Consider the following 56,406-nt stretch of genomic DNA (forward strand, 5'->3'; position numbering starts at 1 on the left):
CGGTTTGGCAGAGTATTGCCTTGATGGATGCATTAAAAGGCCTGTTTGCCAATCCTTTGCCGCCTGTGCGGTGGGTCCGCGGCCTGGGACTTTCGTGCTGCGATCGCCTACTGCTGGTAAAAAGGTTGTTTATTGCTCATGCGGCGGGTAAACGTCTGGTCGGTTGACGCTTAAGAGCGCATCTGCCTCTTTAGTATTGAGGCAAAATGTGGTTTAATTTTAAACATGATTGCTATCAAGGTTTCATTTCTGTGTCACTTAGGATAAGTTGGCGTCAAATACGACCAGCCTGCGCGTTGCTCTTGCTGTTGATGACCCGGTTAACATGGGTCGCTGCGGCGCCCGGAGTCAACGGAACATCGCTTGATCGCTGGGTGGATAAACCCGGCGAGGAAGCCATTCGTCTTGATGAAGCGGAGCAGCGTCTGGCCCTGGCTATCGCCAACCCCGAATACATGCTCCATCATTGGGTGGAGCTGCCTTCCGCACCGGATGCCAAAACCAGAAAAACCCGGCATTTGACTCTGCGTGAAGCCATTCTTTTAGCCCTGCGCTACAATCCGAACATTAAAAATGCCGAACTCGATCGCATTATCCAGCGTTATCAATTGCGTCTGGCCCATAATGAATTTGAGTTGCAATATGCCCTGGCGGGTTCGGCAACCGTCCAGCGCAACCGCTTCGAGGACATTGGTAAAAGCACCAACAAGAGTTTTTTATTAACCCCCGAAGTGGACCTGAAAACCAAATTAGGGACGCAGTTGTCCGTAAACCTCGAGAACAATGCCACCGCTTTTAACAACAACAGTCCAGTCCTTAATTTTTCAGTGACCCAACCTTTGCTGAGGGGATTTGGCAAAGGCGTGAACGAAGCCGCCTTACGGGATGCCATCGACAGCGAATGGTTAAATAAAATCAATTTGCAGCAGGCGGTCAGCGATCAGATCACGCAGGTCATCAGCGCCTACCGCGCGTTGATATTAAGCGGCAATAACCTTGAGAATCAGCGCCGTCAACTGGATGAGGCCCAAAAAACGTATGAGATCAATGAAAAGAAGATCAAGGCTGGCCAGTTGGAACCCACCGCCAACATTCAGCAATCCTATCAAATCGAATCGTTAAGTCTCCTGGTGGAACAGGCGGAAAATGATTTTAAGATTGCCGCACAGGATTTGCTGCAGACCATTGGTCTGGATCCGCAAATGCGCCTGGCTGTTCCCAGTGATGTGGTTGTGGATAAAGTAACCATTCCTGATTTAAAACAATCCATCGAGATTGCCTTAAATCATAATGCCCAGTTTCTCGCTCAGAAGATGCTGCTGCGGGCCGATAAGCGGGCTTATGACGTCGCCAAAAACCAGCAGTTATGGCAGCTTGATGTGGGTGCCAATGTGCAGAGCGGCATGGTGACGGATGTTGACGGCAACAATGGTTTTAAAGGAATTTACAATGGCCGCAATACCACCGAATCGGCCAATATTACCCTCACTGTCCCTATTCAGGATGTGAATCGCCGCAGTCAATTGATTAACGCCAAGGTCAAGCTTGAAAAAGACCGGCTTAATCTCATCGCCATGCGGCGGGCGCTTATTACGACCATTACCAATACGATTAATAACATTCAAAGCCAGGCGAAACGCTATGTGCTGGCTGAAAAACAGGTCAAACTGGCAGCGCAATCCTATGCGCTGGAGAAAAAAAAGCAGCAGGCGGGCATTGCCAGTGCTCTTGATGTGAGCAACACGCAAAACCAGCTTATTCAGGCGCAGGCAGGTCTTATCAATGCCAAAATGGCCTACCTTAATCAACTGTCTGATCTGCAGCGTGTCCTTGGCACCACGCTGGAGCATTGGCAAATTAAACTCAGGTACGGGGAATGAAGATTAGTCTAAAATTACTGGGGCTTTTACTGGCCGCGTTATTGCTTTCAGCCTGCGGCAAAAAGGAGATAAAACAGGAGCATGCCCAGCGTTACGTGGTCAAGCCTGAAGTTCTGCACAAGTCGCTCTACTTCACCGGGAATATTCAGCCGCTGAATGAAAGCACCTTAAGCAGTCCCATGGATGCTGTCGTTGAGACCATGCACTATCACTATGGTCAACTGGTGGGTAAGGATGAAGTCGTTGTCGTCTTAAATTCCAGTGAATTGCAAAAACAGTACAATGAAACCTTGACGGATTACCTTAAAGCCAAAGACAGTTTCAGCATTGCCAAGGCCAAATTCACCGGCACGCAGGATCTCTGGGACGCAGGCCTGCTCTCCAAAAACAATTATCTGAGTGAAAAATCAAGCCTGGATACCGCACGGGTGACTTTAATGCAGGCGACGCGCAAATTGACCGAAATGCTTGAAAAAATGGATGATCAAAAAGGACAGAACCTGTCGACATTAAGTATCTCGCAGTTTGATAAAGTGCGCCAGGCCTTGACTACCCAGCATAACCGCATTCATCTCAAGGCGCCTGCGACAGGGGTTCTGCTTTATCCGCCAAAATCCTCGGATGAAAAAAGCAGCCGTATTGCCGTGGGCGCGAATGTCAAAGCCGGGCAAGTCATTGCTTTGGTGGGCGATTTAAGCGGTATCAGTGTGGAAATTGATGTACCCGAAATTGACATTGATAAAATTCATACCGGCATGGAGGCAACCATTACCGGTGTCGCTTTGGGTAAACAGGTTTTACATGGTCAACTGGTGGCCGTTAATGCCCAGGCGTCGTTGACAAGCGGCGGCGGCCTGCCTTCCTTCAATGCCATCGTGGAAGTGAAAAATTTAACCCCTGAGCAACGCCGCTGGATCAAGGTGGGCATGAGCGCCAACATCCAGTTGAGTGTCGACAGCGACACCAGCCTGATGGTTCCGATTGCTGCCGTGAAACAGGAAAAAGGCGCCAGTGTCGTGATGGTCCGCACACCGAAGGGGCAACTTGAAAAACGCGTGATCACCACCGGTGCGGCTGAAGCAGACAAGGTGATTGTCAATGAAGGGTTGAAAGAGGGCGACGTCGTTGAATATGGCTAATCAACCGTTAATTGACATCCGGCAGTTGGTCAAAACCTATCACATTGGCGACGTTGTCAGTCAGGTGCTCAAGCGCGTTTCCCTGAGAGTGGAACACGGCGATTTGTTGGCCATCGTCGGTGCTTCCGGTTCAGGAAAATCAACGTTGATGAATATCATCGGTTTACTGGATAAAGCGGATGAAGGCGAGTATTGGCTTAATCAGCGCAACATTGCCGGTCTTGATGAGGACGAGTTGGCAGCGCTGCGTAATCTGAAAATCGGTTTTGTTTTTCAGCAGTTTAATTTATTGCCGCGATTTACCGCGCGCCAGAATGTCGCCCTGCCGCTGATTTATCGTCACGTGCCCGCGCAGGAGATTGAAGAGCGGGTGATGGTTGCCCTGGCGAAGGTGTCCATGCAGGATTTTGCCCTGCATCGTCCGACGCAGTTATCCGGGGGGCAGCAACAACGGGTGGCGATTGCCCGTGCCCTGGTGGGTGAGCCGCAGGTCATTCTCGCGGATGAGCCGACCGGCGCCCTTGATTCGCGGACCGGGACTGATGTCATGAATTTATTTTTAAACCTTCACCGCGAAGGGCGCACCATCATTATGGTGACTCATGATGAGCAGGTGGCCGCACAATGTGCCCGGCGTATTACCCTTGCCGATGGGCAAATTGTTTCTGAGAGCTGCCAATGAGCTTTCTTAATCACGGTCAACAGGCTTTAATTAATCTCGGTGCGGCCAAATTGCGTGCTTTTCTGGCTGTGCTGGGTATTTTGGTGGGCACGGCTGCTGTGGTTGCCTTAATCAGTTGCGGCCAGCTGGCCACGGAAAAAGCCTTAGCCCAGTTTAAAGCCCTGGGCACTGATCTGTTAGCCATCGCCGTTTATCAGAAAGAGCAAAGCAAATCCCATAGCGAGACCAGCGAAGTGCCTTTGCCGGTTTGGCGGCAACTGCCAGATCGTATTCCTGCCATCCTGCAAATTGCCCCGTATGCTACGGCGTATCAACCGATGAGCTTTGCCGGCCAGACCCTGCAGGGGGCCATCATCGGCGCGGATGAGTCCCTGAAAAAAATCATTCATATTGAACTGACGCAGGGGCATTTTGTTTCTTTTGTCGAATCGTTTGAGCATTATTGCGTGATTGGCGATGGCATCGCCAGGCAAATGAAGCAAGTCACGCAGGATGATCCCATTGGCAAACAACTGCAAATTGGACGGGCGCTGTACACCATCATCGGCGTCGCCAAGCCCTGGCAGGAAAATGGCTTTTTTAATGAAGACATCAATCAGGCTGTGATTGTGCCGATAGCGGGCATGCCTTTAATCAGCAAAGACAGCAAAGTCAATAATGCTGTGTTATTGCTTAAACCCGAAAGTGCCATTGATGAGATCATTGATGACATCAAACAGGTCATTACCGCGCAATCGCCAAAATTGCAGGTGTTTCCGCGCAGTGCGAAACAAATCATTGCCAGCATGGAAAGCCAGGGGCAGATTTTTACGCTCCTGCTTGCTGTCATCGGCAGCATCTCTCTGCTGGTGGGCGGCATCGGCGTCATGAATGTCATGCTGGTTTCTGTCAGCGAACGCAAAAAGGAGATCGGGATACGCAAGGCGGTGGGGGCTAAGAACCGTGAAATTCAGGCGCTGTTTCTGATGGAATCAGTGATGCTGTCTCTGCTGGGTGGTATTCTCGGCGTCATTTTAGGCCTGCTGTTCACCCGCATCATGGCCTATTTCAGCGATTGGCCCTTTATCTTTTACTGGATGCCTCCTTTCGCCGGGTTTCTTGTTTCGGTGGCGACAGGCGTCTTTTTTGGTTTTTATCCCGCTAAACGGGCGGCGAAGCTTGAACCGATTGTGTCCTTGCGCAGTGATTAGGTGTCAGCTCCCCGCAGTTTTGCAGATTTACGCCGGTTTTTTCCTGGATAACCTGCAGGATGCGCGAGAGATCGCCATCGCATGAGAGGGTCTTTCCTTCCAGTTTCTGTTTAAGGATGGCCAGCAACAGGGGGATTGAACGGGTGCTTGCGCCTGTTTTTTCGATGTCCTTCAGGGCTTCCCGGACTTCATTGCCATGGTGGGTACCCCAGCGCCCTGCCCAAAACCGGTTAAAACCATAGCCGCCTCCCAGGCTTGATGGGCTGAAGCGGAAGCTGGCGGAATAGTCGCACAGGAGTTTGATGGCGGCCATGCAGGCAAACCAGGTCGCGGGCACTTTACCGGCGATGCGTGGTTTGGCATTTAATTTATGATTCCAGGATGAATAGGTTTCAAACTCCTTTCGCCAGTACTCCACGGGTTTACCCGCCATGATGATCCCCATCAGGGTAACCTGTTCTGTCAAACTCTTTTTTCAGAAAATAAAGGGTTGAATCATGCAGGTACCCTGAACGCTGATATTCCACGTCATAACCGAGCTTCTGATAAAAACCGAGTGCCTCCCAATCCATGGTATTGACCGTTGAAAACAGACAGCCATTCGCTTTGCCTAATTCTTCTGCACAGCGCATGAGCTTTGTTCCCCATTGTGCTCCCCTTAAGTGGTGATCAATCCACAAAAGATCGATATACAAACAGCCATAATACATCGAGCCATGACATCCGCCTTGAATGGTATTGGTTTTATCGCGCAGGAAGAATGCAAAGGTACGGATGGTTGGTTGGTTTTTTTTCAATTTCGCGTAAGCGATGAGGCCATCTCCCAAAATCTGGGTGTCCTGCGGCGATGGATTTTCTTCATAGTCAATATGAATCGTTTCGGTCATGATAAACCCTGCCATATCAATAATAAGGCTAAATTTTTGCATAGGCTTCACTTTTTGCAAAGTGAATAACGTCACTACTTGTTGAAGCATCGCAATGGTGACAGAATATAGGGGTTTCCCATTACCATGCCTGGTTTGGACTTGAAAATGAAACCTCTGACACGTGATATCTCTCTTACCTTGCTGGTTAAATTGATACTGCTTTTTCTGTTGTGGTGGGTTTGTTTCAGTCACGTTAAAAAGCCTGTCATGGATGCAAGGCAATGGTTACTGGGATCGTCTGTTCTTGATGAGAAACCATCGATGAAATAGCCTGTACCCTAACCATCAGTCGAGGTAATTATGATTCCTGGTAGTGATGTCGTTGATCTTTCCCGCCTGCAGTTTGCCTTAACGGCCCTGTACCATTTCCTGTTTGTCCCTTTAACCCTCGGCCTTTCGCTGTTGCTTGCCATTATGGAAACCGTCTACGTGATGACCGGGCGCGACATCTGGCGGCAGATGGTCAAATACTGGGGTATTTTGTTCGGCATCAATTTTGTGCTGGGTGTGGCGACTGGTTTGACCATGGAATTTCAATTTGGCACCAACTGGTCTTATTATTCTCACTATGTCGGCGACGTTTTCGGTGCGCCGCTGGCCATTGAAGGCTTAATGGCTTTCTTTCTGGAAGCCACCTTTGTGGGGCTCTTCTTCTTTGGCTGGGACAAGCTCAGCCAATTCCAGCACATGGTCTGCACCTGGCTTCTGGCTTTAGGCACTAACCTGTCGGCGTTGTGGATCCTGATTGCCAATGGCTGGATGCAAAACCCCGTGGGGGCTGTCTTTAATTTTCAAACCATGCGTATGGAAGTCAGTGATTTCAGCGAGGTCATCTTCAACCCGGTGGCCCAGGCGAAATTTGTCCACACCATCAGCGCCGGTTACGTAACCGGGGCGATTTTCGTCCTGTCAATCAGCGCCTATTTCCTTTTGCGCGGGCGCAATGTCGATTTTGCCAAACGATCGATGACGGTGGCGGTGTCGTTTGGCCTGGCGTCTGCGCTGTCGGTGGTGGTTTTAGGGGATGAAAGCGGTTATCTCACCAACAGTAACCAGAAAATGAAGCTGGCTGCCATTGAAGCCATGTGGCATAACGAAAAGGCACCCGCGGATTTGACGGTATTCGGCATACCCAATGAAGCCATGCAACGCACCGATTATGAAATAAAAATTCCGTATGTTCTCGGCATCATTGCCACCCGTTCATTCAGTGAGCAACTGGAAGGCATTGAAGAATTAATTGAGCAGGGGAAAGCAAAAATTCGTCAGGGCATGTTAGCGTATGACGCCTTGTCGCGTTTGCAGAAAAATCCTGCCGATGAAACTGCCAGGACCGATTTTGCCATGCACGGCGACGCATTGGGCTATGGCCTTTTATTGAAAAAATACACCGAGAATGTGGTGGATGCGACAGAGGAACAAATCAACCAGGCGGCCCATGATCTCAAGCCCCACGTCATGCCGCTGTTTTTCTCTTTCCGCATCATGGCAGCCTGCGGTATTTTCCTGATTCTCTTATTCGCCACGGGATTTTATTTGTCAGTCAAACGCCGCCTCCATACCACCCGCTGGTATTGGCATGTTGCGCTATGGTCTTTACCGTTACCCTGGATTGCCGCGGAGTTAGGTTGGGTTGTGGCGGAATATGGCCGTCAACCCTGGGCGGTGCAGGGTATTCTACCCACGATGATGGGGACTTCGTCGATCAGTGCAGCTCAGGTTTTAACGTCAATCGGCGGTTTTGTTCTCTTTTATACCATTCTTGCCGTTGTCGAAGTCTTTCTGATGCTTAAATACATCCGTCTTGGTCCCGATAACCTTCTACGAGGAGAACATTGATGCCTTTGGATTACGAAACGTTGCGTGTGATCTGGTGGATGCTGCTCGGTGTCTTGCTCATCGGGTTCGCGGTGATGGATGGTTTTGACCTGGGCGTTGCCATGTGGCTGCCCTGGTTGGCTAAAACCGACATGGAAAGACGGGTACTGATTAACAGCATTGCGCCAACCTGGGAAGGCAATCAGGTCTGGTTTATTCTTGGGGGCGGGGCGATTTTTGCTGCCTGGCCGGCGCTGTATGCCCTGTCGTTTTCTGGATTCTATATGGCCATGCTGCTGGTGTTGCTGGCGCTGATTTTACGTCCGGTCGGGTTTAAATACCGCTCGAAATTGAACAATCCGGTCTGGCGTAACACCTGGGACAAGGCCTTGTTTGTCGGGGGTGCCGTGCCAGCCTTAATTTTCGGCGTGGCTGTCGGCAATGTATTGCAGGGGGTTCCCTTTCACTACGATGAAAGCTTAAGACCCTTTTACACGGGAAGCTTTTTTGCGCTGTTAAACCCCTTCGCCCTGTTGTGCGGATTGCTGTCAGTCAGCATGCTGGCCATGCACGGCGCTTTCTTTTTAAATGTAAAGACGACAGGCCATTTACAAGAGCGCGCGCGCAAAGCGGCGAGAGTCAGTGCATTACTGACAGTCGTGCTTTTTGTTGCTGGCGGTATTGCCCTCTACAGCGGGGTTGATGGTTATGTGTTGACCAGCCCGGTTGTTCACGACGGTCCTTCCAACCCGTTTTATAAAACAGTGATCAAGGCCCCGGCAGCCTGGTTTACCAATTACAGCAATTACCCGGTGACGCTTGCTGTTCCGTTTTTAGGGATTGCAGGGGCAATCATGGCGTTTGTGCTGGCTTCCCGCCGCGTCGCCGCCTTTGCATTCAGCGCCCTGTCTTTAGTCGGGGTTATTGCGACTGTCGGTATTAGCATGTTTCCGTTTATTCTGCCGTCCATCACCAATCCGGCACAGAGTCTGACTGTCTGGGACAGTTCGTCAAGCCATTTAACCCTCTTCATCATGCTGGTGGCCACCGTTGTCTTTATGCCGATTATCCTGCTCTATACAGCCTGGGTTTATCGCGTCCTGCGCGGCAAGGTCACGGAAGAAACGGTAACCCAAAATCGTGAAACGGCTTATTAGGAGACTAGAATGTGGTATTTTTCCTGGATTTTAGGCACGGCCATGGCTTGTATTTTTGCCATCATGAACGCCGTGTGGCTGGAACTGCGGACAGACGATGGATTAAAAAACACACAGGCCGACGATAGCCAACCCCTGGTGTGATCAATCGGCCTGCCAGAGCGAGTTGATAAAATAGCCGCGATGATCGGTGTAATTTTTTACGATCTTGAATCGGGCATCGGCGGCCAGTTTTTCAACCTGCGAACGAAGGTATTTGTAGGATGTCTCCACGTGGATGGGTTCAAATTTCCGGAAGGTAAAGGCGGTATTTAAATCATCAATGTCCACGGTTTGTTCTTCGAGACTCAAGAGATAACTTTCCATCGCGCCAGTATGCACATTGTAGGTGCCGTAATGATAGAAGGCATCGACATTGAAATGGCCATGCAAATCATGGTTAATGCGCTTTAACAGGTTGAGATTGAATTCACGGGTTAAGCCATCGCTGTCATTATAGGCTTTCATAAGAATATCAATGTCCTTTCGGAGGTCGAACCCGATAAGAACATAGTCCCCCTGATGCAGGAAAGTGCGCAGGGTGTCCAGAAAAAATGCGGTGCTTTGCAGGTCAAAATTGCCAATGCTTGAGCCAAGAAACAAGACCACATTGCGTTGACTGCAATTGTTCATAAGCCATTCCATTCCCACCAGGTAATCGGAATTTAAGGCAATGGTTTCAATACCAGAAAATTGCGCACTGACCCGATCAATGACATGATCGAGGAAGTTTCGTGATATATCGATGGGAACATAAGTGAAGGCGCGGTTGTCGTTAATGAACTGCTCAATTAGAAGCCCCGTCTTGATGCCTTCCCCCGGACCGAGGTCAATTAAATTGAATGTCTCACTGCCTAGCCGTGTGGAAATGTCTTCCTTGTAGCGACGCAGGATTTCCAGTTCGCACCCGGTTAAATAATAATCGGGATGACGGGTTATTTGGTTAAACAACTCTGAACCTACCTCGTCATAATAATATTTGGATTGTATTTGTTTGTCGGTTTGCGACAACCCGAGACGGATGTCTTCTCGTAACTGCTGCTTTTCATCGCTTGTTTCATCAATAAGCTTAATGTATTGGCTCATGTTATTATCCTTGGTTATCGGCGGCGAGACGAATCCCGCTGAACTGCCATCGCTTATCGGGCTGAAAAAAATTACGGTAGCTGGCACGAATGTGATCCTGTGGTGTGATGCAGCTTCCTCCCCGTAATACCATCTGATTGCTCATGAATTTGCCATTGTATTCCCCCAGAAAGCCGTTCTCGCTGCGATAGCCGGGGTAGGGGGAGAAGGCACTGGCAGTCCATTCCCATAAATCACCAAAAAATTGCTGCGGGTCGTGAGTACATTCCGCATTGACCGGATGAAAGCGGCCTTCTTCCATGAAATGGCCGTTTGCCGGCGTTAAGGGCTGGCTCACGACAAAATGTTCCCACTCCTCTTCCCGAGGCAGACGGGCACCACGAAAACGGGCATACGCTTCCGCCTCGTAATAACTGACATGCGTCACTGGTTCGTCAGGATGAAGCGGCGTCATCCCGTTTAAGGTATAGATTTGCCAGGTGTTATCCTGCCTGACCCAGTAAAGTGGAGCCTGCCACTGATTGGCCTGCACGCAATCCCAACCGTCTGCCAGCCACCACTGTGGTTGCTGATAACCGCCTGCGTCAATGAACTCGAGGTATTCTTCGTTGGTGATAAGACGATTAGCCAGGCGGTAAGGCTTAAGTAGGCAAGCATGCCGAGGTCCTTCATTATCAAAACTAAAGCCGTCATCGCCAAACCCGATATGAACCATGCCGCCTTCGGAGTCACTGAAGGTCAAGGGGGTTTTTCCAGAATCTTTTTCTCTGCTGGCGCGCCTCGGAAGGTAAGCAGGCCAATCCGGATGAATAAAAAAATTATGTTTGATGTCCATGAACAGCAGTTCCTGATGCTGTTTTTCATGTTCAAGACCCAAAAGCAGTAACGGGGTGAGTTCTTTCAGTTGCTGACAGGGCATTTGTGCGATGAAATCCAGCAGGTGATCGGTCACATGGCGGCGATAGCGGTAAACGGTTTCCGTGGTTGGCCGCGACAACAACCCTCGTTGTGCCCGCGTGTAGGGCTTGCCGATGCTTTGATAATAGGAATTAAATAAATAGCCAAAGGTTTGATCAAACAGGCGGTAATTTTTGTGCTGCGGGTTTAACAAAAAGGTTTCAAAAAACCAGCTGGTATGGGCAAGATGCCATTTTGGCGGACTGACGTCCGGCATGCTTTGAATGACATAATCTTCTGTCAACAAGGGTTCGCAAATGGTTTCGGTGGTATTTCTGACCGTTAACAAGGCCTGACACAGGGCTTCTTTTTCCATCAAAATAATCCTTTATTTTTGTAGCGCCTTATTTTGTAGAAAATGAATAAATAATAGTAAATCTAGTCAATGAACAAGAAGTTCGCAAACCTAAAAAGCAAAGTGATTCCTCGCTTTATGTCAATTAATCAAGCACTTTTTATAAAGCTATCTATACTCTAAAGAGGAAAAAGGCTTGCTCTATTGGTCTGGAGGCGTGATGAAAATATCGCATGGGGTGTTAAACAAAGCCGTTGATGCCAACATTATTTCCAGAGAGCAGGCGGAGGCGTTGTTTGAATTCCTGCAGAAGCAGCCCAATCAGGGGCCTGCATTTAATTTGACCAATGTGCTTTACTACCTTGGCGGACTGTTAGCCATTGGCGCGATGACTTTATTTATGAATCTGAGTTGGGAGGCATTTGGCGGTTGGGGGATTTTTTACCTGTCCGTTCTCTATGCCATTCTGGGGCTTTGTCTTGCTGCGATTTGTCAAAAAAAAGAATTGCATGTGCCGGCTGGCATCTGTGCCACCTTTGTTATCTGCTTAACGCCGTTGGCCATTTACGGTTTGCAGGTGGCCATGGGTTGGTGGCCCGATCAAAGCACCTACAGCGATTACCATCGCTACGTGCAATGGAACTGGATTTTCATGGAACTGGGTACCTTGGCGGTGGGCGTCATTCTGGCGTGGATTTATCGCTATCCCTTTATGGTGATGCCCATTGCCGTCACACTCTGGTACCTGTCAATGGACATCACAGCTCTGATTGCTGGCGAAAATGCCTTTGATTTTGAACTGCGTGCCCTGGTGTCCATGTATTTCGGATTGGCTATTGTCCTTTTGGCTTTTTGGGTTGATGTGCGCTCACGTCATTCCGGCGATTATGCGTTCTGGTTATACCTGTTTGGAGTGATAGCCTTTTGGGGCGGGTTGTCCTCGCAAAATTCTGACAGCGAATTATCCAAGTTTTTTTATTTCTGCATTAATCTGCTGATGATAGGTATTGGCGTGGTGCTGGTAAGGAAAGTCTTTGTGATTTTTGGTGCCTTGGGCTGTGCCTTTTATTTAGGGCACCTGGCATGGAATGTATTTAAAGACAGTGCGTTCTTCCCTGTGTCACTCACAGCCATCGGCATTCTCATTATTTATCTTGGTACGTTATGGCAGAAACATGAGCATTCGCTCACTGAAAGGGCACAATCCCTGCTGCCGAAACCTTTGCAGGAATTACTCAAGGCCCGTAATGACTATTGAACGGCGTCATTCATTAAACTCTGGTGAATAAGGCGGAGATTTCCAATGGTAAGTAAATACGATGCGATCATTCTTGGCGGCGGCAAGGCGGGTAAAACCCTGGCGATGGATTTGGCAAAAAGCGGCCAGCATGTAGCAATGGTTGAAGATAATCAGATTGGCGGCACCTGCATTAATGTGGCGTGTATCCCTACAAAAACACTGGTTAAATCAGCCAAAATAGCCCATTACTGCCGTACAGCCCAGGCCTATGGGTTACAGGCTAATCTTGAGCCGGTGGACTTCAAGGCCCTGCGTGCCCGCAAGCAGGCGGTAGTGAAAGGCATGCGGGATGCCAATTTAAAACAATTTTTGGATTCCGGAATGGATTTATTATTGGGCCGCGGCCGCTTTGTGGATTACAAGACCATTGAAGTGACTTTCGGGCAGCCGCAGGATGGCAAAAAAACAGAACGCATCACAGCCGATCGCATCTTTATCAATACCGGGGCTTTGCCCTTCATCCCCCCCATCAGCGGTTTGTCCCAGGTTCATTACCATACCAATGAGACCCTGATGAACAGTGAGTATTTGCCGGCTCATTTAATCATCATTGGCGGCGGTTATATTGGTCTGGAGTTTGCGCAGATCTTTCGCCGCTTTGGTTCGCAGGTCACCGTCATTGAAGCGGCACCGGTTTTTCTTGCACGCGAAGATCGGGATGTGGCCGAGCAGGTGCAAACCATGCTTCAGCACGAAGGGATCCAGATCCTGATCGATGCCAAAATAAATCAAGTGTTGAAAGAAGGTAAACAGGTGATGCTTGACGTTTACCACGCGGGGCAATCGGTCAACGTGGCGGGCAGTGATATCCTGGCGGCGGTCGGGCGCATCCCCAATACCGCTGGTTTAGGCCTTGATCGCACTGGTGTGGCCGTGGATGAGCGCGGCTTTGTGAAAGTCAATGATTACCTCGAAACCTCAGTGGATGGCATTTGGGCTTTAGGGGATGTGAAGGGTGGTGCGCAATTTACCCATTTATCCTGGGATGATTATCGCCTGGTGAAATACAACCTGACCCATCCTGACAACAAACGCAGTATACATGGCCGCTTAATCCCCTACACGGTGTTTCTTGATCCTGAATTGGCACGCCTGGGCATGACCGAGACGGAAGCGCGTCAATCCTGCCGTGCGGTTAAAATTGCCAAAATCCAGGCCGCGATGATTCCCCGTGCAAAAACCCAGGGGGAAACAACGGGCATGCTCAAAGCGGTCATCGATGCCGATACGGACGAAATTCTCGGGGTTTCTATCCTCTGTGCGGAGGCGGGAGAAATTTTAGGCGTTCTCCAGGTGGCGATGGAAATGAAATTACCCTATCCGGTGCTGCGAGACATGATGTTTGCCCATCCAACCATGGTGGAAAGCATTAACATCTGGTTTAGCAATGTTCATTAAGCAGCATTCAACTTAAGGAAGAGTTAAGCCGGGTCTGTTATATTGCCCAGTCTGTTTATAATTTGAATAAAAACCGATGCTGTTAAAAGAGCAGATTGTTGCACGAAGTATTGACGAAGACCAAAAGGCTGTCGCTGAACAGTGGGCTAATACCTTCAAGTACAGCCAAACCGACAAGCGAGCCGTCCAGATGGCGCAACTGATGGCGGCCTGCATTGCCCGGGGTGAGTTTCGCGTCCGTGGTTATTTGAGCAAAAGCGAAGCACTGGAACCTCCGACCGATCAATTAAGCGTCATCGATTACCTTTCCCATGCCAGCCGCATTATCTTTGATTATAAAGGGTTATCCCTTGAAAACCGGCAGGAATTTTTAACGTTTTTCCCTCTGCCCGAAGACGACAGTGCTGTGGTTTCCCGTTCGGCCACCCACGGCGTGGATCGGGACAAGTCCAATGCCATTGTCGAATTAAAAGGCCTGATGTTGGGTCTGGCCGGGCAACTGCCGACTTACCTTAAAACAGCCCGTGATTTTGGCGTGAACATCGCCATGGGGGGAGAAAGACAACGGAATGCCAACCAGAAAACCATCACCGCCAATGGTTACAGTGGCCATTTGTATTTTCACCGCTACGATGAAAAGCAATTGCTCATGGCAGGCCTCGAACAAAGTGCGCCCTCTACATCGGCCCTGCACCTTTTGTGGGGCGAATCAGGCCCTGTGGACAATGAACAGTACGGTACCGATCAATTTGGCCAGGGGCATTCGCTGCTTGGCGCCTCGGACGTTTATACTGCCGCCGGTTCGCTGTATTTCAGCGATCCTGTTTACCAGGCCAAATTAATGATCGAAAAACAATGCTTTCCGCCAGATAAATACGGCGCGATGCAGGTTAAATTAACCGATGAAAACTGGCCTCAAATAAAGCAGTTTTTAATTGAGCTTCAGGGAAACAGTCAACAAGGCAAAATCGACTCCCTGATGAAGCAGCTATTGGTAAAACCTGCGTCAGCGGTAAGGGGCGAGCGTGAGGTAAAAAGTTTTATCGCCCTGGATTTCACTACCTACCTGCATCGGGTTTATGATGCGTTTATTGCGGCCAACAATCTGGACGAAAATAAAGCAATATTGCTTCTGCAGAATCAGTTGTTGGCGATGATTATCCGATTACAGCAGGGAGATGCCAGTTTTTATCAGGCCTTTTCGGTGAAAGTAAAGGCAATAATGGGCTTAAAAGGGTTGCCAGACACCTACATCACGGCGATGCAACGAATTGATGCTTTATTTACTAAACAATTGAGCGTTGATCCCCAATTAAAAAATGTCCAGAAGGAAATCCTGCTTGAACAGCGCCTGGACAGTTTACAGGCTGAAGCCGTGGAACTGTTGCAGAAGTTGCGGCTGGTGCGTGAGTATTTTACTGCGGAATATGTCAGTGATGATGAAGACATCAAACAGTATTGCAGGCAGTTAGACGTAGCCGAGCAGAAATTAAAAGCCTGTTATGCCGAGGTTTCGAAAACACCCTCATTGGAAAGCAGTTGGCTGATGCTGGGTGCAGACGTTAACGAAAAAGCCATGGATTTTTTAAATGAGGCCATTGAGCAGGGCAAAAACAGTTTACAGCAGGCCCCCAAACTGCATCCTGCGTCCACCGTGCAGCGGTTCCGAGAGGAGCTTGGGAAAGTACAGATGGCTAATGAAACGCTTAGTATGCAAATGAAGCTGCAGGATGCGTTTTATGAGGAACTGACGCAGGAAAACAGCCTCAAAGCCACCCTGGAAATGGACAAATTACAGCAACAGCATAAGCAGAAAATCATGCGCATTGAAAAGGCGCATCAATCAGAGCTTACCCGGCAACAGCAGCGATACGAGCGGCGGACAAAATGGATGGAACCGGTTTTACTGCAAGTGATGAAACTGGAGGACAAGGCTAAAAATTTACACGAACGCGGCAAAACGGTCGCCAGCGACAAGGCTAATCAGTTAGCCATCGACGTCCGTTCGAAACTGCAGGAATATTATCGCAGCAATAAAACCGACCAGCAGGCGTTAAAAACCCTGAAAGACGAAACCCAGCATCTGATGGATGGGTGTGTCGAAACTTTTGAAGATCATCGTGGCTGTAAAGAAATCCTGGCTGGAATCCTGATGCTGGTGATTGGTTATTTTATCGCGGTTGAAATCATGAAAAAGAAAACGGGAAAACCAACGCTCTTTTTGACCGAAACCCAGTCGCTTAAAAAACTGAACAACCTGCGTAACGCACTGAACAACGTCAACCTGGACAGTGAAGACTACCCAGAGGATGAGGACAATGCGCTGGTTATTGATGCCGCCCAGATCTGAGCGGCGGCTGCCGTTTAGGCTTTGAAGGTATTTTTATTCTCAAGGCCGTCTTCATCCTCAGACTCATGAGTGCTCTTTTGAGCTTCTTCATCATCTTCGGTAATCAGTGTCGTGGGTACTTTACCGCTATCCTTGTCCCTGATATTGATAGAAACATGATTGGGTAACTCGGATGGATCGTGTACCGTTGACTGATCCGGTGGGGTATTTGACGGTGCGCTGGCTTCGTCCTTAGATGCTTCCGCCAGGGCGAAGGAGAAGGCAAGGAGTCCTTCAAAAAACAAGTCCACCAGGAGTTTTGATTTACATAGCGCGTTGTTTTCGTCATCACAGGTATTGTCTTCAGCAAACAGTGCGATAATCAAGCCCAGTTGTGTAGCTGCCAATGCAAACTGCAAAAATTGCACCCCCTTTTCACTGCCATGGGTATCCGTACGGAACATGGCAAAAAGTGCGATCAATATTTGTGCGAATTTAGCGGGGATGACGGCTTTGACATCAAGATTCTGAAGGCCGGAACCTAAAATTTCGGTGACAGCCTGAACCCTCTGCGTGTGTCGATGTCCGGAGGAAGACGAGTAGGCAGCGGGTCTGAGGGTATTTATTGCGTTATTAAAAAAACCAGACATTTTTATTTCCTTATAATTAAATCCACATCTTTTGGCTGTAACACCTTATCATAAAAGGCAAATTTATAAAAAACCGTTTAAAAGTAACAAAAGTGTAAAGTATTGTAAAAAATTTATTTTGTGTTATTATTGCGCTAACTTAACCAATATGATCAATTATGCCTGATTTAAGCTCTTTAGGATCAACAGTAAATCACAAGGAGTGGAAGGATGATATTTTCAGTTGGTGGAAAAAAGAAAAACACCCAACCCTCACGGGGCGTTTTTTCCCCAGTTATCAAACCAGTCTGCTGGATAAAAGCATCACCGAATTGTCATCCTTACTGACGACTCAGGAAAGGCATTTAATAGAAAAAAAACTGGCTGCCTTGCAATTGCTGCGGACTCAGATCCTGAATTGGCAGCACATGCACACCATTAATAAATTACCGTCGCATCGTCACAGGGTCATCAAAGAACTCCTTAAGAAGGTTGATAAGGAAATACAGACCACGGAAGACGGCAGGGTTAACAAGGCGGAGGCAAAGCCCAACCCCCTCCGGTTAACGCAATCCTTAGACAGGGAGCAACCTGTTCTTTCATTCCCATCCAGTGGTGAAACACTCTACAGCTGGTGGAAAAAACACAGCCAACTGCATTGGTTGACCTGGCGCTCCGATGCCACCAAAGAACTCGATAAAGCCATTCGCTGGTATTCCAACTCCATCATTATTGATCAACAACAGGCTTTACAGCAGATTTTGCATGCGATTGATGTCTGGCTTTATGCACGCAATGGATTAAGCAGCCGCCAATCGCGGGTTTTGGAATTAAAAAGCAGGATAGAAGAAACATTGACCTCCCTCCAGGGGGTTGATGAAGAAAGAGAGGCCAAGGCATTCTCATTCAATTGTCATGAATAAACGGTACTTCACTCTGCTTCTTGTTGCCCATGTTTTCATTTTTTGTTTAAGTAATGTGCTGGTGCAATACCCCTTTGATGTGGCCGGATTTAAAACCACCTGGGGTGCTTTAAGCTACCCATTGATTTTTATTTTATCCGATTTAACCGTCCGTCTTACCGAAGCAGCCACAGCGCGCCGGATTATTTATCTTGCCATGCTCCCTGGCCTGGCGGGCTCTTACCTGATTTCCAATGTGCTGACTTACCATACCCTGGTTGCCGGCAACGCCATGGCCCTGCGCATTGCCTTAGCCAGTTTTGTTGCCTACGTCTGTGGTCAGTTAAGCGATATTCTATTGTTTCAGCGCCTGCGTCAAAAGAAGCCGTGGTGGATTGCGCCCACGTTTTCCACGACCTGGGGGAATGTGCTCGACACGTATTGTTTTTTCTTCATTGCCTTTTTTCACAGCAGCAACGTGTTTTTAAGCCAGCACTGGTTGGAAATTGCCAGTGTCGATCTGGTGTTTAAGTGGCTCATTAGCCTGGTGTCGTTTGTGCCGCTTTATGGCTTAATCCTTGCCTGGATTCTACGCTCCCGGCAAAGAGCCGGGGAAGCAGCGGCCTAATTCACAATGGCGGCCAGGGCAATACTGCCTTTGCCTGCATGAAGACCGATGGCCGTGGAGGCCGGCTCGATGAAGGCAGGCTCATAACCAAAGGCTTCCGTAGTCATTAAGGCAAATTCTTCCGCCTTTTCCGGCACGCCCGCATGAATAATGCAATAGTTATCCAGACCCTTGTCACTGGCCTGCTCCTGAATGAGCGACACCAGTTTGCTTAAGGCTTTCGTTTCGCTGAACGCTTTGTCATGGATGATGCCTTTTCCTTCTTCGTCCAGGCTGATGATCGGCTTAACACCAGAAAATTGCGCCAGCATGCCTTTCAATTTGCTGACCCGTCCCGAACGAATTAAGGAGTCAAACTGGTTGACCATGACAAAAATTTTCGTTTTGGCAATTTTATCCTGCAGAGACTGTTTAATTGCCTCAATGCTGTGTCCGTCAGCGATCAATTCCGCGGCGTGATTCAGTAAAAGACCCTGGCTGCCGGCGACATGGCGGGAGTTAATCACGTGAACATTGGCAAACGGCTGGCTCGCTTTGACAATGGCATCGTGTGTGCCGCTTAACGCTTTAGCCACACTGATAACCAACACCTGTTCATAATGCGCTGAAAGATGCCGCAGCTTTTCTTCTATTAAAGCGGGGGCGGGAAACGATGTGGTCGGGTAAACCACGGATTGAGTTAAATGATCATAAAAATTTTCACCGTCCAGGCAATAGCGATCCAGTAAATCATGGCCGTCGAAATGGACATTGATGGTGATAAAATGGATTTGATACTGATCAGCCACGTCGTGTGGGATATTGGCGCAAGTGTCAGTGACTAAGGCGATGGGGTATTGACGCTGGTGGATAATTTCGTATTGACGAAGCATGTCGTCGACTTTGGGGTATTGCACTTTGCCTAACGATTGCAGGGAAGAAAAAACCTGCCAGGGTTTATTGCAGTGGAGATGCAGACGGCAGATGCGGGAATTGGCTGTCAGTACAATACTGTCGCCTTTGTCCTGAACAGCCTGCGTGATGGCGGCTTTGTCAATTCCCTCGCCGACTAACATGGCCTCGGTACAATAACGGGTAACAGGTGGTTGGCCACTGACGGGTTGATCTTCATGATGTGATTCACAGTGCAGGAGATCGATTGTTTCCCGCTTTTGCAGGGGATTGGCCAAAAACTCTGCGAATCCTCTCACAAAAAGACGAAATCCCAGGGCGCCGGCATCCACCACATGCGCTTCCTTAAGAACCGTTAACGTATTGGCAGTCCCTTGCAGAGCCTCTTCAAGGGGAGGCTCGGTTTCAATCATTAACTGGTTGAAACAAGAGGTCCGCACGGTTGCGTGTTCGAGGGCTAAGGCCCAGGTTTCCATGACCGTCAGGATAGTGCCTTCAACCGGATTAACAATGGCGGCGCGCACGCTGGCTGCTGCACGGCTGACCATGGCCGCAAAATACCGCGTATCCAGTTGCGGCGGCATCGTGGTGTCTAAAAGCCCATTAAAAAACTGTGAAAAAATCATGCCGGAATTGCCGCGTGCCCCCAATATGCCTGCATCTGCAATGGCGCGGCATGTTGCCTCCATGCTGGTCATTGGTTTGGCATGTATGACGATGGCTCTTGCGGTGGCGGCCATGTTATCACCCGTATCGCCATCGGCTACCGGAAACAGGTTAATGGCATTCAGTGATTCGCGTTGTTGGATGAGGGTGTAACACGCATGAATAACTGCAGAATGGAGCAATTCAGCATCAAGGTGCAATAATGCCATGGCTAACAAAATTCAGTGACTTTCCATTAGCATACACCGACTTTTGATTGGCTTCATCCCTCTTGGCCTTAATTTATTAACTTTTAATAACTTATGCCGGCAAACTTTACTTGACATCTCGCATGGCGCAACCGAACATAGCGTCTATATTCATAAATTTAGTCGCAGGGAGAGCTGAGATGATAAAACAGAAATGGCTAATCAGTGCTGCTTGTTTTTTAAGTGCGCATGCATTTGCTGATGGCCTGTTGAATAACCCGGTTGTCAATGGTCAAAAAGTAATTACCCTGAGTGCAGGGCCTGCCTGGTATTCTTCAGGAAGTACCCAGACTGTGACGCTGCAGCCCGATGTTTTAAAAACCTACATTGGCGACAGTGAAACGCGCGTTCTTGGCACGGCTGAAGTTTTCTTTGGAATTCAATGCCTGCTGACCAATCAGATTTACAGCCAGTTCGGGATTGCCGCCGCTTACGCTGGCAATGCCAAATTGCGCGGCGATGTCCTCGAGGACGGCGACCCGAATTTTAACAATTTCGTTTACCGCTACCAGCTTAATCATGGCCGCGTTGGCTTAAAAGGCAAGCTGCTGGGTGATTTTGGCTATTGGGTTACCCCTTATTTGAGCGGTAGTGTGGCTGTGGCGTTCAATCATTCCTTCGACTGGTCATTAACGCCCAAGATTTTTGAAGAAGTCCCTGCACCGCCGTTTGCTTCCAACACCACAACCGCTTTTGCCTATACGGTCGGTGCCGGTTTGCAGGCGCCGCTGAACAAACATTGGCAACTGGGCCTGGGGTATGAGTTTGCCGATTTAGGCAAAAGCCAATTGGGTGCGGCCATTGGCCAGAGTGTGAATGATCGATTCAAGGAAACGCATCTTTATACCCATCAACTGCAATTCAGCGCGACGTATTTACTCTAAAAGGATTAAGAAATGCGAGGGATAATTCATTTTATCGGACTGGTTTTCTTAGGCTTGCTCTCAATGGATGCACTGGCGGGAGCACAGCCTAAATTTTCTTTTTTTGTGATTGAGCGGGGACAGCCGGTTATTACCTCGGATGGCGCTACCCAGGTCATTTATCAAGTCACCAATAACACTCGGATTACCAGAACCCTGGTGATGGTGCCAAGGCCAGGTCTTGCGCTGGTTGCGGGTCTGCCTGGCAAATGCGACGCGCCGTTTACCCTGGCACCGGGGCAATCCTGCCAATTGCACATAATCGTTGTAGGCAGTGAGATTGGCAGCGGTGTTTCCGGGGGGCCTGTCGTCTGCAAAACTTACCTCCCCAACAGTACGATTCCGGATACATCCCTCTGCTCTCAACCTGCTTCCGGCGACACGCTCAATATCAGAGTTGTGGGATAATTTGCACGAATCCATGCCCGTCTTCAATGAGTGATACGGAGGCGGGTCGAGTGATTGTATTGCATGCGTTGAACTGCAATATTAATTGCCACGGTCGCTGCGGCTGTCGCGAACGGCACAAAAAGCACCATGCCCCAGGGGATGGAAAATGAAATATCCAACAGGGCTGAAGCCAGGTAACTATTAATGGCTATTGCTGTAATACTGGCCAGAAATCCTGCATAACCGCCAATAATGAATGCCTCGCTGCTGCGTATCCAAAGCAGGGCATAACGGCGCATACCTAACAGTTTAAGGATTTGTGTTTCCTGCTGTTTGCTGCTGCTGAACGACAGAATAGCCAGTGCCGCCACCACGAGACCTGCCAATAATGCGAAGAGGGTAATAAAACTGACGGCATTCCCTGCACTGGTGATGATGGCTTGAATACGCTTAAGGGTATTCGCCACATCGATGAGGCTGACGTTAGGGAATTGCTTCACCAGTTTAATCAGAACCGTTTGTTGTTCAGGCGGCACATACAGGCTGGTAATCAGCGTATGGGGAAACGCATCCAGTAGCCCCGGTTTAAACAGCATAAAGAAATTGGGTTTAAACGAGGTCCAGTCCACTTTGCGCAGACTGCTGATCTCAACCTGCATCTGGCTGTCCCCTAGCTGAAAAGTCAGACGGTCGCCTGTTTTTAACCTAAGCCGGTTCGCCACACCCTGTTCGACGGAGACCCAGGGTTTATCGAGGTTTAAAGCCCAGCGGCCCGCAGTAATGTCGTTGCCCTCGGGGAGTTCTGCAGTCCAGGATAAATTAAGCTCCCGTTGCAACGCATTGATGTTTTTGGTTTCTTCGCCAAACAGGTTTTTTACAGGCTGATGGTTAATTTCAATCAATCGCCCGCGTACGACAGGATAAAAAGCGGCTGATTGGATGCCCTCCTGTTGAAGCAACGAATGGAGGTCGTTCAATTGCGAGGGTTCGACATTAATGATGAAATAATTCGCGGTATTGGCCGGCAATTGTTGCCGCCAATTGGCCAACAAATCATTCTTAAGCAGAAACAGGGATAAAATGGCAGTCAGGGCAAGGCCGATGCCCACCACCTGCAGGGCACTGTCTTCGAGATTGCGGGCAATGTTATTAAACCCAAAACGCCAATTCAGCGGTATGGCCCGCTGGCTTTTCATCAGCCCAAAAATCAACCATAAGCTGGCAATGACGACGCCGACATAGGCCACACACCCCATCAGCACAGCGACCGTCATGCTTAAGGATTGGGTATACAGGTAGGCCAGCAGAGCAAGCAGTAATAAGGCTAAGCCGTAAGTCAGGTAAGCGCTGTTTTGCCCGATGTGATGCTGCTCGCGGAAAATAGCAATGGCTGTCACCTGGCGCAATGCCCAGATATTACCCAAAGAAAAACAGAGCAGCAGGAGCATGCCGCTTAACAGACTAAAGACGAAGGGGATTGCGTGGATTTGCAGTTTAACATCCGGCAATAAGCCGCCCAACCACTGAACCAGTAAAGGCTGCAATCCATAGCCCAAGAGCGCCCCTGTCAAACTGGCCAAAAAGCCGAGAAGGCTTAAGCCAATGAGATAAAGGGTAATCACCTGCTTTTCAGACGCGCCGAAACAACGCAACAGGGCCACTTGTTTTAAATGACGCTGACAATAGCGTAACGAGGCCATGCTGACTGCCACACCCGCAAGTACCAGACTCATCAGGGTTCCCAGGTGCAGATAATTTAAGGTGCGCTCAATGGTTCGGCTGACGGCGGGCGTGCTGTTTTGGCTATCAAGCCACTGCTGCTGATCGGTGAGCTGAGATTGAAGCAGATCCTGCAATTGTGCGAGTTTGTCCGGGTTGCCTTTCAGGAGCCAACTGTAAATGAGGTTGCTTCCGGGTCTAATCACCTGGGTTTTATCAATGTCGGTCTGATTCATCAGGATGCGCGGCGAAAAAGAAAACCAGTCGCCCGTCTGGCCGGGTTCCTGACGGATAATGCCGGCCACCCGGAATGCGCCTGCGCCGATATGAATGGTCTCGCCGAGAGTGACGTTGAGCAGGGGCAACAGACGGGGATTGAGCCAGACTTCGCCCGGGGGCGGCGCATGGGCGATGTGACCTTCGGCATCATCCATTCGTAAGGCTATGGTCAGCGAGCCCCGTAAAGGGTATAGCGGTGAGATGGCCTTGATCTGCGCTAACTGCAACTGGTCATCGTGCTCCACCATACTGAGAAAAGTCAGACTGACGGTTTGGGTGAGGTTTCGTTGTTTAGCTTCTTTAATCCATAGAGGGTCAATGGGGGCATTGCTGGTGACCACCACGTCAGCTCCCAGCAGACTGGCTGCACCCTGTTGCAATTGGAGGTTGACTGAATAGGTGAAATTATTTAATGCGCTGATGCAGGCCACAGCAATGACCAGCGCCATGAATAAAAGGGTTAACTCCCCGCTTCGCCAGTCACGGCTTAGGGCTTTAATCGGCAAGGGCCATTTCAGCATTGCAGTTGACCATCCACCAGCGGCCAATGACACTGACAACGCCTGGCCAGTTCTTCGTCGTGCGTCACAATCACCAGGGTCGTCTGATGGGAGCGATTCAGTTCAAACAGCAACTCGATGATGGTTCGGCCCGTTTGTTTATCCAGGTTGCCGGTAGGTTCGTCTGCAAACAGAATGCGGGGAGAAATCGCAAAGGCGCGGGCAATAGCTACCCGTTGCTGCTCCCCACCGGATAATTGGGTCGGGTAGTGGCCTGCACGCTGGCTTAAGCCCACTTGAGATAACCAGGCCGTGGCCACTGGCAACGGGTCATCGTATTGGCGGTTAATTTCCAGGGGCAATAACACGTTTTCCAACGCGGTCAGGTTGGGCAATAAATGGAAGGACTGAAAAATAAAGCCTATATTCCTGGCACGCAATTGGGCACGCTGGTCTTCATCCGCTATAGTTATATCCTGAGTGTCATAATAAATTTGCCCTGAGGTGGGTAAATCAAGGCCTGCCATTAAATTAAGCAGCGATGTTTTTCCAGAGCCTGACGCGCCGGTAATGGCGATGGTGGCTCCTGCCTTGATTACCAGATTAATATCTTTCAAAATAGGCACTATTTGATCACCACTGGGCACGGTGAAATGGACATTCTGTAATCGAATTAACGTCTCTGGAGGCGACATGAAACCTCTGCACACAGGTCTTGTTCTCTTTGCATTGATCATAGCACCCCTTTACGCAAAGAACATTGTGGTTCTTGGGGATAGCCTAAGCGCCGGCTACGGAATTGATATCCAGAAAGGCTGGGTCGTACTGCTGAGTGAAAAACTCAAGCAGGAATATCAGTCCTACCGCATCATTAATCTCAGTACCAGCGGGGATACAACCAGTAATGGTTTGCGAAAGTTAAAGCCGGCATTGCAAAAATATCAACCAGAGGTCATTATTATCGAGTTAGGGGCTAATGACGGCCTGCGCGGCCTGCCGGTGAGGCAGATGAAAGACAATCTTGAAAAAATGGTAATTGCCAGCCAGAAAACCGGCGCTAAAGTCATTGTGCTTGCGACCCTCCTGCCGCCCAACTACGGTTCGCGTTACCTTGACCAGTTTAATCAGGTTTATGCTGAATTGGCAAAAGCTTACGGGATAATTTTAGTTCCCATGTTTCTTGATGGCGTGGCAGGTGACAATGAATTGATGCAAAAAGACGGTCTTCATCCCAATGAACGGGCGCAACAGCGCATTCTGGACAATGTATGGCCGCATTTAAAACCCGTGCTGGAGTAAAACAGGCAAGGTTTTTGCCTGTAAATTACGTTTTTATAGTTTAGTCGGTGCAAAACAGACTACGAATGATGGCTGACTAGAAGATCAATGAGAAAGGGGAAGGTTATGAATAAATTGACGTGCTTGCTCGCAGCCTGTTGGCTGCTTTCAGCCTCGGCGGCCATGGCGAATCAGCAAAGCTGGCAATCCTGGGTTGCTGAAGTGCGTAAGCAGGCCCTGGATCAAGGCATCTCAGCCGAGTTGTTTGATGAAGCCTTTGCTGATATCCGGGAACCAAGCCGTCAGGTGAAAAGTCTGGCACGCTCTCAGCCGGAACATCGATTGACGTTCACCAAGTATTTAAATACCCGCGCAGACAATTACCGCATTGCCATGGGTAAAAAGAATTACACCAAAAACAAGGCTATCCTGGACGAGGTGGCTGCCCAATTTGGTGTCGATCCCTGCTTTATTGTTTCATTCTGGGGTATGGAAACCAGTTACGGTACCTACATGGGCAATTTCCCGGTCATTAAGTCATTAGCGACCCTGGCTTATGATTCCAATCGACCTGACTTCTTCCGTAAACAACTCTTTTTAGCCCTGCACATTGTCAATGACGGGCATGTGTCTCTGAATCATTTCAAGGGCGAGTGGGCAGGGGCATCAGGTCAGCCGCAATTTTTACCGTCAAGCTGGGTAGAATATGCGGTGGATTATGATGGGGATGGCCGTAAAGACATTTGGGAGAGTAAACCCGATGTGTTCGCCTCGATTGCCAATTACATGAAGAAGAACGGCTGGCAGACAGGGCAACCCTGGGCTATCCGGGTGAAATTGCCTGCGAAATTTGATTATACTCTGGAAGGTAAATCCATCGTCAAACCGGTCAGTGAGTGGAATGCGCTTGGCGTTCGCACTGAAAAAGGCGAACCCTTGCCTTACCAGGAATTGGAAGCCAGCATTGTTCAACCGCATGGCGGCCCGGTCTTTCTGGCATTCCCCAATTACAAGATGATTTTGCGCTACAATAATTCTATCTACTATGCCGGCGCGATTGGGTACATGGCGGATAAAATCTGTAACCGCGTGCAGTAACGGCAAGCAGCCGCACCAGCGCCGCTCTCGGTGCGGCTCTTCGATTTCAAGGAGGCTTTGGTGACCACTTTTCTCGATAAGACCGCAAGCTTAACGCCGCTTGCCCGCCGAGTGATCTGCGACAAAGCCACCGAATACCCTCACACGGGACAATACACCCAGCCTGTAAGCCGGGGCACCTACCTCTGCCGCCGTTGCGGATTGGCCCTGTTTCGAGGAGAAAGTCAGTTTCATTCCGGTTGTGGTTGGCCGAGTTTCGATGACGATATCGTTCAGGCGGTCAAACAGATTCCCGATGCAGATGGCCAGCGGACTGAAATTGTTTGCGAGCGCTGCCAGGCGCACTTGGGTCATGTGTTTACCGGTGAGCAGTTTACTGCCAAAAATCGGCGTCATTGTGTGAATTCGGCGGCCCTGGATTATGTTGCGGACAGCGAGGTGCTGGATACCGAAGAGGCCATTGTCGCGGGGGGGTGCTTCTGGGGCATTGATCACTTCCTGCGTCGATTACCCGGGGTGTTGAACGTGGAGGTGGGTTATACCGGCGGGCATGTGCCTGAACCAGGCTATGAGCAGGTTTGTCAAGGCAATACCGGCCATTACGAGGCGGCGCGTGTGGTTTTTGATAAAAGTAAACTGGATTATCACGCCGTCATCAAGCGCTTTTTTGAAATTCACGATCCAACCCAACGCACGGGCCAAGGGCCCGATCTGGGCCAGCAATACCGCAGTGCAGTGTTTTATTATAATGACGAACAAAAGGCGACGATCGAGGGTTTAATCCAGCAATTACGGCAACGCGGTTACGATGTAGCTACTCGGCTCCTGGAGGTTCGCCCCTTCTGGCCTGCAGAAGCCTACCATCAGGATTATTATGCCAAACACAGCAAGGCACCGTACTGCCACCGGCCCGAGCCGCGTTTTGGTGACTAGCCTAACGCGGGTTGCGCGCTGTACAGTTGATTATTGCTTGTCTGTGACGCTTCAACTTCAGGACGTAAGTACTTCGCCAGATGCGTTGTGGGGTATCGCTTTAAAAACTGCACGGCCTCATGAAACCGCTGCGTTTCAGAAAGCGCGTTATTCTTAAGTGATTTAATGGCGGCCAGACTGGCATCGCTTGAAAAGAAAGTATTTAATCCTAAACGTCCTGACAGCCCGCCCAAACGAGACGATTTATACTCGTTGTATTGTCTGATCACGTCGTTGATCTGGCTCATGGTCAGTTTAGGCGCTGCGTCTTTCCTGTTATACAAGGTGTGTCGAAACGTCTTCGCACGCACCTCTTCGCCGGTTTGATTCAAGCGAATGAATTTATGAGCAGGCTCATCGCTCTGTTTTGCTTTAAGTTCTGACAACTGCCCAGGATAATAATCAATGCGAATGTTGCCCTGGTGATATTGGTCGTATTTACGTAAGGAGTTACAAAACGCTGACGCCAGCGTTCCTGCCTGCGCCCCTGCATCAAAGAAAAAAAGCTTGATGCACAAACTGCGTTGCGAGTCCACGCTGAATCCTTGCAGTAAACCGTCCTTGACCAGGTCATCGGCAATTTGCGGTACAAGCACGCTGTCTTTCTGTTTATGGGTCAACCGCAGATGGCTTGATGTACTCGGGAGATGTCTGGCAGTTTCACTGTCGAGTCCCAGAAACGTGGAGGACGGCAGGCTGCCCGGTGTTCCATGCAACCACACGCCCACTTTGGCCCTGGCAGGCAAGGGCGGTATTTTTTCTCCTTGATAACAAAGGATGACGTTTTTATTTTTTTGTCTCTCAAGTTCTACCCATTTGTTTACTGCTTCCTGCTGATCAAGGGCGAATTTTTTCCTTGGGATTGGAATGTAAAGGTAATATGTCATAGCAAGAAAACCTTTGGTAAGTAACAATTGAGTAAAGATTTGTAAAAAATCATACTTAAAAAACGCTGAAATGTAAATAATTATTTCTTTTTGATTTGACAATGAACAAGAAATACCCGTTTGGTCAACGGCTTAACATGAAAGGAGGCGTAAGGCTCCATCCTCGATATAAAAGTGGATGCAGTTACGACCGGCTCGTTTACCTTTTAACAGTGCCATTTCTGCATTCGTTAACAGGTATTCAGGTCGTGTGGATTGAGGATCAAACCAGGTATAGCCAATTGTTACGCTGAAATTGATTTGATGGTGCGGTGTTTCGACAATAATCAGCGTCAGGTTGTGCTGAATTCTTTCAACGACAGTATGGATGTTGGCTGTGTTGTCGGTATGAATCAGGATAATGAAATCGGAAAAATCACTGCGGGCAATGGTGTCCTCTGCACGGCAGGTACGCATTAAGGTTTTTGAAATTTTTTTAAGAAGATCATCGCCGGCCTCAAAACCATGGTGTTCATTAATGGCTTTCAAACCATCAATGTCCACTGTAACCAGGCCAAACCCTTTTTGAGTTTCCAAACTTTCAGCGAGTTGATAGGCCAGTATTTTCTTAAAGCCGGTAAAATTCCAGGCCCGGGTTTTTTGATCCGTGAAATCCAGGCGTTGATCATAAGTCATTTCATCCAGAAGCATTTTTTGCGCTTTGGACAGGCGGCAATTATTAATTTCCGTTTCAGCCAGTTTAATGATGTCATTGAGATTGCTCAAATCGGTCAGGCAAAAGGTTCTTGGTTTGTTGTTGAGCAACACAACAGCCCCTATTTTTTTCCTTTTTTTACAGTAAATGGGGCAACTGACATAAAAGCGTATTTCTGCCCCTTCAAGAATGAGCGGGGTTTTGATGAACCGTTCATCGTTATGGGTGTCTTCGATAATCAGAATGTCGTCATTAATGTACTGGGTAAAAAGCGATAAATCCCTGTTTTTACCAAACACCTCTGTTGAGTTAATTAAATTAAATCGCTGACGCTTCTCGTCAAACAGGCTGATGGCGACAATGGGTACATCAAACAGTCGCTTGCTTAAGCTCACAAGACGGGTCAGGCTGTCTTCAATGGGGGTATCAATGATTTTACTCAATTGCTGCGTAATGATATGGATATCTGAGGAAAATGCTTTTTGCCCCATGATGAATCCTTATTCTGACTCGGCTACTATCAACTATAGCACGCAAAGCCGGGTATGCAGAGAAATCTGCTTATAAGTCAAGCTATTGGCCTTTCATTTAGCGTTATTTTTTGCGGTGGACAGGCATTCTTGAGCAATATGGTATAAAATTTAATAAATTTGTGCAAACTTATGTCTTCAGCCGTCTTCAAGGCGTAGATTAAAGTTATGGGCAGAAAGCCCGATATAAAACACGTGGACAGGGGGCAGCCCAAGGTTGGAGAAAAGGTTATGCAAAGTTATTCTTTATCTGAAATTCTATGTGAACGCATGCAGAATGCAGAAGAGGAACTTGGTTTCGTTGAGCGCATTATCCAACTGAACTGTAAGGAAATCGACACATGGGAATTCAGAGACCGAAAAGCCTTTGAAATCGGCAACATTGAAGAACTGGCCTTCAGCATCAAGCACAAGGGGCAGTGTCAACCTATTGTGATTGTGAGGGCTTCCGATGAATTTCGACCCAAAAGCGACCCGAGTGCCAAATACATCGTTATTGCCGGGTATCGCCGCTGGTCAGCCTGCAAACTCTATAATATTCCCGTCAAGGCTGTGCTAAAAGACTTAACGTTTAATCAGGCGATTTCGGTGCTGGTTTCTGAAAATGAAAAAGAAAACGTGTCGGATTATTCCAAAGGGATGTTTTACACCACACTTCTGCGAACTGAAAAAATCACTCAGGAACAGTTAAGCGACAAACTTGGGCTTAGTCCTTCGGTTTTGAGTAACTACCTGGCTTTTGCCCAGGTTCCCAACGAAATATGGGAGGCGGTTGGCGACTTGTCTCATGTCTCAGCCAAAACGGCTTCTGTCATCCGTGCCATCGCTAAAAAGGGCACAATCTATATCGAGGTTTTGTGTGAAATCGGCGATAAGATTGCCAAGGGATTTGGAGAAAAACGGATTAAGGAAGCGGTGGAAGAGCAATTGGATAAAAAATTAAAGCGGTCGCCGATTGATAAATTTAATAACCATCGTTTTAACTATCGAGGCAGACAATTGATGACTCTGCATCGCGGCACCATCAAGTTGAGCAATACCCTGGTCCAGCACGAACATTATGACAATCTGGTGGCCAATCTCGAAAAATTGCTGGCTGACTTTGCGGATTTCTATATCAACAAATGATCACTGCTTTTTTTCTTCCTCCTGATACAGGGCATCAGCCTGTTCCGCCTTTTTGGTGTTTTCAAGCAGTTGCTGCTCTTTCAACTGCTCTTGCCAGAAGTCATTCAACTGGGCTTTCAGGCGATTGAGAAAGCGAAACAGCTTGCCGAGATGGCCGGCGAGCATGGGAAGTTTATTCGGGCCGAATACCAGAAGCGCAATGATTAAGGTAAGCAGGAGTTCACCCGAGGTCATGATTTTTCGTCGTCTTCATTGAGCGCCTTACGAAAATTTTTAATGGCGCTGCCCAAGTCGGAGCCAATGTTTTTAAGTTTGCTGGTGCCGAAAAGGGCAATGACGATTAACAAAATAAGCAACAGCGACAAAGGACTCACTCCGCTTAGCCCCATCATTCACTCCTGTTTGTGCGGTTAACTAACATTATCATACCGCCAACCAGGGCGGCAATCAAAGCAACGGGCGCTATTTTATCAGGCTCAATCAAGTCAAGAAAACAGAGTGCGCTGATGGTCAGCATGGCGCTGAAAATACCAGCCCCAAGCCCTTTATTCCATGCCTGTTGCCGGTTTTGCGGAGGGTTGTCGGCGGAAAGCATTAATGAGCGTATTTTCTCCTCTTTACTGAGTACCAGAAGGTCATTAAGCAATCGCGGCATGTGTGGAAGTTGTTCCGCAAAGAAAGGCAGATTTTCTTTTAACCGTGCAAAAAACGCTTTGGGACCAATTTGTTCTTTAAGCCATTTTTCTAAAAAGGGTTTGGCTGTAGCCCAAAGATCCAACTCAGGATACAACTGCCGGCCAAGGCCTTCGATGGCCAGCAATGTCTTTTGCAATAACACCAGTTGCGGTTGAACTTCCATCTGAAAACGCCTGGCCACCTGAAATAGACGCAAGACGACCTGGGCAAAGGAAATGTCCTTTAATGGTTTTTCAAAAATGGGTTCGCAGACGGTACGAATGGCGCTTTCAAATTCCTCAATACGGGTATTTCGCGCAACCCAGCCTGATTCCACGTGCAATTGGGCAACGCGGCGGTAATCGCGGTTGAAGAAAGCATAAAGATTTTCAGCCAGGTAGCGCTTGTCATTCTCATTGAGCGTACCGATAATGCCAAAATCAATGCAGATGTACTGTGGGTCGTTGGGATGCTGCGTGGATACAAAGATATTGCCGGGATGCATGTCGGCGTGAAAAAAGCAATCGCGAAAAACCTGAGTGAAAAAAATTTCAACACCACGCTCGGCAAGCTTTTTAATGTCGATGCTGTAGTCGCGAAGGGTTGCTACGTCGGCGACGGGAATCCCGTAAATGCGCTCCATCACCAGGATATTTTCCCGTGTGTAATCCCAGAACACTTCTGGAATGTAGAGCAGCGGTGAATTGAAGAAATTACGACGCAATTGACCGGCATTGGCCGCCTCACGCTGCAAATCCAGTTCATTGAGCAGGCTGTGTTCAAATTCTGCAACGATTTCCTTTGGTTTAAGGCGCTTGCTTTCCGGCCAGTACCGATCCGCAAAATTGGCAATGGTGTGCATGATGCTTAAGTCGTTTTCGATGACTTTGCGCATGTTGGGACGCAAAATTTTCACCACCACCTCTTCACCGCTTTTTAAGCGGGCCGCGTGCACCTGGGCCATGGAGGCCGAGGCCAGCACCTGGGTGTCAAATTCAGCAAACACATCAAAGGCTGAGCGGCCATAGGCGGCTGCAATGATGGTCAGTGCCTGCTCACTGGGAAAAGGCGGCACTTTATCCTGTAGTTTGCAAAGCTCCAAAGCAATGTCTGCTGGCAAAATGTCGGGCCGAGTGGATAGCGCCTGACCAAATTTAATGAAAATAGGCCCCAGTTCTTCGAGGGTTTTACGCAAGGCTTCCCCGCGCGTTAAGGGCTGGCGGCGCCACCAGGTCCAGGGATTGAGGTAGACGATGAAACGAAACGGTGCAAACAAATGAATGGAGACGATGAGTTGATCAAGGCCATTACGTGCCAAAACCCAGTTAATGTAAAGCAGACGAAGAACTTGTTTAATCGATTTCATAGGCGGCCGCTAGTAAATTAATTCGTGCCATGAGACGCTCCACGTCGTGCCCCAGTTCATCGATGTCCCTGAAAAAATCCTCGATTTCCTCCCGAGAGGGGAAAAGCCTTAACTCGTCATGCAGGTAATGGTTTATATTATGCTGCATGGATTGTGTAAAATGGTTGGTGAAGGCCCGGCCGCGTTTCACTAAAGAGCCCAGCTGATGGGCGATCACATCCCCCGTAAAGTGGGCAAGATGCCCCTCCCAGTCAATGTCAAGTTCATCAAACAGCTTCTTAACCTGATAACCCAATTCCGTATCGCCTGAGAGCCTGATTTTATCATTAAACAGGGAGCGCGCTTTGGAGGCCGGCAGGAAACTTAAGCGGATTAACCCTAAAGGATTGCTGTGAATAACCGTGTCGGGATGCTCCGAACAACTGTCTAACAGCAGGAGCTGCTGATTTTCAAAGGTAATAAAAAAATGAATGTCGAGCGGTGAAACAACCACTTCTATCCGTTTGCCATGCAGGGCGGCAATTTTTTCCGGCATGGTATCATCCAGCGCCAGCGCGCCGTTAATGGCCGTCTGCAACGCTTTAAGCGAGTATTTTTTTATCATAACCCTCTCAGTATTTGTAGGCGATATGCAGGGCAACAATGCCGCCGCTTAAATTGTGATAATGACAATCCTCAAAGTCTGCGTTTTCAATCATGGTTTTTAATGTGTTCTGATCCGGGTGTTGCCGGATGGATTCTGCCAGGTATTGGTAACTGGCGGCGTCTTCGGCAAACCATTGCCCCAGTTTTGGCAGTATGGCAAAGGAATACCAATCATAAACCGGCTTTAAGCCCGGCAGGGTGGGTGTGGAGAACTCCAGTATCATCACCTTGCCTCCCGGTTTGCAGGTTCTGAACATCGAACGCAGGGCTTCATTTTTATCCGTGACATTACGAAGCCCAAAGCCCATCACAATGCAATGAAAACTGTTGTCGGCAAAAGGCAGGTATTGGGCATTGGCCTGGACATAATGAATATTGTCAAACAAACCCTCATCCAGCAGCCGATTGCGGCCGACGTCAATCATGGCGTCGTTAATGTCCGCGAGAATAACCTGCCCTTTCGGCCCTGCCTTTTTACTGAGCAGGCGGGTTAAATCGCCGCTGCCGCCAGCCAAATCAAGCACAACCTGTCCTTCACGAACCTGGCTTAATTCAATTGTGAAGCGTTTCCACACATGATGAATGCCAAGGGACATCAGGTCATTCATTAAATCGTAATTTTTAGCTACCGATTTGAACACCGCGCCGACTTTTTTTTCCTTTTCATCCCAGGCTACAGACTGGAAGCCGAAATGCGTGGTTTTTTGCTCATGAGTCATCAGAAGCCCTTCGATTAAACAAAGAAACAAGTTTACCGCAAATTGGTGTTAACTTCATGTGCCTGTTGCATGGATGCCCCGTTTTTAGAAAAATTGTGTAAACTAAATAAGATAGGTCTGTAAACCGGTTAATAGAGGGCTGCAGAACAGCCTCAGGCATTGGAATAAGGCTTCACCTATTTCTATTAAGCCTTTCACTGCGAGGAAAATGAATGGACTTTCCAGGTGTTGCCAAGTCACAGCTTGAAGACAGATTAATCAGTGAGTCCTATAAAGATTTTTATTTTATCATTCTGGCGGATTTCTTTGCCGTTATTTTATACTCCCTGATCTTAATACCCGTCATTACAAGCCCCTGGCTGCTCTTTTCCTGGGCTTTACTGATGATCACCGTTAATAATGGACTGCGTGCCCTCATGGTCTTTTATTTTAACCGCGAAGTCGCACAGTTCGGCCTGCGCAGCGCTTCATTCTGGAAAACCTATTTCGTGTTAAACAATACCCTGTCGGGTATTTTATGGGCCTTGGGAGGATTGCTGTTTCTGTATGTTGACGATGCACTATACCGCATGGTGATTTTCGTTTACTTAACCGGTTTGTTAGGCGCCCCGCTGGCTAAATTACTGACCCATATCGGCGCCTACCTTGGTTTTATGACGCCCATCGTGATGGTCATGCTTTTTTTATCCGTCTCAGTCATTCCCGGCTTCTCCCTCATGCTCTTTTTGGCCGTTGTCCTCTATGTGGCTCTCATTATTTTTGCCTCAACCAGTGCCAATCAGTTTTTACTGAAATCGATCTACCTTGAGCTCTACAGTTCCGCTCTGTTGCTGGATTTAAAACGCAGTGAAGAAAATTTTCGTAATACCATTGAAAATGCGCCCATAGGCATGGCGCTGGTGTCGCCCGAAGGGTACTGCATTCACGCCAACCGTACCCTTCAGGATACATTGGGCTACAGCGATAAGGAGTTAAAAAATAAAAACCTTCTGGATATTACCTATCAGGATGATTTAGGCATGACCAAGGAATCGATGGTTAAAATCATGAACGGCGACATGCGCATTTCCCATCTTGAAAAACGCTTTGTACGCAAAGACGGGAGTGTAATTTGGGCCATGGTGAGCCTGTCGTTAATTCGCGATGAAAAAGGCGAACCGCTCAATTTTATTCTGCAGATGAAAGATGTGAGCGATCGGATTCAAAATGAAGAAAAAATGCGGCAGCTTAATGAAAAAACACTGGAAACCCTAAACGAATTGAAGCTGCTGGAACATGACGAAAGCCTTTTAAATAAACTTAACCGCTCCCTTCAGATCTGTATTTCCGTTGAGGAGGCCTATCCTCGAATCCGTCTGGTGGCAGAGGAATTATTCCCCGAACTAAGCGGCGGCCTGATGGTGTTTAACAAGACAACGAATCAGTTGGAAACGGTTATACAATGGGGCGACCAGGAGCTACTAACGAAACAGTGCTTACCTCTGGATTGTTATGTTATCCGGGAAGCAGACATCATTGATGTGGATGAGCCTCAGAAGAGCATTCCCTGCAATCATTACGTCAGCCTGCCCCGGGGAGGTTCCATAGGGTTGCCAATGATTGTACAAAATGAATTAATCGGTGTGATTCACGTGTTTGCTCCTGCCCAAAGAAAACTAACTCAGCACCAGCGGGATATGGCGATTTCTTTTGGTAACATTGTAAAACTGGCTTTAGCCAATATTAATTTGCGAGCCTCACTCAATGAACTGTCCCTGCATGATCCGCTGACCAATTTATACAACCGCCGTTATTTAAACGATTTGTTATCCCGGGAATTGATTCGCCTTGCCCGTGAAAAAAGCACATTGTGTGTTGCCATGCTGGACCTCGATAATTTCAAAAAATTCAATGACACCTACAGTCATCTCGCGGGAGACGAGGTATTAAAAATAACAGGGCAATTGTTAAAGAAAAATTTCCGCGATACGGACATCGCTTTCCGTTTTGGAGGCGAGGAATTTGTGGTGGCCTTACTTAACACAACACTGGTGCAAGCGGCTAAAAAACTGGATCAGTTCCGTGAGCTGTTGAAAGAAACGCCGATTGTGTATAAAAACCAGCGGTTGTCCGAGATTACTATTTCAATCGGTGTCGCTGAGGCGCCACGGCATGGCGCGACCATTGACGAAATTATCAAAGCCGCCGATCAGGCACTGTATGAGGCGAAACAAACCGGTAAAGATCGGGTTAAAGTCTATAAAAGTGACATTTAACCCCTCACCACGGACAGCTAACGGAACGGTGCAATACGGTAGACGTGGTTTGAACCCGGCAAATTTGCTAAGCTCATTATTCCGTTCTGCAATCACTTGAAGCCCAAAACAATGACACCTTTGATAAAGTGTGCTTTTGCACCTTTGTTCAGTCTGTTTATTTTTCTTCTCGGCGCTGGATTTTTTTCAACCCTGCTGATTTTAAAAATGACGCTGGAGCAGGCTTCAACCTGGTTGATGGGGGCGATAACCAGTGTGTTTTATATCGGTGTGGTGGCGGGTTCGCTTCGCACGGAACAGATTATTCTCCGGTTGGGGTATCGCAGCGCCTATGGGCTTTTTTCGCTCATTCTGGCCATGTGCTGCCTATTGCACGGGTTCTTCTATGAGCCTGGCTTGTGGCTGGTTTTGCGTTTTATTGCCGGCTTTGTGATGGCTGGCGTTTATGTCGTAATTGAAAGCTGGTTGTTATCGGTGAGTTCGATCCGCAATCGTGGTCAGGTCATGGCCTGGTACATGATTGCATTTTACAGTGCCCAGAGTGTTAGCCAGTTTATCCTCTGCCTTAAGGACACAGCGCCCTTTCTTCTTTATGGATTAGCGGCTCTGCTCAGTGTGATTTCGGTCATTCCAATCGCTTTTTTAGCCAGCCGGATTCCCAGGTTAACCGCGTCTTCCTCATTGCCCAGGATTGCTTTGTTGAAAGCCTCCATACCGGGATTGACCGGGGCGCTGGTTTCAGGACTGATTATGGGTGTTATCTACGGTTTATTACCGGTTTACCTCAGCGCATTATCAGGCGGTGTGTCCTTGGTAGCCACCTACATGTTTGCGGTGATATTTGGCGGTATGTTGCTGCAATATCCATTAGGCAAATGGTCTGATCAGCGTGACCGGCGTCAGGTCCTTATGCGAATTACCGTTCTGACCATGCTGACGCTGCTGTGTTTGATTGGTTTTAAAGGCCCATCGGTCTGGCTTTTTGGTTTGATGATGCTTTTTGGCGGGCTTACTTTCGCACTTTATCCCATCAGTGTCAGTGATGCCTGTGATGCATTAGGTCCGGAGGACATTGTGGCGGTAACGCAAACCCTGCTGCTGGCCTACAGCGTAGGAGCCATGGTGGGGCCGGTTATTGCTTCATTGTTTATGCAGGAGTTGGGGAACCGCGGGTTATTCATTTACTGCATCATGGCTTGTGCGGCAACACTGCCGATGTATGCACAAAAAAGAGAACGGCTTCCACCGGGCGAGTTTGTCAGGACAGGGCGTCTTCCACTTGATTTAAAGAAGCCGGATTGAGCAGCCATTGAATCTGTGTATTAAGATCAATATCTATCTGCGAAGGCTCTTCAATGTCTCGCGATTCGTATGCATTTTCTTCAGGGAACGCGGTTTTAAAGTCCCGCATTCGCTGTTGACGCTGTTCATGCAGCCAGACAATTTGCGGTGAGAAAAGCCTCAGCATACCCTGCACCCAGCGATCCAATACCTGCCAGTATTCGCTGTCGTTAAGCGTCATTTTAAACCGTCTGATAAAACCGGCGACGTGGCGGGCGTCGTAAATGATATCGGAAGAAACCCAGCGGTTGACGGTAAACAGGCGGATGGGTTGTCCGTAACAATTCATGGCAATGGCGACCAAATGGGTCATGGGATTGTCCATGTACTTATCCCAGTCAGGCAAGGCGGTGGGCTTAATCTTTGCCGGAATGCCTTTATACCTCAGAAAACAATGGAAATGTCCATGCTCCATGCTTTCAAAATTTTCACGATGGCAGTGGTAGAAATACTGAGCTCCCGTTTGATGATCAATGCGATCGCCTTTGGGGTAATGATTCATGGATACATGTTTGCGTTTTTTCTCAAGGGTGTAGTGAATGATATTCCTGCCCCTGGCTGTCGTCATTTGTTGCTGGCTTTCAAGCACCTGCCTTGCGGCACGCAGCAATTGCGATTGCTGAAAAGCACTTAAGTCTGGAAGAGAAAAATTCGGCATGGGTCATTTCGTTAAAGAGAAGAAGCACAGGGAAACAGCCGCCATGACTGTTCCCCTGACATGAATCAGCTGCCGCTGCAACCGCCACAGCCTTTGCAACCGCCGCAACCTTTGCAGCCGTTACAACCTTTACAGCCTTTGCAACCGTTACAACCTTTGCAACCGTTACAGCCTTTACAACCAGTTACTTGAGTGCCTGCCGTATCATTTGCATAGGCAGCAGGAGCAACCGTAGCAGCAGATAAAGCAGTTAATAAAGCGGCAACAGCAACAGTTGATTTTTTCATGATAAGTCTTCCTTGAAAGTAAGTTAAGAACATGAAGCCACTTAAAGAGTAGCAGAAAAAAAATAATTTTTCTTACCTCCTCAATAAAAAAATGAGTCTGTTTTAAAGAGGTTATGGACAGTGTGTTAAAAGTTAGCGAATAGCGTTTTAAAAGGAGACAGGGGGAAGGGAAACAGCGGGATGGCTGTTTCCCGATACCGGTGAATTAAGACTGAGGGGCCTGATTGGCATTGCCAGGATTGCTGGGGTTATTTGAACCGGTGTTACTGGCTGGCGTATTTTGCTGACCGGGGTTGGCTTGATTTTGAGTCGTATCCGTCGTTTGTTGTTGACTGGGTTGGCTGGGATTCGCCGCATTGGCATCCGCGTAAGTTTGAGTTTGTGTCGCATGGGATTGAGTGCTGGTCTCTGCATTGGCATTGGGTTGGGCAGAAACGGCGGTTGCAGCGAAAATGGCCAATAAAGCAATTACTTTTTTCATGATCTCTCCATCGATTTTCATTTGGGAATGCCTCTAGCCGATACAGCCCATCAAGAGGCAGACTCACTATAGCGGTTAATGGCTGAATTTGACAAGAGTTTCTTGTTTATCAAGGAATTAGTTAAGGTTGCAACAGTGATTTGACGGCCAGAAGGTATTGGTTTTCATCCGGATAACTGCCGGTACGCTGCGCCTGCCAGAGGCATTCAGCCAGTTTCTCAAGCAGCAGGTGTTCAACTGCCAGTCTATCCTGGTATTTTGCAAGTAATTGTTGATAAGCCGCGACAATGCCTGCGGGACGATTGGTAGCCAATTGATCGCGGACTGCCAGGTGAAGCCCCATGTGCAGAAAGGGATTGGTCTGACCTAATTCGGGAAAATAAGCCTGTTCGTTTTCAGGGATGGGGTTTTCCAGCAGGGCCTGGTATTCAGGATGATCGGCAATGACATTGACAATCTGCTGTTCCAGGGGCAGTAAGGGCATTGCATGGCGGTGCTTATGCCAGCTTGAATAAAACATTTGCCGGGTGTCTTTCACATTGTCGCCGTAAAACATGGTTGCCTCGTTTTGCCAAAACGTTGAGTTTACTGCATTGAATCGTTAACAACAAACGCAATCTGCTGGAATTGTTGACAATCAAGCGCGGCTTGTGAGATAGTTTCGCCTGCGAGGTTGGACTTGCTATGTGTCATTCCACTGGGTCAATTGGCGACACACTGATTGGCCCTTTCTATTTTTCTGCCTATCCTCTTTTTTTATTGGTATTTTTTTCTTCAATTTAGCCGAATAATGTGATTATATCGAGGTTTTCAATGGACGGAGATTACCATGCGATTTTTTACAGGCTTCTTTAACTCGGCTGTTTCTGGCCAGTCAACCGACCGGTTTGTCAAACCGGACAGTGATTTTGATTATCAATCCAGTACGCACATCAATATCGTCAATCAGCAGGTGGCGCGTTTCAGCAAGGCATTGGCTGATTTGCAAACGGTTGATGCTCATATCCTTGTCGGCACTGGGGCTGCCGTCGTTTCGTGGTTGACCTGCGGGTTTCTTCCCTTGGCTACGGTAGGAATGGTAGCCAGTGTCTACGTGGGTTATTGCGCCCGCTCTCGAAAAGAATATGCCAATGATTACAAAAAAGCCCTTGACGATTTGATTGCCGTTTATCAATGGGCGATGGGAAAAAACAGCGACAAGATGTGGTACAAGCTTGGCCAAAAGGATCTTCAGAATCTCATTGTGACACTGGGTCCCTGGGTGAATACCGACACCATTCATACCTGGAGAAAGGAGGATCTTCAACCTTCAACGCTCGCTAAGCTCACCACTGGCCGTCGGGCTGAAATTTCGGAAGAAACCGAAAGGCAATTACTCCGTCTTGCAGAAGGTGTCCACATGAATTCAACCCAATTCCGTCTTTACGGTGAAGGGAGTGTGGATACCTTGCTGAGCAGCATCAAGGACAATGCCATGGCAAAATTAACCGAGTTGGCTACGGGCCCTAAACAATCCTAGATTAAAACTGGCTGCCCGCCAGTTTAAGGCTTAAACAGATCATCAATAAGCCGCTGCACAATTCCACGCGCCGCCACACGGTGGTGCGGGACAACACGTCGGAAAAATAATGGGTCGTGAATGTCAATGAACCGAACCATAACAGGCTGGAGGTGGCTACTCCCAGTACAAAGGCTTTTTGATGTTCGGGGAATTGGGCGCTGTTGGTGCCGATAATGACTAAGGAATCAATAATGGCATGGGGATTAAGCAAGCTGAATCCCAGCGCGAGCAGAATGATTTGTAAGCGATTGCTGCCTTGCTGATCGGGCAACTGGGATTTTGCCGATTGCGACTGAAAGGCATTTTTTAAAGCCTGACTGCCGTAATACATCAGAAAAGCCACACCAAACCACGTCATTCCTACCTTCAATTGCGGGTGCAATTCCAGGACATGGTACAAGCCTGCTACGCTGCCGCAGACTAAAATAAGGTCGCAACAGAAACACACCAGCGCAGACAAAATGGCGTGTCGACGTTGTGCACCCTGGCGAATTAAGAACACATTTTGAGGGCCTAAGGCCATGATCAGGGAGAGACCGAGTACTAAACCATTAAAATAAACCAACATGATTATTTCCTCCTCAAATTGCGAATCCAGGCATTATCTCTGAAAACAGGCTATTATAGAAATTAATAATTTTGATTATTGATAAATTTGACTTATGAGACTTGATCATCGTGGATTACAGGCTTTAGATGCTGTCATTAACACCCAAAGCTTTGCCGCCGCCGCAGAGCAATTGTTTATTACGCAGCCAGCGATAAGCCAGCGCATCAAGCAACTGGAAGTGATGATGGGGCAGCCTTTGCTGATTCGAACTCATCCTTACAGGGCGACTCCTCTGGGTGAAAAAATGCTGGGCTTGCTTCGCCGCATTCATCTGCTTGAAGAGCACTTTCTTCAGGAAATTGAACAGGATTTACCTGCTCGGTTGTCAGTAGCCCTCAATCGTGACAGTCTGGAAACCTGGTTTACTCATTTGCTGGCGGATTTGCGCTTTCTTGAAAAAGTGAATCTCGACATCATTACCGATGATCAGGAATTAACGCTGGACTATTTCCGCAAGGGGGCGGTTTCTGCCTGTGTATCGAGCCATGATAAAGCGTTACCCGGTTGTGAATGCGCCCTTTTGGGGCATATGGATTATTTACTGGTCGCCTCGCCAGCATTCATCGAACGCTACTTCGAGAATGATGCCGCAATGGAAGACAATCTCTACCATGCGCCCCTGCTGGTTTTTGACAGCCGTGATCGTCTTCATGAGCGTTTTTTTACCCACTTTTTTAAAAAAGCCCTGTTGCCCAAGCGTTACAATATGGTCCCTTCCGTACAGGGGTTTAGGGAGTTTGCTATCCAGGGATATGGCTTTGGTCTTATTCCGAGTCTGGACATTACCAGCGAACTGGCGGAGGGCCTTCTTAAGGAAATCTGCCCCGGCAAACGCTGGCTCATGCCGCTGTATTGGCATTACTGGCAATTGCCAGCGCTTCATTATCAGGAATTCATTGAGACCATTATCCACGGCGCCAGCCGTTACCTCATTTGAAGCGGTTTACTCAAGGCAAACCATGATTTTTCCCTCCTCGATACGGGTGGGATAAATCTTTAAAGACTTGGATGAGCTGACTTTCCCTAACAGTTTGCCGATGGCGGGTGGCCAGGGCGACCAGCAGGCCACCTCCCCGCTGTCTAAATCAAATTCACTTTTATGAAAAGGACAGACAATGGTGTTTTGTTCTGTGATTTTGCCTTTCGCCAGCGGCAGTTTGAAATGCGGGCACTGCGACGACAGCGCATGGACCTTGTCTTTGTGCCACAGAAATAGAATTTTGTTGCCGTCAATGCTTGCCACATGCCGTTGCTGATTCTGTAACAGTTCCAAGGCGAGTGCTTCCTTCCAGATCATGATGATTCTCCTTCCAAAGAAAGCCAACAGAATACCAGCCGGAGGCAAAGAAGTCAGTCAAAAAAACCATTTTGTGTAAATAAAAAACAATTTAACAACATTTAATAAATACTGCAGCAATCATCATTGCAAGTTCTCTACCGAGGGGTATAAAATGCTTGATTATTTTTCTTGTCTGTCGCTGTTTAAGGTAAGCATATTAAGGAGGGGGCGTGCGCTCTTTGTTGAAAAACAACGCAATTTTTGCGATTTTATTCATGAGTGTGATTTCATTCGTCAATGCATCGTACGCTGCGAAAGCCAGTGATGAAACCTCAAAAGCAGCGGCTGAACCGGTAACCACGTCCAATGAGGCCCAATCAAACGAGGCCCAATCCATTGTTCCCGAAGAAGTGAAACCGGTTCCCAAACAGGACGTGACAGCAGAAACAGGGACGCCACAGGAAAAAATCGCGGAGCCCTTGATCGACGGCTACTACCCCGCCTACCCCCAAACCAAAGCACCAGCGGATGACGTTCAGAAAAAACTGATTGAGCGCGGCGAATACCTGGCTAAAATGGGTGATTGCATTGCCTGCCATACCAATGTGAAGGGCGGTACGCCTGCCTTTGCCGGAGGGTTGCCGATCAATACGCCTTTCGGTACGTTTTACAGCCCCAATATCACCCCGGATAAAGAAACCGGCATTGGTAACTGGACTGAAGACGATTTTATCCGTGCCATGAGAGAAGGCCGTGATCCCAAGGGCAGAAATTATTTCCCGGTTTTCCCCTACATTTACTTCTCAAAGACCACAGACGACGATTTACGCGCGCTTTATGCGTATTTCATGAGTCTTCCGCCAGTCAAGCAGGAAAATAAATCGCTTCCTTTCCCATTCAATGTTCCAGGAGCCCGGTTTTCTTTATGGGGATGGAATCTGTTGTTCTTCTTCCCTGAGGAAGACGCCATTGAATACCAAAGTGATAAATCACCGGCCTGGAACCGCGGCAAATACATAGTTGACAGTTTAGGGCATTGCAGCATGTGCCATACGCCGCTCAACATTTTTGGTGCACCAAAGGATCGCTATTATTTGACTGGCAGTTTCATTGATGGTTACTGGGCTCCCAACATCACCAAATTCGGTTTGCGCTCAGCGAGCCGCTACGAAGTGGCGGATGTGTTCCTGAAAGGGGAGCTTATCAATCGTGCCGGCCCTGTCGCAGGTCCCATGGCGGAGGTCAATCACAACAGTTTAAGTTATCTGACTGAAGAAGATCGTCTGGCGATTGCAACCTATTTAAAGACTGTTGTCAGCGAGGAGTCTCTGGGTGTTTCTCCATCCGAGCAGCAACCTACCCTGAAACGCGGTAAACAGGTTTATGTCAATGCCTGCATCATTTGCCACCAGGATAATAAAATGGGTGCTCCCGTCATTGGGGATGGTGCAAACTGGTATCGGCGTCTCAAAGACAGCGGCCTGACAGGGCTGTATCGCCATGCCATTAACGGCTATAACAGCATGCCGGTTAAAGGGGCCTGCGTAACCTGCAGCGACAACGACATCATGGCGGCCACGGATTATATTTTAAACAAATCGCTGTCCCGCTCCCAATGGACGGATTTGGACAATGCCGGTTCGCAAAAATACCCGTCGAGCGGAAAGGCTGTTTACAATGAAAACTGCGGCATGTGCCATGACGATGGCAAACAAGGCGCGCCGAAAATTGGCGACAAAGCCATCTGGAAACCGCTGCTGCAGAAAAACATGGATGTCTTAATCAAGCAAACGGTAAGTGGTGAATACCATCCCAAAAACGGGGGCTGCAAGCATTGCACAACGGGTGAAGTGATTGAAGCTATCAAATACATGGTGAGCCAATCGAAGGAAGAGGGAAACTATTCCTTGTGGTAAGGGCGATTGGTGGTAAATAGGGTTATAAGAAAAATTAATCATCAGGCTGGTTACCGCAACCAGCCAATAAGAATAAGGTGAGGAATGGGGATGCGAAACAGGTTTAAGGCTGGCGGATTGCTTGCCGCTGCCGGAGTCGGGCTAATGACAACTCAAACGGCCGCTGCAGCAGCAGACACGTGGCAGTTAAATATGTACAAAGGTGTGACGCCTTTAAGCCATGACATGTATTTCCTGCATACGACATCGATGATTGTGTGTGCATTGATTGGTATCGTGGTGTTTGGCGTGATGATTTATTCGCTTATTCATCATCGCAAATCCGTAGGTTACAAACCGGCAACCTTTCATGATAACCCGCGTCTTGAAATAATCTGGTCAGTGATTCCCTTCCTGATTCTTATTGCCTTAGCCATTCCCGCCACAACTATCCTGATGCGGCTTGAAGACAGCAGTGATTCTGACGTCACCATTAAGGTCGTTGGATCTCAATGGAAATGGCAATACCAATACCTGGATCAGGGGATTAGTTTTTTCAGTAATCTCGCCACGCCCTATGATCAGATTCAAAACAAACAAAAAAAAGAACAGTGGTATCTGCTGGAGGTGGATAAACCGCTGGTGGTTCCTGTTAACCGTAAAATAAGGTTTTTGGTGACCTCAACGGATGTGATTCATTCCTGGTGGGTACCTGAGCTTGGCGTCAAGCGCGATGCTATGCCTGGATTCATGCACGAGGCCTGGGCCCGTATCGAAAAACCGGGGGTTTATCGCGGTCAATGTACCGAATTATGCGGTATTAACCATGCCTATATGCCGATTGTAGTGCAGGCTGTGAGCGATGAAGAATTTAAGCAATGGGTCGATGCACAGGTGAAAGTGGAAGATATTTACGCAGCCGGCGCGGACAAACCCAAAGAACAGGTTAAAATGACCCGCGAAGAACTGATGACTCTGGGTAAAACCAAATACGAGGCCATCTGTGCGGCCTGCCATAAAGCTGATGGTAAAGGTTTGCCGCCCATGTTCCCACCATTGAAGGGCAGTTCGATTGCCGTCGGTAAACCCATCAGCCGACACATTGCCCTGGTGCTTGATGGCGTTCCAGGTTCAGCCATGCAGGCTTACAAAGACCAACTGACGGATCAGGAAATCGCGGCCGTGGTAACCTACGAGCGAAATGCCTGGGAAAATAATACCAATGACGAAGTGCAGCCTGCCGATGTGGCTAAGGTACGATCCGGTGAGGTTCAGGCACCTAAAATAGTGAAAAAAGCGCAAGCTGGAGGTTTACGATGAGTCAAACATTGGCACATGATCTCGACCACCATGATGATCATGATCATGGACCAGAACAAGGCAAAGGGTTTATCGGTTTTGCCAGACGATGGTTATTTACCACCAACCACAAAGACATTGGCTCGCTTTATCTTTGGATAGCGATGTTGAGTTTCTTTTTAGCCGGTGGCATGGCATTGATCATTCGTGCGGAATTATTTCAGCCCGGCCATCGTTTTGTTGACCCCAATTTCTTTAACCAGATGACTACCATGCATGGCCTTATCATGCTTTTTGGGGTGGTAATGCCTGCGTTTACCGGTATGGCGAACTGGCAAATTCCGATGATGATTGGTGCACCAGACATGGCCCTGCCGCGTCTAAACAACTGGAGTTTCTGGATACTGCCGTTTGCGTTTGCGTTGTTGTTTTCAACCATGTTCCACAGCGGCGGCGGCCCCAATTTCGGTTGGACAATGTATGCTCCCCTGTCAACCAAATATGCTCCGCCCAGCACCGATTTCATGATCTTTGCAGTGCACATGATGGGTCTGTCTTCGATCATGGGATCTATCAACATCATTGCCACTATTCTGAATATGCGTGCTCCCGGCATGACCTTGATGAAAATGCCGATGTTCGTCTGGACCTGGTTGATCACAGCGTTTCTGCTGATTGCGATCATGCCGGTTCTGGCTGGTGCAGTCACCATGATGTTGGCTGATCGTCATTTTGGTACCAGCTTTTTTGACGCGGCAGGCGGCGGTGATCCGATTTTATTCCAGCATGTTTTCTGGTTTTTTGGACATCCGGAAGTTTACGTTCTGATATTGCCGGCTTTTGGCGTGATCTCTGAAATTATTCCTACCTTCAGCCGCAAGCCATTGTTTGGTTATCATTTCATGGTGTATGCAACGGTCAGTATTGCGCTGCTTTCATTCATTGTCTGGGTCCATCATATGTTCACCACCGGTGTGCCGCTTGGTGCTGAATTGTTCTTTATGTATGCGACCATGCTGATTTCGGTTCCCACAGGCATTAAAGTCTTTAACTGGGTCAGCACCATGTTTAAAGGCGCCATGACGTTTGAAACGCCCATGCTGTTTGCGGTAGCCTTTGTGTTCCTGTTCACTATCGGCGGTTTTACCGGGTTGATGCTTGCACTGGTACCTGCGGATTATCAATACCAGGATACCTATTTTGTTGTAGCTCATTTCCATTATGTTCTGGTTCCCGGCGCTATCTTCTCCTTGATGGCAGCCACGTACTATTGGCTACCGAAATGGACGGGGCACATGTACAACGAGTGTTTGGGTAAATGGCATTTCTGGTTGTCAGCCATTTCAGTAAATATTGCCTTTTTCCCCATGCACTTCCTGGGACTGGCTGGTATGCCAAGACGTATTCCTGACTATGCGTTGCAGTTTACCAACTTCAACATGGTATCTACCGTGGGTGCATTTATTTTTGGTTTCTCACAGCTGCTGTTTTTATACAACGTGTTCATGACGGTTAAGCGGCGCCATGAAGGCAAGCGCTTGGATGCACGAGTATGGGAAGGGGCTCATGGTTTGGAGTGGACATTGTCTTCACCGCCTCCATATCACAGCTTCACCACGCCGCCAACGGTTCCCTAGCGGATAGACGGTTAATGCCTGCAGGCATTAACCGCTTCATGTATTGAATGAACGAGCAGGCGGGTAACGCAGTGAAAGGTCATAAAAAATTAGTGTTGTTATTGTCACTCATTGTACTTGGCATGTTTGGATTTGGATTTGCTCTGGTGCCCATTTATAACAGCCTTTGCCAAACGTTGGGGATCAATGGCAAAACTAACAATAAGGCAGCGGCTTATAATAGTGCACAGGCTTTTGTGGATAAAAACAGGGTGGTGACAGTGCAATTTGTCTCAACCAGTAACAGCAGTTTACCCTGGGCCTTTTATCCAAAAGTAACCCGGATTAAAGTGCACCCCGGCGAAATTGCCAAACTTGCTTTTTATGCGGAGAATAAAAGCAATTTCCGGATGACTGTACAGGCAATACCCAGCGTAACGCCCGGAATTGCCGCAAAATATTTAAAGAAGACAGAGTGCTTTTGTTTTACCCAGCAAACCTTGAATGGACACGAGGCGATGGATATGCCTTTGCTGTTTCATCTTGATAACGACTTGCCGGGGGAGATAAAAACAATCACCTTGTCTTATACCTTATTCGATGTGACTAATCGTGTAATTAATTGACTCTGGATTGACTGCGGTTATCCAGGCGAATAATAAAGAGGAGAAAGAAACCCATGGGAGCGCACGGTACTTATTACGTCCCTAAGCCTAGCCATTGGCCGCTGGTCGGCTCCATTGGCCTGACCACCACGTTGGTCGGCGCTGCGTCATGGCTGCATGATGACTGGTATGGCCCTTATATTTTCTTTGCCGGACTCTGCATCCTTGTGGGCATGATGTTTGGTTGGTTTGGCCAGGTCATTTATGAAAATGAAAAAGGACTTTATGACCTCCAGGTCGATCGTTCTTTCCGTTGGGGTATGTGCTGGTTTATTTTCTCAGAAGTGTGTTTCTTCGGCGCTTTTTTCGGTGCTTTGTTTTTTTGCCGCTATTGGTCAGTTCCTCTGCTCGGCGGAGAAATGCACCCAATTACTCACTACACCTTGTGGTCTGATTTTGTGGCGCAATGGCCGCTTTTGCAAAATCCCAATAACCAAACCTTTGTGGGGGCTTCTGAAGCCATGGGGGCATGGGGGCTTGCCGCAATTAACACGTTAATCCTGCTTACTTCCGGTGCGACCATTACCTGGGCGCATTGGGCATTAAAGCTCAATAAGCGAAAGCAACTCATCGTGGGCATGGTCTTAACCATTTTACTTGGTATGTTGTTCCTTGGCTTGCAATCCTATGAATACCATGAAGCCTATACCGAAATGAATCTGACCCTGGATGCCGGGATTTATGGTACGACCTTCTTTATGCTGACTGGCTTCCATGGCTTGCACGTGACCATCGGAACCATCATGTTGATTGTTATTCTTATCCGCTGTATCAAAGGCCATTTTACCCCGGAACGGCATTTTGCCTTTGAAGCGGTTGCCTGGTACTGGCACTTTGTGGATGTGGTCTGGCTTTTTCTGTTTATCTTTGTTTACTGGCTCTAGGCAGCCTGCCAGGCGCGCAGCAAAACCCGCGCGCCTAAAGTTTGGTATTCACCAGAAAGCCAGGTTGATAATTAATGTGAAGAATTTCAAAGGTATAGGTAAACTGGTAATGGCTGTAGCGGGTATGAGTTATCTGGGCCTCACCACGAAAAAACTTAGAAATAAAGGCAACAGGACTCCCCTTGTCAATATACTCTGTGGAGGTAACTACCAGTTCGTTTTCTGACAATACAACAAGACTGCATGAAATTTCCCTATTTTCAAATTTAATGGTAACTTTTACTTCATGAACGGGTTGAATTTGCATCTAAATCTCCCTTCATTGTTAATTATAGGTAGAAATAGAAGCCGTGATTGGTATTCTGGGGTTTATTTTCATCAATGGAAAGTCGTTTCAGCATAAAATGCGCAAAATTATACCAAAATGGATGTGAAAAATAAATAAACAGTCAGGGCAATTTTTAATGGCTAGGCCAAAGGCTCATTATCGACTCGGACCTGATAAATTCATCAATAAGGTTTTTCTTAACCGCTACCTATCAGCCAATCGTCTGGATATACTCAGGAATGCATTCGTAGGGCATGGGTTTTGAAAATAAAAATCCTTGATAAAAATCAATGCCATACTGCTGGATGATCTGGAGTTCCTCATTGCTTTCTATTCCTTCGCAGATCATTTTTATCTTTAGTTTTGTGGCCATTTCGCCTATTTTTTCCAGTATGATTTGCTTAAATTCATTGGTATGAATCTGATGAACCAATTCATAATCCAGTTTGATGTAATCCGGCTGTAACTCCGTGAGTAAATTTAAGGAGCTGTAGCCTGAGCCTAAATCATCAAGCGCGACGCCATAACCCTGATTTCGGTAATAATCAATTATTTTTAATAAATGCCTTTTATCCTTCACCTCATCGCTTTCCGTAACTTCAAATACAATCTGCGAAGGCTGAATCCCGGTTTTCTTCAAGGATTGATTCGTAGTCGTCAGGCAAAAAAGTGGATCGTAAATGGCAGTTGGGTTGAAATTAATGAATAATTTCTTTTCAGAAACATCGATTTTACTCATGTTTTCTATATGGCAGATGCGGGCGTTTTTATCTAATAAGAAAAGCAACTCACTGGATTTTGCCGCGCCAAACAGAGCTGCAGGGGAGATAATGGCCGTATCCCCCTGCTTTCCTCTCAGCAGGCACTCAAAACCATAGGGTTTAAGGGTATCACTGTGTAAAATGGGTTGGCAGAAAGTGGTTAAACCCTGATTGGTGATGAGTTCCACCAGCCATTGGGACAAACACAAACCGACCACTTTTTTTAATGAATGCGTGTGATTCAATACCCGCTCAATGTGCTTGTCAGGAATATCCAGGGGCAGCAAAACGGCCTTGCTGTCTTCAAGCTCTGCCTGAGAAAAACAGCATTCCAGGGCATGCCCTAAGTCTTTGGCTTCTTCAGAAGAAAAAAACAACTCAATTATTTCCCCGTCCTTTGTGTTGAATGCATAATGACACTGGGTCAGGTGATTGATCAATTTTGAATAACAATGGCCTCGCGGAGGTGAAATAAGCAGCTGGTAGGCTCCAGACAGTCGATAGGTAGCTGTGGAATCACATTTTTGACAAGGCATCGTCTTTCCCTGATTGACTATTCTTCCTTTCTTGTGAGTATAGATCGCTTTTTACGAAGACTGGTCAAAAGCCAATGCAAAACAGGGATGCTATGACGGTTACGCAGGCAAGAAACCTCGGTTGCAGTCTAGGGAATATACCCCGTTGTGGCTATTACTATCCCAACATTTGCTGCAAAACAGCCTGTAACTCATGATCTGAATTGTAATGAATCACCAATGACCCTTTTCCTGACTTGCCCTGTTTGAGTTTTACTTTGGCTTTCAAGTGTTGTGAAAGATGATGTAACTGATTTTTTACCTCGGGATGAACGTCAACTGCTGCGGCTAACGGCTGAGGTTTGCCTTCTTTGATTCGTTTGACCAGTTGTTCCGTTTCACGAACCGATAAATTTTTAGCCACGATGAGCTGGGCTGCCTGATTTTGCTGTTCATCGTTTAGAATCAGCAGGGCGCGGGCATGGCCCATGTCCAAATCGCCATGCTCCAGTAAACGTTTCACTTCATCCGATAATGTTAAAAGGCGGAGAAAATTGCTGACGGCGGTTCTTGATTTAGCGAGTAAATCAGCCACTTGCTGATGTGTCAGGGCAAATTCATGGGTTAGGCGGTGCATGGCCCTGGCTTGATCGAGTGCATTTAAATCTTCCCGCTGCAGGTTTTCGATAAGGGCAATGGCCATGGCTGTTTCATCATCGACCGTGCGGACAATGACCGGTACTTCGGTTAATCCTGCCAACTGCGAGGCACGCCAACGGCGTTCACCGGCAATGATTTCATAACACTGGTCATTAAGGGGTCTCACAATTAACGGCTGCAACAGCCCCTGTTGGCGGATTGATTCGGCCAATTCTGCGAGCGTGTCCTCGGAAAAATCAGTACGCGGCTGGTACTTACCCGGCTTAAGGCAGGCCGGTGACAGGGTCAAAGGCGAATCGGGGTTCTTAGTCTCAGGCGCCGCTGTCTGCCCTAAGAGAGCCGATAAATTTCGACCTAAACCACCACGTTTAACTGCCATAATGCACCTCTGATTTAACCGGTTACTGTCTGCTTGCTGATGACTTCTGAAGCTAAAACCATGTAGGCTGCGGCCCCAGGCGACGATTTGTCATATTGCAGGGCGGGCATACCGTGGCTTGGTGCTTCAGCAAGACGTACGTTGCGCGGTACAACCGTGCGGTAGACTTTGTTGCCAAAGTGCTCCAGTAATTGCTTGGATACTTCGGCACACAGACGATTGCGCGCATCATACATAGTCCGCAGCAGACCTTCAATGTGCAAGCGGGGATTAACTGCCGATTTAATCTGCTCAATGGTTGACATCAGGGCGGCCAGGCCCTCCAGCGCATAATATTCACATTGCATGGGAATCAGCACCGAATCGGCTGCGACCAGCGCATTGATGGTCAATGTGTTTAGGGTCGGAGGGCAGTCAATCAAAATAAAATCATAATTGCTTAATAGCGGCTGCAGGGCTTTGAAAAGGAATGTTTCACGGTGGTTTCTTTCCATGAGACTGACCTCGGCCACCGTCAAATCGCCATTGGCAGGAATTAAATCGTATCCGTAGACCGTTTTTAAACAGGCCTGTTCTGCCAGACAATCCCTGAGAATCACATCATTGCTGCTGTGAACCAGTTCATTCTTGTTAACACCTGAACCCATGGTGGCATTGCCCTGGGGGTCAAGATCAATGAGCAGTACCGCCTGGCGGTTCGCGGCGATGGAAGCAGACAAATTGATGGCGGTCGTCGTTTTTCCTACGCCACCTTTCTGGTTAGCAATGGCAATGACTTTCGCCATGGTGTTGTATCCTTGATTAGTGATTGTTGATAATGACCGCGCATCGTTCCCCATCAAGACCGGGAACAGTGTAAGGATGGACCTGGTATGGGAAATCAATCATGGCCAATTCTGTCTCGGGGTAACGGCCCTTCATCGCGAGCCAGAGACCGTCTTTTGCCACCAGATGCTTAGTCCAGCCAACCATTTGCGCCAAATCGCTAAATGCCCGACTTATTACTGTATCAAAAGCAAGGGAAGGGTGGTAGTTTTCTGCCCGGGATTGTATGATTTCAATGTTATCGAGCTGCAATTGCCTTTTGACTTCCTCAAGAAAACGGATTTTTTTGCCATTGCTGTCAAGTAAGACGAGACTTAACTCAGGGCGGGCGATGGCCAGCGGGATTCCCGGTAAGCCCGGTCCGGTGCCCACATCAATCAGGGATTGGCCGTGCAGAAAAGGCAAAATGGCCAAACTGTCCAGAGCGTGGCGGGTAACCATGGCCGGCACATCGCGGATGGCTGTCAAATTGTAAACATGATTCCATTTTTCCAGCAATAACAAGTAAGCCAGCAGGGGTTCGCTGAAATCAGGCAATCCCAGTTGTTCAAGTCCTTCGCGCAAAAGAGGGGCAGGCGGTCTTAGTGCTTTCATGCAGTTGTCCGTTGTTTTTTAAGGTGAATTAACAGCAGCGATAAAGCGGCAGGTGTCACGCCGGAAATGCGCCCGGCCTGTGCCAGAGTGACCGGCTTAATGCGCGTTAGTTTTTGCATGACTTCCGTCGATAAACCAGTGACCTGACTGTAATCGAAGTCGGCCGGCAACTGGGTATTATCGTGTTTGCGCAGACGTTCAATTTCCAGTTGCTGACGCTCAATGTAGCCTGCGTACTTGCTTTGAATTTCAACCTGCTCAGATACATCCGCCGGCAAAACAGGCAGATCAAAGGCAGCAATGCTTTGTAATTGGTGGTAAGTGATTTCCGGTCGTTTCAATAATTCAGCGGCACGGCAATCCTGCTGCAGGGGTTTTTCGAGCAGCGGCTGAAGCAGATCATTGTGACTGACACGAATGAGTGTGTCTTTCAAGGCGGCCTGCGCCCGTTCAATGGCTTCCCGTTTCTCACAAAATGCCTGCCAGCGTTGCTGAGACACCATGCCCAATTGATAGGCTTTTTCTGTCAGGCGCAAATCGGCATTGTCTTCGCGCAGTAACAGACGGTATTCCGCGCGCGAAGTAAACATGCGATAGGGTTCCTGAGTCCCGCAGGTAATCAGATCATCGATAAGGACGCCAATATAAGCCTCATCGCGGCGAGGACACCACAAGGCCTTCTCCTGAACCTGCAATGCCGCATTCATGCCGGCAATGATGCCCTGCGCGGCGGCCTCTTCATAGCCGGTGGTGCCGTTAATCTGGCCGGCAAAAAACAGGTTGGCTATGGGTTTGGTCTGCAGATAGGGAGTTAAACCGCGCGGGTCAAAATAATCGTATTCGATGGCATAGCCCGGGCGGGTGATGTGGGCATTTTCAAAGCCTTTAATGGTGCGGACGAAAGCGACCTGCACCTCAAACGGCAGGCTGGTCGAAATGCCGTTGGGGTAAATCTCATCGCTGGTCAGCCCTTCCGGTTCAACAAAAATCTGATGGGATGATTTATCAGCAAAGCGCACCACTTTGTCTTCAATAGACGGGCAGTAACGGGGCCCCACGCCTTCAATAACCCCGGCGTACATGGGCGATTGATGCAGGTTTGCCTGAATGATTTCATGGGTCTTTGCGGTGGTATGCGTAATGTGGCAGGGCAATTGCTGGGGGTGCATGCCGGCATGACCCAGGAACGAGAAGACGGGTACCGGCGTGTCCCCAGGCTGTTCTTCCATCTGGGAGTAATCCAGCGAGCGGCTGTCGATGCGCGGCGGTGTGCCGGTTTTTAAACGGCCGACGGGTAACTCCAGCTCGCGTAACCGCTTCGCCAGGGCAATGGCAGGCGGATCGCCTGCACGACCGCCGGCATAATTGTTCATACCGACATGAATCTTCCCGCCAAGAAACGTTCCGACAGTCAGGACCACCGCTTTGGCGCGCAAGGTTAAACCCAGTTGAGTGACCACGCCGGTGACCCGTCCCTGTTCAATGATCAAATCATCCACGGCCTGTTGAAAAAGGGTCAGGTTCGCCTGCCGTTGCAGACGCTGTCGTATGGCCTGACGGTAAAGCACCCGATCCGCCTGAACACGGGTTGCCCGCACGGCAGGGCCTTTGGAGGCATTCAGGATGCGAAATTGAATCCCTGCCTCATCGGCTGCTAAGGCCATGACACCGTCCATCGCGTCAATTTCCTTAACCAGATGGCCTTTGCCAATGCCGCCGATGGCCGGATTACAGGACATCTGCCCCAGTAAATCCATGTTATGGGTTAAAAGCAGGGTTTGGCACCCGAGGCGTGCCGCTGCCATAGCGGCTTCAGTGCCGGCATGGCCGCCGCCGATAACAATCACGTCATAGTGTTTATCAAGATTCATGGTCGCAAGGAAATTGAACAACAAATTGTGCAATTATACACTTTTTTATCATCATACCCAACTTCCTTATTGGGTAAGATGCGGTGGAGATGATTAGATGGTGAGTAAGTCCGGTGAGGTGCCTGAGTCTGGCTGCCGGTTTTCCCCGGTATCGAGTAAAAGGCTTTTTTCCTCTTCCACCGGACTGAAAAAGCCGCCGGCATTGGGTGACTTTTGTTTATTGAACGCATTGACTGGTTTTTCCAGGAATTTTGCAAAGTCGTTATCATGGCCGTCCAAAACCGCCTTCTCAGCCGGTTTAGGCTCAAACCGGTTAATCAGCAGGTAAGACAAACCCGCCAGTAATAAGCCTGCAGCCAGAACGGCGATGGCGATGGGCAGCGGCATGAACGTGAAGCTTGCAAAAATTAAAACCGGTATGCAGGCATCGACAACGATCGAGCGCACCAGTTTTACGCTCTGGAATCGGGCCAGACGGTTTTGGTAGTCGACCCCCGCTTCAAAATCTTTAAGCATCAGGTAGTAAACCCGCATTTGATCTTCGAGCTCCTCACGCCTTTCTTTGCGGACCTCGGAGAAATCAATTAAGAGCTCTTCTTCGTTCCCCTCGAGGCGTTTGTATTCGGTCTGGCAGGCCAGGAGCTTGTTGAAACATTCGTCGTATTCCTTCTTCATCTGCTCAGCGGTGGCTTTGGTTTTAGCCATTTCAATGCCGCTGGTGACTGCGGAGTAAATCACTGTCAACGTAAAACACAGGGCGGCCCCTACCGCCGCAACGATCAGCAGCGCGGGTGCTGCAATGAGCCCCGGCGGTGCAAACCCGCAGCAAACCACGGCAAAGGCAATCAACAGGCCAGCAGAGTAGGCGATGTCATTGATTGTGCTGTACTTTTTATACTTCCAGTTAAACTCAGCCTGGACAATTGCTCTATGAAGCTCGGCAATGCGTTCTTCATTTCCGGGCGTTAATCGAAGCTCGCCAATGGTTTTATTAAGCATGGCAATGTGCTGTTTATGATTCGTTTCTTCTTCAAAATAACGAATGACCGAGAGAACCAGATCCATGGCCAGCAAGGCGGCTGTCGCTAAATTACCGCCCCAACCCATCCAGCCCGGGCCTTTTAACCAGAAGAAACAGACTAGATTGGCTGTTGCCCAAATGGAATCATTCAGCAATGCAAATTTGCGCTCTTTCAACTGGCCTGTGAATCGCTGCCAGGGTGAGGTTAATTTGGCTGCTTCCTGCTCTTCCGTTGTCATCCAGGGACCGACAAAGGTATGTTTTAATACCAGGATCATATTAAGAATAAAACGGGCATAATAAAGCAGCCAGCTCATGTAACCGGTGAAAGGCGAGGGTGCGGAGACCGCGGTCTGTGTCTGCTGTTTGTTAAAGAAATCATCCGATAACAAGTCGAGCACGCTGGCCAGCATGCCGCCGCCCCATACCCAATAAAGACGGCGCTCATTAATGGCACCCATCCATTTCTTAATGAAGGCGGTATTGCCGCTGGCAAATTCACCTTGCGCGATTTTTTCTGCTTCAATGGCCTCGAGTCTGGCAAACTCAGCATTCTCAGAAGCTGGCTTAAGATCCTTAAGACCGTAGAGCTCTTGAAGTCTGTCGGCCAACCACTGCCCCACAATCATACCCGTGAATTTCAGGTACTTTTCAG

General features: G+C 48.4%; 57 protein-coding genes (2 of these 57 running past the window's edge). 29 read left to right on the plus strand and 28 right to left on the minus strand.

Annotation, left to right across the window (positions count from 1 at the left end):
- The 5 genes from Lrub_RS13765 to Lrub_RS13785 all read left to right on the plus strand — a co-directional run.
- A protein-coding gene (locus Lrub_RS13765) for an FAD-dependent monooxygenase (RefSeq protein WP_058532671.1) crosses the window boundary here: on the plus strand, positions 1-167 show its end. 1,006 nt of this gene lie to the left of the window's left edge; the window shows 167 of its 1,173 coding nt (coding positions 1,007-1,173); its start codon lies off the left edge, out of view; its stop codon occupies positions 165-167.
- 144 nt (positions 168-311) lie between these two features.
- The gene (locus tag Lrub_RS13770) at positions 312-1,880 is read left to right on the plus strand and encodes a TolC family protein (protein ID WP_133134101.1); all 1,569 of its coding nucleotides are present in this window, start codon (positions 312-314) and stop codon (positions 1,878-1,880) included.
- Positions 1,877-3,019, plus strand: coding sequence for an efflux RND transporter periplasmic adaptor subunit (locus Lrub_RS13775; RefSeq protein WP_058532672.1), 1,143 nt, complete (start codon positions 1,877-1,879; stop codon positions 3,017-3,019). The genes Lrub_RS13770 and Lrub_RS13775 overlap by 4 nt, the downstream gene beginning before the upstream one ends.
- Complete coding sequence (locus Lrub_RS13780; RefSeq protein ID WP_082651522.1) at positions 3,012-3,701, plus strand: ABC transporter ATP-binding protein; 690 nt, start codon at positions 3,012-3,014, stop codon at positions 3,699-3,701. Before Lrub_RS13775 ends, Lrub_RS13780 begins: the two co-directional genes overlap by 8 nt.
- On the plus strand, positions 3,698-4,891 hold the full coding sequence (locus Lrub_RS13785) for an ABC transporter permease (protein WP_058532673.1): 1,194 nt from the start codon (positions 3,698-3,700) through the stop codon (positions 4,889-4,891). Before Lrub_RS13780 ends, Lrub_RS13785 begins: the two co-directional genes overlap by 4 nt.
- On the opposite strand, the gene Lrub_RS13790 is transcribed toward Lrub_RS13785, so the two are convergent.
- Together Lrub_RS13790 and Lrub_RS13795 are read right to left on the minus strand one after the other, a co-directional pair.
- Positions 4,842-5,357 carry a hypothetical protein gene (locus tag Lrub_RS13790; RefSeq protein WP_133134102.1) on the minus strand — a complete coding sequence of 172 codons (516 nt, stop codon included), beginning with the start codon at positions 5,355-5,357 and terminating at the stop codon, positions 4,842-4,844. The two genes, Lrub_RS13785 and Lrub_RS13790, sit on opposite strands and share 50 nt — an antisense overlap.
- Entirely contained in the window at positions 5,314-5,778 is a 465-nt protein-coding gene (locus Lrub_RS13795; RefSeq protein ID WP_065235781.1) for a GNAT family N-acetyltransferase, read from the minus strand. The genes Lrub_RS13790 and Lrub_RS13795 overlap by 44 nt, the downstream gene beginning before the upstream one ends.
- Positions 5,779-5,925: 147 nt before the next feature.
- Between Lrub_RS13795 and cydP the strand changes: the two genes are divergently transcribed.
- Genes cydP through cydX form a run of 4 tightly spaced genes read left to right on the plus strand, consistent with a single transcriptional unit; the run spans position 5,926 to position 8,939 of the window.
- Positions 5,926-6,090 (plus strand): cytochrome oxidase putative small subunit CydP, encoded by a 165-nt coding sequence (gene cydP / locus Lrub_RS14980; protein ID WP_164480557.1) that lies wholly within the window; start codon positions 5,926-5,928, stop codon positions 6,088-6,090.
- Between the two features lie 30 nt (positions 6,091-6,120).
- The gene (locus Lrub_RS13805; RefSeq protein ID WP_058532676.1) at positions 6,121-7,659 is read left to right on the plus strand and encodes a cytochrome ubiquinol oxidase subunit I; all 1,539 of its coding nucleotides are present in this window, start codon (positions 6,121-6,123) and stop codon (positions 7,657-7,659) included.
- Complete coding sequence (gene cydB / locus Lrub_RS13810; protein WP_058532677.1) at positions 7,659-8,795, plus strand: cytochrome d ubiquinol oxidase subunit II; 1,137 nt, start codon at positions 7,659-7,661, stop codon at positions 8,793-8,795. The genes Lrub_RS13805 and cydB overlap by 1 nt, the downstream gene beginning before the upstream one ends.
- Positions 8,796-8,804: 9 nt before the next feature.
- On the plus strand, positions 8,805-8,939 hold the full coding sequence (gene cydX / locus Lrub_RS14465; RefSeq protein ID WP_065235775.1) for a cytochrome bd-I oxidase subunit CydX: 135 nt from the start codon (positions 8,805-8,807) through the stop codon (positions 8,937-8,939).
- On the opposite strand, the gene egtD is transcribed toward cydX, so the two are convergent.
- Entirely contained in the window at positions 8,940-9,920 is a 981-nt protein-coding gene (gene egtD, locus Lrub_RS13815; protein WP_058532678.1) for an L-histidine N(alpha)-methyltransferase, read from the minus strand. It lies immediately after the preceding gene.
- A 4-nt stretch (positions 9,921-9,924) separates the two neighbouring features.
- Complete coding sequence (egtB, locus tag Lrub_RS13820; RefSeq protein WP_058532679.1) at positions 9,925-11,193, minus strand: ergothioneine biosynthesis protein EgtB; 1,269 nt, start codon at positions 11,191-11,193, stop codon at positions 9,925-9,927.
- Between the two features lie 199 nt (positions 11,194-11,392).
- Between egtB and Lrub_RS13825 the strand changes: the two genes are divergently transcribed.
- From Lrub_RS13825 to Lrub_RS13835, 3 genes are all read left to right on the plus strand, one after another.
- Complete coding sequence (locus tag Lrub_RS13825; RefSeq protein WP_058532680.1) at positions 11,393-12,430, plus strand: hypothetical protein; 1,038 nt, start codon at positions 11,393-11,395, stop codon at positions 12,428-12,430.
- A 45-nt stretch (positions 12,431-12,475) separates the two neighbouring features.
- Positions 12,476-13,870 (plus strand): mercuric reductase, encoded by a 1,395-nt coding sequence (locus Lrub_RS13830; RefSeq protein ID WP_058532681.1) that lies wholly within the window; start codon positions 12,476-12,478, stop codon positions 13,868-13,870.
- A gap of 76 nt (positions 13,871-13,946) precedes the next feature.
- Positions 13,947-16,220 carry a hypothetical protein gene (locus Lrub_RS13835; RefSeq protein WP_058532682.1) on the plus strand — a complete coding sequence of 758 codons (2,274 nt, stop codon included), beginning with the start codon at positions 13,947-13,949 and terminating at the stop codon, positions 16,218-16,220.
- Positions 16,221-16,234: 14 nt separating this feature from the next.
- Here Lrub_RS13835 and Lrub_RS13840 read toward each other — a convergent pair whose 3' ends face one another.
- Complete coding sequence (locus Lrub_RS13840) at positions 16,235-16,849, minus strand: hypothetical protein (RefSeq protein WP_058532683.1); 615 nt, start codon at positions 16,847-16,849, stop codon at positions 16,235-16,237.
- A 158-nt stretch (positions 16,850-17,007) separates the two neighbouring features.
- Here Lrub_RS13840 and Lrub_RS13845 point away from each other — a divergent pair, with 158 nt between their 5' ends.
- Together Lrub_RS13845 and Lrub_RS13850 are read left to right on the plus strand one after the other, a co-directional pair.
- Entirely contained in the window at positions 17,008-17,751 is a 744-nt protein-coding gene (locus Lrub_RS13845) for a hypothetical protein (protein ID WP_058532684.1), read from the plus strand.
- A complete protein-coding gene (locus tag Lrub_RS13850; protein ID WP_065235776.1) occupies positions 17,744-18,358 on the plus strand; it encodes a queuosine precursor transporter in 615 nt (204 codons plus the stop codon). Before Lrub_RS13845 ends, Lrub_RS13850 begins: the two co-directional genes overlap by 8 nt.
- On the opposite strand, the gene Lrub_RS13855 is transcribed toward Lrub_RS13850, so the two are convergent.
- Positions 18,355-20,124, minus strand: a complete 1,770-nt coding sequence (locus tag Lrub_RS13855; protein ID WP_058532685.1) for a DegV family protein — start codon at positions 20,122-20,124, stop codon at positions 18,355-18,357. The genes Lrub_RS13850 and Lrub_RS13855 overlap by 4 nt on opposite strands.
- Positions 20,125-20,303: 179 nt before the next feature.
- Here Lrub_RS13855 and Lrub_RS13860 point away from each other — a divergent pair, with 179 nt between their 5' ends.
- Both Lrub_RS13860 and Lrub_RS13865 read left to right on the plus strand, forming a co-directional pair.
- Entirely contained in the window at positions 20,304-21,047 is a 744-nt protein-coding gene (locus Lrub_RS13860; protein WP_065235777.1) for an outer membrane protein, read from the plus strand.
- A 12-nt stretch (positions 21,048-21,059) separates the two neighbouring features.
- Complete coding sequence (locus Lrub_RS13865; RefSeq protein WP_058532686.1) at positions 21,060-21,494, plus strand: hypothetical protein; 435 nt, start codon at positions 21,060-21,062, stop codon at positions 21,492-21,494.
- Between the two features lie 23 nt (positions 21,495-21,517).
- On the opposite strand, the gene Lrub_RS13870 is transcribed toward Lrub_RS13865, so the two are convergent.
- Positions 21,518-23,995, minus strand: coding sequence for an ABC transporter permease (locus Lrub_RS13870; protein WP_058532687.1), 2,478 nt, complete (start codon positions 23,993-23,995; stop codon positions 21,518-21,520).
- Positions 23,989-24,600, minus strand: coding sequence for an ABC transporter ATP-binding protein (locus Lrub_RS13875; protein WP_237760821.1), 612 nt, complete (start codon positions 24,598-24,600; stop codon positions 23,989-23,991). The genes Lrub_RS13870 and Lrub_RS13875 overlap by 7 nt, the downstream gene beginning before the upstream one ends.
- 67 nt (positions 24,601-24,667) lie before the next feature.
- Between Lrub_RS13875 and Lrub_RS13880 the strand changes: the two genes are divergently transcribed.
- From Lrub_RS13880 to Lrub_RS13890, 3 genes are all read left to right on the plus strand, one after another.
- The gene (locus Lrub_RS13880; protein WP_058532689.1) at positions 24,668-25,273 is read left to right on the plus strand and encodes an arylesterase; all 606 of its coding nucleotides are present in this window, start codon (positions 24,668-24,670) and stop codon (positions 25,271-25,273) included.
- Positions 25,274-25,435: 162 nt separating this feature from the next.
- A complete protein-coding gene (locus Lrub_RS13885; protein WP_237760830.1) occupies positions 25,436-26,350 on the plus strand; it encodes a lytic murein transglycosylase in 915 nt (304 codons plus the stop codon).
- Between the two features lie 60 nt (positions 26,351-26,410).
- Positions 26,411-27,283: a bifunctional methionine sulfoxide reductase B/A protein gene (locus Lrub_RS13890; protein ID WP_058532691.1), complete on the plus strand. Its 873-nt coding sequence runs from the start codon at positions 26,411-26,413 to the stop codon at positions 27,281-27,283.
- Here the strand turns inward: Lrub_RS13890 and Lrub_RS13895 are convergent.
- Together Lrub_RS13895 and Lrub_RS13900 are read right to left on the minus strand one after the other, a co-directional pair.
- The gene (locus tag Lrub_RS13895; protein ID WP_133134103.1) at positions 27,280-28,209 is read right to left on the minus strand and encodes a hypothetical protein; all 930 of its coding nucleotides are present in this window, start codon (positions 28,207-28,209) and stop codon (positions 27,280-27,282) included. The two genes, Lrub_RS13890 and Lrub_RS13895, sit on opposite strands and share 4 nt — an antisense overlap.
- A 132-nt stretch (positions 28,210-28,341) precedes the next feature.
- A complete protein-coding gene (locus Lrub_RS13900) occupies positions 28,342-29,394 on the minus strand; it encodes a sensor domain-containing diguanylate cyclase (RefSeq protein WP_058532693.1) in 1,053 nt (350 codons plus the stop codon).
- A gap of 270 nt (positions 29,395-29,664) precedes the next feature.
- Here Lrub_RS13900 and Lrub_RS13905 point away from each other — a divergent pair, with 270 nt between their 5' ends.
- A complete protein-coding gene (locus tag Lrub_RS13905) occupies positions 29,665-30,561 on the plus strand; it encodes a ParB/RepB/Spo0J family partition protein (RefSeq protein WP_162263148.1) in 897 nt (298 codons plus the stop codon).
- Here Lrub_RS13905 and Lrub_RS13910 read toward each other — a convergent pair whose 3' ends face one another.
- Genes Lrub_RS13910 through ubiE form a run of 5 tightly spaced genes read right to left on the minus strand, consistent with a single transcriptional unit; the run spans position 30,562 to position 33,966 of the window.
- The gene (locus tag Lrub_RS13910; RefSeq protein ID WP_058532695.1) at positions 30,562-30,795 is read right to left on the minus strand and encodes a Sec-independent protein translocase subunit TatA/TatB; all 234 of its coding nucleotides are present in this window, start codon (positions 30,793-30,795) and stop codon (positions 30,562-30,564) included.
- The gene (tatA, locus tag Lrub_RS13915; protein ID WP_058532696.1) at positions 30,792-30,950 is read right to left on the minus strand and encodes a twin-arginine translocase TatA/TatE family subunit; all 159 of its coding nucleotides are present in this window, start codon (positions 30,948-30,950) and stop codon (positions 30,792-30,794) included. The genes Lrub_RS13910 and tatA overlap by 4 nt, the downstream gene beginning before the upstream one ends.
- Positions 30,950-32,602, minus strand: a complete 1,653-nt coding sequence (gene ubiB / locus Lrub_RS13920) for a ubiquinone biosynthesis regulatory protein kinase UbiB (RefSeq protein WP_058532697.1) — start codon at positions 32,600-32,602, stop codon at positions 30,950-30,952. The genes tatA and ubiB overlap by 1 nt, the downstream gene beginning before the upstream one ends.
- Complete coding sequence (locus Lrub_RS13925) at positions 32,589-33,206, minus strand: ubiquinone biosynthesis accessory factor UbiJ (RefSeq protein ID WP_058532698.1); 618 nt, start codon at positions 33,204-33,206, stop codon at positions 32,589-32,591. The genes ubiB and Lrub_RS13925 overlap by 14 nt, the downstream gene beginning before the upstream one ends.
- A 7-nt stretch (positions 33,207-33,213) precedes the next feature.
- The gene (gene ubiE / locus Lrub_RS13930; RefSeq protein ID WP_058532699.1) at positions 33,214-33,966 is read right to left on the minus strand and encodes a bifunctional demethylmenaquinone methyltransferase/2-methoxy-6-polyprenyl-1,4-benzoquinol methylase UbiE; all 753 of its coding nucleotides are present in this window, start codon (positions 33,964-33,966) and stop codon (positions 33,214-33,216) included.
- A 212-nt stretch (positions 33,967-34,178) separates the two neighbouring features.
- Between ubiE and Lrub_RS13935 the strand changes: the two genes are divergently transcribed.
- Positions 34,179-36,221, plus strand: a complete 2,043-nt coding sequence (locus Lrub_RS13935) for a sensor domain-containing diguanylate cyclase (protein ID WP_058532700.1) — start codon at positions 34,179-34,181, stop codon at positions 36,219-36,221.
- A gap of 111 nt (positions 36,222-36,332) precedes the next feature.
- Entirely contained in the window at positions 36,333-37,523 is a 1,191-nt protein-coding gene (locus tag Lrub_RS13940) for an MFS transporter (protein WP_058532701.1), read from the plus strand.
- Here Lrub_RS13940 and Lrub_RS13945 read toward each other — a convergent pair.
- From Lrub_RS13945 to Lrub_RS13960, 4 genes are all read right to left on the minus strand, one after another.
- On the minus strand, positions 37,480-38,220 hold the full coding sequence (locus Lrub_RS13945; RefSeq protein ID WP_058532702.1) for a DUF6969 family protein: 741 nt from the start codon (positions 38,218-38,220) through the stop codon (positions 37,480-37,482). The two genes, Lrub_RS13940 and Lrub_RS13945, sit on opposite strands and share 44 nt — an antisense overlap.
- A gap of 65 nt (positions 38,221-38,285) precedes the next feature.
- Positions 38,286-38,507: a hypothetical protein gene (locus Lrub_RS13950; RefSeq protein ID WP_058532703.1), complete on the minus strand. Its 222-nt coding sequence runs from the start codon at positions 38,505-38,507 to the stop codon at positions 38,286-38,288.
- Positions 38,508-38,712: 205 nt separating this feature from the next.
- The gene (locus Lrub_RS13955) at positions 38,713-38,988 is read right to left on the minus strand and encodes a hypothetical protein (RefSeq protein ID WP_058532704.1); all 276 of its coding nucleotides are present in this window, start codon (positions 38,986-38,988) and stop codon (positions 38,713-38,715) included.
- Positions 38,989-39,109: 121 nt separating this feature from the next.
- Positions 39,110-39,544, minus strand: a complete 435-nt coding sequence (locus Lrub_RS13960; protein ID WP_058532705.1) for a DUF1841 family protein — start codon at positions 39,542-39,544, stop codon at positions 39,110-39,112.
- Between the two features lie 273 nt (positions 39,545-39,817).
- Between Lrub_RS13960 and Lrub_RS13965 the strand changes: the two genes are divergently transcribed.
- On the plus strand, positions 39,818-40,507 hold the full coding sequence (locus Lrub_RS13965; protein ID WP_058532706.1) for a hypothetical protein: 690 nt from the start codon (positions 39,818-39,820) through the stop codon (positions 40,505-40,507).
- 1 nt (position 40,508) lies between these two features.
- Here Lrub_RS13965 and Lrub_RS13970 read toward each other — a convergent pair whose 3' ends face one another.
- On the minus strand, positions 40,509-41,117 hold the full coding sequence (locus tag Lrub_RS13970) for a LysE/ArgO family amino acid transporter (RefSeq protein WP_058532707.1): 609 nt from the start codon (positions 41,115-41,117) through the stop codon (positions 40,509-40,511).
- A 94-nt stretch (positions 41,118-41,211) separates the two neighbouring features.
- Between Lrub_RS13970 and Lrub_RS13975 the strand changes: the two genes are divergently transcribed.
- Complete coding sequence (locus Lrub_RS13975; protein ID WP_058532708.1) at positions 41,212-42,096, plus strand: ArgP/LysG family DNA-binding transcriptional regulator; 885 nt, start codon at positions 41,212-41,214, stop codon at positions 42,094-42,096.
- 6 nt (positions 42,097-42,102) lie between these two features.
- Here the strand turns inward: Lrub_RS13975 and Lrub_RS13980 are convergent, their stop codons facing one another.
- A complete protein-coding gene (locus Lrub_RS13980; RefSeq protein WP_058532709.1) occupies positions 42,103-42,456 on the minus strand; it encodes a Rieske (2Fe-2S) protein in 354 nt (117 codons plus the stop codon).
- Between the two features lie 212 nt (positions 42,457-42,668).
- Here Lrub_RS13980 and Lrub_RS13985 point away from each other — a divergent pair, with 212 nt between their 5' ends.
- The 5 genes from Lrub_RS13985 to Lrub_RS14005 all read left to right on the plus strand — a co-directional run bounded on the left by Lrub_RS13985 (position 42,669) and on the right by Lrub_RS14005 (position 48,797).
- Positions 42,669-44,354, plus strand: a complete 1,686-nt coding sequence (locus Lrub_RS13985) for a c-type cytochrome (RefSeq protein WP_237760822.1) — start codon at positions 42,669-42,671, stop codon at positions 44,352-44,354.
- Positions 44,355-44,444: 90 nt separating this feature from the next.
- Complete coding sequence (gene coxB, locus Lrub_RS13990; protein ID WP_058532710.1) at positions 44,445-45,653, plus strand: cytochrome c oxidase subunit II; 1,209 nt, start codon at positions 44,445-44,447, stop codon at positions 45,651-45,653.
- Positions 45,650-47,269: a cytochrome c oxidase subunit I gene (gene ctaD, locus Lrub_RS13995; RefSeq protein WP_058532711.1), complete on the plus strand. Its 1,620-nt coding sequence runs from the start codon at positions 45,650-45,652 to the stop codon at positions 47,267-47,269. The genes coxB and ctaD overlap by 4 nt, the downstream gene beginning before the upstream one ends.
- A 47-nt stretch (positions 47,270-47,316) precedes the next feature.
- A complete protein-coding gene (locus Lrub_RS14000; RefSeq protein WP_058532712.1) occupies positions 47,317-47,874 on the plus strand; it encodes a cytochrome c oxidase assembly protein in 558 nt (185 codons plus the stop codon).
- A gap of 53 nt (positions 47,875-47,927) precedes the next feature.
- Positions 47,928-48,797, plus strand: a complete 870-nt coding sequence (locus Lrub_RS14005; protein WP_058532713.1) for a cytochrome c oxidase subunit 3 — start codon at positions 47,928-47,930, stop codon at positions 48,795-48,797.
- A gap of 34 nt (positions 48,798-48,831) precedes the next feature.
- Here the strand turns inward: Lrub_RS14005 and Lrub_RS14010 are convergent, their stop codons facing one another.
- The 7 genes from Lrub_RS14010 to Lrub_RS14040 form a co-directional block, all read right to left on the minus strand.
- Complete coding sequence (locus Lrub_RS14010) at positions 48,832-49,104, minus strand: hypothetical protein (protein ID WP_058532714.1); 273 nt, start codon at positions 49,102-49,104, stop codon at positions 48,832-48,834.
- A 232-nt stretch (positions 49,105-49,336) separates the two neighbouring features.
- Positions 49,337-50,422, minus strand: coding sequence for an EAL domain-containing protein (locus tag Lrub_RS14015; protein WP_058532715.1), 1,086 nt, complete (start codon positions 50,420-50,422; stop codon positions 49,337-49,339).
- Between the two features lie 157 nt (positions 50,423-50,579).
- Positions 50,580-51,440 carry a ParB/RepB/Spo0J family partition protein gene (locus tag Lrub_RS14020; protein WP_058532716.1) on the minus strand — a complete coding sequence of 287 codons (861 nt, stop codon included), beginning with the start codon at positions 51,438-51,440 and terminating at the stop codon, positions 50,580-50,582.
- Positions 51,441-51,454: 14 nt separating this feature from the next.
- The gene (locus Lrub_RS14025; protein ID WP_058532717.1) at positions 51,455-52,225 is read right to left on the minus strand and encodes a ParA family protein; all 771 of its coding nucleotides are present in this window, start codon (positions 52,223-52,225) and stop codon (positions 51,455-51,457) included.
- 16 nt (positions 52,226-52,241) lie between these two features.
- Positions 52,242-52,859: a 16S rRNA (guanine(527)-N(7))-methyltransferase RsmG gene (rsmG, locus tag Lrub_RS14030; protein WP_058532718.1), complete on the minus strand. Its 618-nt coding sequence runs from the start codon at positions 52,857-52,859 to the stop codon at positions 52,242-52,244.
- Positions 52,856-54,730: a tRNA uridine-5-carboxymethylaminomethyl(34) synthesis enzyme MnmG gene (gene mnmG, locus Lrub_RS14035; RefSeq protein WP_058532821.1), complete on the minus strand. Its 1,875-nt coding sequence runs from the start codon at positions 54,728-54,730 to the stop codon at positions 52,856-52,858. The genes rsmG and mnmG overlap by 4 nt, the downstream gene beginning before the upstream one ends.
- A gap of 93 nt (positions 54,731-54,823) precedes the next feature.
- Positions 54,824-56,406, minus strand: the 3' portion of a protein-coding gene (locus Lrub_RS14040) for a hypothetical protein (protein ID WP_058532719.1). The gene runs 433 nt beyond the window's last position; 1,583 of the gene's 2,016 nt are visible here — the last part of the coding sequence; its start codon lies beyond the right edge, outside the window; it ends in the stop codon at positions 54,824-54,826.

The sequence above is a fragment of the Legionella rubrilucens genome, assembly GCF_001468125.1.
GTDB lineage: Bacteria > Pseudomonadota > Gammaproteobacteria > Legionellales > Legionellaceae > Legionella_C > Legionella_C rubrilucens.

What these genes read in the sequence shown, in the direction of transcription:
- Lrub_RS13950 (WP_058532703.1), bottom strand. Translation starts at nt 38,507, where the DNA reads ATGAAAAAATCAACTGTTGCTGTTGCCGCTTTATTAACTGCTTTATCT.
- Lrub_RS13830 (WP_058532681.1), top strand. Translation starts at nt 12,476, where the DNA reads ATGGTAAGTAAATACGATGCGATCATTCTTGGCGGCGGCAAGGCGGGT.
- Lrub_RS13935 (WP_058532700.1), top strand. Translation starts at nt 34,179, where the DNA reads ATGGACTTTCCAGGTGTTGCCAAGTCACAGCTTGAAGACAGATTAATC.
- Lrub_RS13960 (WP_058532705.1), bottom strand. Translation starts at nt 39,544, where the DNA reads ATGTTTTACGGCGACAATGTGAAAGACACCCGGCAAATGTTTTATTCA.
- ctaD (WP_058532711.1), top strand. Translation starts at nt 45,650, where the DNA reads ATGAGTCAAACATTGGCACATGATCTCGACCACCATGATGATCATGAT.
- Lrub_RS13885 (WP_237760830.1), top strand. Translation starts at nt 25,436, where the DNA reads ATGGCGAATCAGCAAAGCTGGCAATCCTGGGTTGCTGAAGTGCGTAAG.
- Lrub_RS13775 (WP_058532672.1), top strand. Translation starts at nt 1,877, where the DNA reads ATGAAGATTAGTCTAAAATTACTGGGGCTTTTACTGGCCGCGTTATTG.
- Lrub_RS13805 (WP_058532676.1), top strand. Translation starts at nt 6,121, where the DNA reads ATGATTCCTGGTAGTGATGTCGTTGATCTTTCCCGCCTGCAGTTTGCC.
- Lrub_RS14010 (WP_058532714.1), bottom strand. Translation starts at nt 49,104, where the DNA reads ATGCAAATTCAACCCGTTCATGAAGTAAAAGTTACCATTAAATTTGAA.
- Lrub_RS13780 (WP_082651522.1), top strand. Translation starts at nt 3,012, where the DNA reads ATGGCTAATCAACCGTTAATTGACATCCGGCAGTTGGTCAAAACCTAT.
- ubiE (WP_058532699.1), bottom strand. Translation starts at nt 33,966, where the DNA reads ATGACTCATGAGCAAAAAACCACGCATTTCGGCTTCCAGTCTGTAGCC.
- Lrub_RS13980 (WP_058532709.1), bottom strand. Translation starts at nt 42,456, where the DNA reads ATGATCTGGAAGGAAGCACTCGCCTTGGAACTGTTACAGAATCAGCAA.
- Lrub_RS13860 (WP_065235777.1), top strand. Translation starts at nt 20,304, where the DNA reads ATGATAAAACAGAAATGGCTAATCAGTGCTGCTTGTTTTTTAAGTGCG.
- coxB (WP_058532710.1), top strand. Translation starts at nt 44,445, where the DNA reads ATGCGAAACAGGTTTAAGGCTGGCGGATTGCTTGCCGCTGCCGGAGTC.
- mnmG (WP_058532821.1), bottom strand. Translation starts at nt 54,730, where the DNA reads ATGAATCTTGATAAACACTATGACGTGATTGTTATCGGCGGCGGCCAT.
- Lrub_RS13895 (WP_133134103.1), bottom strand. Translation starts at nt 28,209, where the DNA reads ATGACATATTACCTTTACATTCCAATCCCAAGGAAAAAATTCGCCCTT.
- Lrub_RS13865 (WP_058532686.1), top strand. Translation starts at nt 21,060, where the DNA reads ATGCGAGGGATAATTCATTTTATCGGACTGGTTTTCTTAGGCTTGCTC.
- Lrub_RS13965 (WP_058532706.1), top strand. Translation starts at nt 39,818, where the DNA reads ATGCGATTTTTTACAGGCTTCTTTAACTCGGCTGTTTCTGGCCAGTCA.
- ubiB (WP_058532697.1), bottom strand. Translation starts at nt 32,602, where the DNA reads ATGAAATCGATTAAACAAGTTCTTCGTCTGCTTTACATTAACTGGGTT.
- Lrub_RS14005 (WP_058532713.1), top strand. Translation starts at nt 47,928, where the DNA reads ATGGGAGCGCACGGTACTTATTACGTCCCTAAGCCTAGCCATTGGCCG.
- tatA (WP_058532696.1), bottom strand. Translation starts at nt 30,950, where the DNA reads ATGGGGCTAAGCGGAGTGAGTCCTTTGTCGCTGTTGCTTATTTTGTTA.
- Lrub_RS14000 (WP_058532712.1), top strand. Translation starts at nt 47,317, where the DNA reads ATGAACGAGCAGGCGGGTAACGCAGTGAAAGGTCATAAAAAATTAGTG.
- Lrub_RS13855 (WP_058532685.1), bottom strand. Translation starts at nt 20,124, where the DNA reads ATGGCATTATTGCACCTTGATGCTGAATTGCTCCATTCTGCAGTTATT.
- cydB (WP_058532677.1), top strand. Translation starts at nt 7,659, where the DNA reads ATGCCTTTGGATTACGAAACGTTGCGTGTGATCTGGTGGATGCTGCTC.
- Lrub_RS13975 (WP_058532708.1), top strand. Translation starts at nt 41,212, where the DNA reads ATGAGACTTGATCATCGTGGATTACAGGCTTTAGATGCTGTCATTAAC.
- Lrub_RS13905 (WP_162263148.1), top strand. Translation starts at nt 29,665, where the DNA reads ATGCAAAGTTATTCTTTATCTGAAATTCTATGTGAACGCATGCAGAAT.
- cydX (WP_065235775.1), top strand. Translation starts at nt 8,805, where the DNA reads ATGTGGTATTTTTCCTGGATTTTAGGCACGGCCATGGCTTGTATTTTT.
- Lrub_RS13840 (WP_058532683.1), bottom strand. Translation starts at nt 16,849, where the DNA reads ATGTCTGGTTTTTTTAATAACGCAATAAATACCCTCAGACCCGCTGCC.
- Lrub_RS13795 (WP_065235781.1), bottom strand. Translation starts at nt 5,778, where the DNA reads ATGACCGAAACGATTCATATTGACTATGAAGAAAATCCATCGCCGCAG.
- Lrub_RS14015 (WP_058532715.1), bottom strand. Translation starts at nt 50,422, where the DNA reads ATGCCTTGTCAAAAATGTGATTCCACAGCTACCTATCGACTGTCTGGA.
- Lrub_RS14025 (WP_058532717.1), bottom strand. Translation starts at nt 52,225, where the DNA reads ATGGCGAAAGTCATTGCCATTGCTAACCAGAAAGGTGGCGTAGGAAAA.
- Lrub_RS13850 (WP_065235776.1), top strand. Translation starts at nt 17,744, where the DNA reads ATGAATAAACGGTACTTCACTCTGCTTCTTGTTGCCCATGTTTTCATT.
- Lrub_RS13785 (WP_058532673.1), top strand. Translation starts at nt 3,698, where the DNA reads ATGAGCTTTCTTAATCACGGTCAACAGGCTTTAATTAATCTCGGTGCG.
- Lrub_RS13970 (WP_058532707.1), bottom strand. Translation starts at nt 41,117, where the DNA reads ATGTTGGTTTATTTTAATGGTTTAGTACTCGGTCTCTCCCTGATCATG.
- Lrub_RS13835 (WP_058532682.1), top strand. Translation starts at nt 13,947, where the DNA reads ATGCTGTTAAAAGAGCAGATTGTTGCACGAAGTATTGACGAAGACCAA.
- cydP (WP_164480557.1), top strand. Translation starts at nt 5,926, where the DNA reads ATGAAACCTCTGACACGTGATATCTCTCTTACCTTGCTGGTTAAATTG.
- Lrub_RS13870 (WP_058532687.1), bottom strand. Translation starts at nt 23,995, where the DNA reads ATGCTGAAATGGCCCTTGCCGATTAAAGCCCTAAGCCGTGACTGGCGA.
- Lrub_RS13945 (WP_058532702.1), bottom strand. Translation starts at nt 38,220, where the DNA reads ATGCCGAATTTTTCTCTTCCAGACTTAAGTGCTTTTCAGCAATCGCAA.
- Lrub_RS13925 (WP_058532698.1), bottom strand. Translation starts at nt 33,206, where the DNA reads ATGATAAAAAAATACTCGCTTAAAGCGTTGCAGACGGCCATTAACGGC.
- Lrub_RS13880 (WP_058532689.1), top strand. Translation starts at nt 24,668, where the DNA reads ATGAAACCTCTGCACACAGGTCTTGTTCTCTTTGCATTGATCATAGCA.
- egtD (WP_058532678.1), bottom strand. Translation starts at nt 9,920, where the DNA reads ATGAGCCAATACATTAAGCTTATTGATGAAACAAGCGATGAAAAGCAG.
- Lrub_RS13845 (WP_058532684.1), top strand. Translation starts at nt 17,008, where the DNA reads ATGCCTGATTTAAGCTCTTTAGGATCAACAGTAAATCACAAGGAGTGG.
- Lrub_RS13955 (WP_058532704.1), bottom strand. Translation starts at nt 38,988, where the DNA reads ATGAAAAAAGTAATTGCTTTATTGGCCATTTTCGCTGCAACCGCCGTT.
- Lrub_RS14020 (WP_058532716.1), bottom strand. Translation starts at nt 51,440, where the DNA reads ATGGCAGTTAAACGTGGTGGTTTAGGTCGAAATTTATCGGCTCTCTTA.
- Lrub_RS13825 (WP_058532680.1), top strand. Translation starts at nt 11,393, where the DNA reads ATGAAAATATCGCATGGGGTGTTAAACAAAGCCGTTGATGCCAACATT.
- Lrub_RS13900 (WP_058532693.1), bottom strand. Translation starts at nt 29,394, where the DNA reads ATGGGGCAAAAAGCATTTTCCTCAGATATCCATATCATTACGCAGCAA.
- rsmG (WP_058532718.1), bottom strand. Translation starts at nt 52,859, where the DNA reads ATGAAAGCACTAAGACCGCCTGCCCCTCTTTTGCGCGAAGGACTTGAA.
- Lrub_RS13910 (WP_058532695.1), bottom strand. Translation starts at nt 30,795, where the DNA reads ATGACCTCGGGTGAACTCCTGCTTACCTTAATCATTGCGCTTCTGGTA.
- Lrub_RS13770 (WP_133134101.1), top strand. Translation starts at nt 312, where the DNA reads ATGACCCGGTTAACATGGGTCGCTGCGGCGCCCGGAGTCAACGGAACA.
- Lrub_RS13940 (WP_058532701.1), top strand. Translation starts at nt 36,333, where the DNA reads ATGACACCTTTGATAAAGTGTGCTTTTGCACCTTTGTTCAGTCTGTTT.
- egtB (WP_058532679.1), bottom strand. Translation starts at nt 11,193, where the DNA reads ATGGAAAAAGAAGCCCTGTGTCAGGCCTTGTTAACGGTCAGAAATACC.